Source organism: Myxacorys chilensis (assembly GCF_059505265.1).
In genome coordinates this window covers 57,672-115,342 of sequence record NZ_JCACKG010000124.1, presented here as the reverse complement: position 1 = coordinate 115,342, position 57,671 = coordinate 57,672, and the positions used below count along the sequence as shown (strand labels likewise).

Here is a 57,671-nt window from a genome sequence, read left to right as displayed (position 1 = left end):
TCATTAGCATTAGCGTATTCTGCGGCTGATGTTTTCGTTGCACCTTCACTGCAAGATAACTTGCCTAATACAGTAATGGAATCCCTTGCTTGTGGAACTCCCTGTATTGCTTTCGACATTGGTGGCATGCCAGATATGATTGAACATCGGCAAAATGGCTACTTGGCTAGACCTTATCAAACTGAGGATTTAGCGCAGGGAATTGCTTGGGTGTTAGGAAATCAAGAGCGACATCAAAGCTTATCCGGTCGGGCACGTGAAAAGGTAGAACAGGAATTTAGCCAAGAGATACAGGCTCGGCGGTATCAATCGCTTTTTTACTCTGTTCTGAATCAGTCAGCTAGTATCAAAAGGTTGTAAGACTATCTAATTATGAAGACGAAGGCATTTTATATTCCGATATTAATGCTTCTGAATGACGTAATGATATCTATTCCAAAGCCAGGAATGCTGATATTACAGCCTGAATTAACCTTTGAAAGCATTCGAATCTTAGGATTTTCTTTTGCAGGAGCAATCAGGCTGTTTGGAATGCCTCTCTTAATACTGGTTATTCTAGATTCAATTGAGATGCGACGGCTTAGGAAAAGTGTCATTCCCCTTTTGGTGCCGATCGTAGGACTTTTAGGTATTTTAGTATTTCAGTTTCTTGCAATTCCACGGGATGCTGTACCAACTCATTCTACAGGTGTCATTCGATATATATCTTGGGCGTTAGGATTCATCGCATTACTCTCAACACTCAATGTGAAGAATAGCGTTAAAGTACATCATATTTGTGCTGCAACTCTCACAACTTTATTTTTTCTATTAATTGTTCAATATCCCGGTGTCATTGCTAATTCAGGCTATAGCCTAACAACAATAATGCAGGCGTACGGAAGCGACACTCTCAAACTGGATGGCATTTTTGCTGCTGCAAATGAAGATGCAAATGGAGCAATGACGCTTTTGCCATTTTTTTTGGCATATACTGAGCAACAATCGGGAATAAAAAAGTCATTGCTTAGAATTTTTGCTTTAACAATTACTCCACTAATGATTCTTTTTAACGGAACGCGAACTGCACTTTTTATTATTTACCCCCTTGTTCTATTTCTCTTTTACTCCAATTTGTCAATCAAAACCCTACTAAAATACCTACCCGTGTTAATTACGCTAGGTATAATTATTCGATCCGTTGGAGCAACCATCGCTCAAACTGCTTTTAGTAGCGAGGCACAAGGAGAAGGAACTTTTGGGTGGCGGGTTGAAAAAGTTTGGGCTCCAGCCTTTGCATACGGTTCAGAAATATCCCCCTTCTTTGGGTTTGGAGTACGAGGTTGGGAATACGTTTGTAACCATGCTGGTGTCTTAAATGCCTCTGGAGAATGTGAATCTCCTCACAATATATATCTTTGGCTATTTATATCCTGGGGGTTAGTGGGTCTAGTGGTTCATTTACTTTTCCTACTGCTCCTCTTACTTTACTCTTTTAGATTGGCTAAGTTTCCAAATCGAGAAATTGCAATTTATGCGAAGGCTTCCTTCTGCTCGCTTATTGCTTATCTTTTTTGGGCGTCTATTTCAAATGCAAATATTGATGTTGCTTGGTTAATCTTAATTCTGATTGCTTCCTCGGTTGCCGCTTTATCCATTGTAAGTCATGCCCAGAAACTTCAAAAGTCTCTTTCACAATTGTGATTCTAAATATTTAAGTAAAGTGAGATGTTATGACTTTGCCCAAGATTAGCATTGTTACACCCTCTTATAATCAAGGAAATTATCTTGAGAGAACAATTCTCAGCATATTAAATCAAAGCTATCCCAACTTAGAGTACATCATCATCGATGGTGGTTCCACAGACAATAGTATTGATATTATTCGGCGTCATGAAAAGCAACTAGCATATTGGATTAGTGAACCAGATTGTGGTCAATCTGATGCCCTAATTAAAGGGTTTAAAGATGCAACAGGCGACATTTTTTGTTGGTTATGTTCTGATGATCTTTTAATGCCAGGAACTTTACATTCGGTGGCTAATTTCTTTCATCATATGACTGATGCTCAGTTTGTTTATGGAGATACTTTTTGGATTGATGATCATGATGCCATCATCCAACGCCGTAAGGAGACCGGTTTTAGCCGTTTCATTTGTCTGTATGAACATAACTTTATTCCTCAACCTTCAGCATTTTGGAAGCGTGGTCTGTACGAAGAAGTTGGTGGACTAAACCCTAACTTAAATATGACTATGGACTTCGACCTATGGATTCGCTTTTCGGAAATTACAAAGGTACATCATGTTCGTCAATATTGGTCTTGTATGCGATTATATCCAGAGCAAAAAACACAGAGGCTAAAAGAAACTGCTATTACCGAAGGATGCTTAATTAGGCAAAGATATTATGGTAATGAGCCTTCCTGGTCCGAAAATGTAAAGCGTTTGCTAGCAAAAGGACTGCGTTGGAGTTGGAAATTTGCAACAGGCTGCTACTGGACTTAAATTTAGTTGACCTATTACGGGCATGGGAATTACATGAAAATACTACAAGTTCATAATGAATATCAGCATCTCAGCGGGGAAGGTGTTGTAGTTGCTTCTGAGAAGAAAATGCTTGAAAAATATGGACATGAAGTAGTTCAATGGATTCCTGAGAGTTCGTCCATTCAAAAACTGAGTGCTTTATCAAAAGCAAAGGTTGCTCTTGATTCTCTTTGGTCATTACCTTCCTATCAATACGCGAAAGGAATGTTGCGTGAACATAAACCAGATATTGTTCATGTTCACAATACAATTCCACTGGTTTCTCCATCTGTTTATGCTGCCTGTCATGAAGCTAGTGTTCCAGTTATTCATTCATTGCACAACTTTAAACTTGTTTGCCCTGGTGCATATCTTTATAGAGATGGTCAAGTTTGCGAAGATTGCCTTGGAAAAACGGTTCCTTATCCTGCTATGGCTAATAGTTGCTATCGGAATAACCGCATACAAACAACGGTAGCCTCTGCTGGTCTTACTTTAAATCACCTACGAGGTACATACCAGAATGAAGTTGACATCTATATCGCTTTGACTCGATTTGCGCGCCAGAAGTTTATTCAAGGAGGATTGCCTGCCCATAAAATTGCTGTGAAACCCAATTTTGTAAGTGAAGATATTCAATCTGGTACTCATGCAGGCAAGTATGCTCTATTCGTCGGCAAGTTGTTGCAGTACAAAGGAATTGAAACTGTTTTAAGGGCTTGGGATATGCTCGACGGAGAAATTCCTCTAAAGATAGTAGGGCAGGGACCGCTAGAAATCCTATTGAGAGGTAGTTTGCCTAGTAACGTCGAGTACTTAGGATCGTTGCCACGCAATAAGGTCTTGCAACTGATGCAGGAAGCAACTCTTGTTGTCTTTGCCTCAGAGTGGTATGAAGGCTTCCCTATGACAATTACCGAAGCATTTGCAACTGGATGTCCTGTAGTAGCTGCTCGAATGGGTGCTGCTTCTGAAATCGTTAAAGATGGATCATCTGGATGGTACTTTGAGCCAGGTGATTCTCATGATCTGGTCAAAGTTATGAAAGAGGCTTGGTCTAACCCTCAAGAGCTTCTTCGTCGAGGAGGTTTGGCCCGTAGACAATACGATGAATGCTATTCCATAGAAAAAAATCATCAAATCACAATGAGTATTTATCAGTCTGCAATTCGCTGGCTCAAAGAGAAGAAAGTCGCAGATATATTCTAAATTCGTTGGTAAGTAGCTAAGTGGAATTAAACTTAAAACGCTCTAGCGAGTACTTACCCTTTTTGCTTCGGATTTCCATTCCTCTAATCACTGCCATTGCTAAATCATATTCATCCTCAAACATCTGCCCTGCAATTTCATGAGTTTCGAGTTGGTGCCATTGATCTTCAATCCGATTCATCTGGGCACTGTAAAGCGGTAGAAAGAACAGAAATAAGCCTTGTTGTTGCCACCGTTGCCACTGCTGCTGCACAATCTCTCGGTTGTAAATCGAGCCGTTGTCCTGCACCACCACGGCTAAGCGTCCCGTTTGTTCCAGTGTAAGACCTGCTTTTTGGGCAATTGAGTTCATGACTGTGATGTAGCTTTTCCCATCGAACCCACCTTGAGCGAGAGTATACTCAAACTGTTGCTCCGGTTGCCACAGTCCCAAAATACTAATGCGATGTCCACGAGTCGGCACTTGTTCCAAGCATTTCTGCTGCTTGATGCGACTGTAGCTGTAACTGACAGGACTGAATAAGCAGAAGCCTGCCTCATCCAAGTACTTCAGGTCAATGTGTCCCTCTTGGGCAGCTAACTCTAAAATATCAAGGTCAGCTTGTTTGAGTCGCTGTTGTTCTAGGTTTTGCTGGGTCTGTTGCGAGTGGCGAGTCCGTTTCCACCGGAACCCTTTTTTGCAGAATTGGGTGAATCCCATATGCGCTGAGTTTGACGTGTCGCTCCTGCTTTAGTTTCGCTGCCAGTTGGACGCTGTTGTAGGTGAGTTGTTCTTGGTCGAGGCAGTGTTCAAGATAAGCAAGGTCTTCCTGCTTCTACCTCGGTTTGGTACCTCGTCCAGGTGCATCCCACAGTCCACCTAACCCTCCTTGCTCCCACCATCGCAGCGTCACTCGCACTGTTTGTTCTTGACACTCAAAAATATCAGCAATGGCGGGCACATTCTATCCTTGAGCGTTCAATCGAACCGTGTGAGCACAATCTTTCTTTAATGCGTTGAGGCACCGTCACAGCAGCTCGTAATTCCCTAAGAGTGCGGTCTGATTCTTCGCTCAGGACAACTCGTAATGAGGCTGGCATTAGCGGCTACTCATCTAAAGATCTACGAACCTCTTCATCCTACATTTTATTTCGCCTTCCTATTTAGTAAAAATGAGAGTAAAAATTGCTGGAATGGAAATTGATTCCTACTCTTTCGATGATGCAGTCCAAACAATCCTTAAGCATGTTGTGACCGATAAAAAGCCTCAATATGTGGTCACTCCAAATGCACAACATGTTGTCCTTTTGCAGAATGATCTTGTCTTTAGACAAGTTTATAAAGAGGCTTTTCTCGTAGTTCCAGATGGTGTTCCTCTCTTATGGGCGGCAAAGCTTCTTAATACGCCTTTGCAGGGTCGTATTAACGGAACCGACCTATTTGAGCATCTGTGTGCTGTTACTGCAACTCATCAGTTGAAGGTGTTTTTTCTGGGAGGCCGCGTTGGCGCAGCGGCAAAAGCAGCAGCAGCACTCAAGCTTCGCTATCCCGATCTAGATGCTACAACCTACTGCCCACCTTACGGGTTTGAATCTGATTTTGTAGAGTCGCAGCGAATTGATGAAATGATCAAAGCAGCAGCACCAGATATTCTTTTTCTAGGTTTAGGAACGCCGAAACAGGAGCTATGGATCAGTCAAAATTACCAACGGCTAAATGTACCTATTTCAATTGGTGTAGGAGGCAGTTTTGATTTGATGTCAGGAATGGTACAACGAGCACCTAAGATAATGCAAAAAATAGGTTTGGAATGGTTCTTTAGGCTTCTAATTGAGCCACGCCGTTTGTGGAAACGCTATATCTTTGGCAATACCGCTTTTATCTACTTAATAATTAAGCAACGTTTAGGGTTTGAAAAATCTTTTAGTTAGTTTGAGACCACGCAAGCAGACTTTAATCATAATGATGTAAGTCACACGTCAGATTTATGCCTTTAAACGGTCAGACTCGCTAGCCGCAACTTTGCGCAACAAAAGTCTGGATCTGTCTAAATCTTTTCTAGCCACGTTGTCAACTCCTATTAAAATTTTAGATGTCGGTGGTACAGATGAGTTTTAGGAAATAGCGGGATTGCTAGATACGAAAACCAGTGGAGTAGCAACCGCTTTGCTTAACATTATCGTATGGCAAAAGAAGTAGAGCGAGTTGGTAAACGATATTTCACTCAAACACCAAATTTTCACTTCCTGATCGAACCTCTCTTTGTCTTTCCTGCTTCTCACTGGCTACCAATCGAGACTGGTGTTTGACTAGCAACTTACTTTGCGCTTGGATGGTATGGCAAATCTAATAATTTTCAAACAGCTCGTGCAGAAGTAAAGTTTATTCAACTCTTGCGTAAGAACAAGTTATTCAGTCTTTACTCTAGAAGCAGTTTTTACTCTAAAAGCAAAACTTGAGAAAAAATTGCTTCTAGAGTAAAAAATTGCGGTGTACTTTGGATGGAACTCCCCAGAATAATCTTTGAGAACTTCAATAACTTCTTGAACAGATTGCATAGGTATGATCCCTTCTCTAGAGCGCATCCAAAAACTTGAATTCTCCACATACACGTTGCATCTTATCTCTAGCAATCATATGGAAGAAAGCTTGCTCGACTAATGCCCTGCGTAATCTAAAAGAACAATTGCTTTAAGTAGTCATCAACATTTCTAAAACACTACCTTTATCCTCTCAAACCTGTAAAGCTTAGCATGAGAAGTCAAATGAAAATTGCCTACATTATTTTGGCACACAGGTATCCCGAACAGCTAACTCGTCTAGTTCTTAGACTCAATTCTGAAAATGTGTCATTTTTTATCCACATAGATAAGAGGACTGATAGTAGGATCTACCATCAAGCAACGACTCAACTCTGTCATCTTAACAACGTCCATTTTATACACAGAAATAAATGCTATTGGGGTGGTTTCGGTCTTGTGCAAGCTCCAATAGAGGGAATAAATGAGATTTTCAAAAGAAATATATCCTTTGATTGGCTAATTTTACTAACTGGGCAAGATTATCCTCTAAAATCAAACAATCAAATTGCGAAAGTATTAGAGGAAAATGAAGGAAAAATATTCATGACTTATGAAGATTATCGAATTCCACCCGATAAGAGTTGGCAAACTAGCGGTACTGATAGAATTCACTATTGGCATTTTATTCTAACTACTCATTTTCGTCTTGTTCTACCACCTCAGTTGACTGCTAGTACTTATTTAAGAAGCAAAATACTCAAAATAAAATGGCTACGTTTAGTTTCGTCTTTATATACATCTTTATTGTTCTGGGTTCCTATTGAAGAGCGAGTTTTTTTAAAGGATTTCAACGTTTTCCTTGGCTCAGCATCTTGGTGTTTACCTAGAAATTGTGTGGAGTATATTCAAAATTTTATTCAAACCAACCCTGCCTATGTCAATTACTTCAAATACGTGGAAATTCCAGACGAACTTTTCTTTCAAACTATTGTCTTGAATTCTCCTTTCAAAGATAAAGTAGTTAATGATAATCTTTTCTACATCGATTGGCAGAACCCTAATCCTAAAGGTCCTAGAGTTTTTGTCAAGGATGATTTTAATAGGCTTGCCAACACCTCTGACTTGTTTGGAAGAAAGTTCGATTCAACGAGAGACGCAGAAATCTTGGACATGATCGACGAAAAGATTCTTGAAAAGGTCTAGCTATGGTTTAGCTATGTTTAAGAAGTGTCATTGATTCATTGCGGCATATATCGCTATGGAATTATTAGTCTACTGAAGTGCAGTAACCACAGCCAGTGAATCATCTCCGAATACGAAAGACCTCTGCAAACTACGTTAGCCCTTTACTGTTTGTGGGCTAACTAGCATAGTTGCTCATAATTGCTGTGATCGCGCTGCCAAGCCCTATAGGGGTTTACAAAGCAAAGTTCAAAGGGTCGGGCTAAGGGAAAATCAATGGTTTACATGGAACAGAAGGCACTTCAGATGGAGCAGAGAACGCACACAGCTCAAGATGGCACGACTGTTGTCATTCTTCAGCCATCGGGTCGCTTAGACATTACAACAGCATGGCAATTTCGCCTCAAGCTACAAGATTGTATTGCCAAAGAGAGTAATCACATTGTCGTGAACTTGGGGCAGGTCAATTTTATTGATAGCTCTGGACTTACTTCTTTAGTTGCAGGAATGCGCGATGCAGATAAATTTAGAGGCAGTTTTCGCATTTGCGATGTGCATCCTGAAGCAAAGCTAGTGTTTGAAGTAACGATGATGGATTCGGTATTTGAAGTTTTTGAGACGGAAGAAGAAGCCTTAGAAGGCTTATCGAGAAGTCTAGCAAGTTAGGTTTATTGAGAAGAAGCAGTATTTTGGGCAGACGAGAGATTCTTCACGGCGTTATAGAATCTCTCGTCTGCCGCTTTTGTGGTGGGGGTTCTAAAGTTGGGTTTGCTTAGTACACGTATAAGCTCCCATTAATGCTCCCCAGAGAGCTTTTCCGGTGTCTGGCTCAATGCCTTTGTCATAGCTCAGAAATTGATCTGAACGCGCTTCAAATCCCAGAGAAACTTGAATTGTTTTGCCTTGGTAGGCGAAACAGCATCGGGTATCGGTCGGAGGTGAGCCAATGAAGCAATTGTCGTTGTGCGTTACGTGAAGGACGCATCCAGGCAGAAGTTCAATTTGTTCTTCGGTGAGGCTTTGCAGTAATTCAGGATGTTGTCCTCCTGTTTTAACTGCGGAGGGATCTTTAAAGGCATAGTATTGAACTTTGAGATCAGAGCCATGAGCCTGCAACCGCATCAAACGCTGACGATAAGGATTGTTGAGGTTAATCACATTGGCTTGTTCGGCAAATAGAGTAATACTGTCTTGGCTAAACAGAGAGACAAGACGATGCCATAGGCGGAGGTGGACAAACCAAGCCGGATCAGTGATCGCTTGATCTCGATTCTCAAATTCACCCGCTAAATATTGAGCCAGAAGATTTAACGAAGACATAGGTTTAGACCGTGATTAAGCTAACTTGAAACGGCTTACAATAGGCGCAGTATTGCTGAGCTATGCCGTACCACATTCCACCACCGCCGATCGATCATCCTGAGTATCTCAAGCATCGGGACTGGATGCAACGCGCCCTAGAACTAGCAGAACGGGCAGGAGAACAAGGAGATGTACCAGTCGGCGCGATCGTAGTGGATGCCCAAGGAAAGTTAATTGCCGAGGCGCAAAATCGTCGAGAGCGCGATCGCGACCCCACGGCTCACGCTGAAATTTTAGCGCTCAGAGCTGCCGGACAAGTTCTTCAAAGCTGGCATCTGAACGACTGTACACTTTACGTCACGTTGGAACCGTGCCCAATGTGCGCTGGTGCGATTGTTCTATCACGGCTGGGGTGCTTGGTCTACGGAACCGACGACCTAAAAGCGGGAGCCATTCGGACAGTACTAAATCTGCCGGATTGCCCCGCGTCAAATCATCGCGTTCCGGTGCTGAGCGGAATTTTAGAATCGGCTTGTCGCGAACAGCTTCAAACGTGGTTTGCTCGTCGCCGCTCATCGTCTCGCTAGGCAGTCTCGCACGAGTTGCGCGGTTCGCTCAGCGCTGTCAACCACAGCAAGCGAGGCGGCGCGATCTGCCATTTGCTCTAAACGATTGGCTTTGCCAAGCTTCGTAGAGGTTCGCTGCGCGAAGTCCGTTGGATTGCGCTCTTTCAGAAGCGTCAAAACGGAGTTCTGAAGCATTTCTGGTGTTAATTCCGATTGACGAAACAAAATTGCTGCTCCTGCGTTCGCAAAAACAGTGGCATTGTAGGTCTGGTGATCTTCTGCGGCGAACGGAAACGGAATTAGAATCGAAGGAGTGTGCGTCACGGCTAGCTCAGTTAGCGTTCCTGCTCCTGCTCGACTGATCGCTAGGTTTGCCCGATGAAACAGCGCTGCCATGTTGTTATAGAACGGCAGGGCTAGATACTGTGGATGGTGTAGCGTGTCTAGTTCTGGGTCATTGTCACCTGTGATATGGACTACCCACGCTCCCGCCTCAAACCAAGCTGGAGCAGACTGGCGCACAAGCTTGTTGAGTGCAACGGCTCCCTGACTGCCGCCAACTACTACAATGAGCGGAACCTGATCTGGAATTGATAGATCAAGTGAAGCAGATTCGAGGGCTGAGCGAAACTGCGATCGCACAGGCGTTCCAACGCAAATCGTCTTTGCGTTCTTCAAATACTTTGCTGCCGCTTCAAAACCGAGGGCAACAGCCGTACACCACGGGGCAAATAGGCGAGTTACCTTTCCTGGAAGTGCGTTGGACTCGTGCAGAATGACAGGCAACCCCAGCGATCGCGCGGCAAATAGGGCAGGTCCAGAAATATAGCCTCCGGTTGTAAACACGCCGCTAAACTGACCGTCTTGCAGTAGCTTTCTCACCTTGAACACTGATCCCAGCAATCCGAATAGAACTTTCAGCGTTTCCAGTCCCAGCTTTTGCTGAAACCCTGTGACTTTAACCGTATGCAACGGGTAGCGATCGCCGACCAGCTTTGTCTCTAAGCGATCCGGCACGCCGAGCCATTCAATTTGGTAATCGGAAAGCTGCTCAGCAGTTGCGATCGCAGGAAATAAATGCCCCCCCGTGCCACTTGCGGCGATTAACAAACGAGGCGGAGGGGTAGGACGCATAGGGAATGGCTCAACAGTTGAAGGTTGCACAGCTAAAACAAAAATCGAGCGTCAAAAATGATAGAGCAATCATACACTCTCCTTAGGTCTTCCACGGATGCTAAGATCTCCAAATAGAACGGCTTTCTATCGGCTCAACGTTCTTACCCCTCTCAAATACCGTTAATCCGGCCATAGCATGACTGTGGTAATTTCATAGTGGCTGTGTCATCGCTTCTGCTCAAAAAATCCGGTTCCTCCGCGCCATTCAGTGTATAGTTGACTGGAAGTCTACCTGTTTCAGACAGTTGCCCTATGCGCCACTTGACTTTGCCAGCTGCCCCCATTCGCTTAATGCTCGTTGCAAAGTCAGGATTAAAGTCCTGGAAAGCTCTGTTTTTCCTGACACTTGGAGTTGCGATCGCCCTGAACCAGTTGTCCCCCAGTCGAGCGACTGCCGCAACTCCACAAACCGCTCCCGCTCCTCTCAAACAAGTGCTGACCCAAATTGATGCCGCCGCCACTAACAAGAATTTACAAGGCGTTCTTCAGTTTTATAGCCCTGCCTTTACCCACTCTGACGGTCTGACTCGTCAAACCCTAGAGCAATCCTTGACGGCATTGTGGAAGCAGTATCCTCAACTGACCTATCGAACAGAATTAAAATCTTGGCAACCGATCGGATCCGGTGTTCAAGCAGAAACGGTGACTTATATTACCGGAAGCCAAATGGTGAACGGTCAGCAAATGAAGCTGAATGCGGCAATCGAAGCGCGTCATAAGATTGAGAATAATCAGATTGTCAGACAGGATGTGTTGGCAGAGAATAACCAGATTACATCAGGCGAGAATCCACCCTCAGTCAAAATCAATCTGCCGAATCAAGTCAAGCCCGGACAAGAATTTAATTTTGACGCGATCGTGCAGGAGCCGCTAGAAAATGATTTGCTCTTGGGATCTGTGCTTGAGGAACCTGTGACGGCAAACAGCTATGTCAAACCTTCAACCGCTGACCTAGAGCTACTGTCTTCTGGAGGCGTCTTTAAAGTAGGTCGTGCGCCAAACACACCGAGTTCTCAATGGATTTCGGCAGTTCTTGTGCGTTATGGTGGGATGACGATGGTGACTCAACGCCTGCGAGTTGTCGGTGCAAAGTAGCCAGAGGGCAAAGAGCTTTTTGCAAGTAGCTTAGGGTTCTGTGTTTAGAGAGGGTGATCGCCTTTTTGAAGGGCGATCACCCTTTTTGGGCTAAGCGCTAATCGTTGCCTTGTATATTGAATCCCGCGCGCTTACCATAGCGTTAACTAATTTATCCATCTCCTCGCGCGTGTGCAGTGCGTTGACGGTCATTCGGATTCTAGGTTTTGCAATAAACCAGATGGGAGATACCCAGAGTCCATACGACGTCAGCAGTTCTTGGGCAAATTCTTTCGGATTAAGTTCGGTTGGCAAAATCACGGGAACGACGTTAGTTTCGCCAATGGCCTCAAACCCTTGAGCCACGAGACGAGATCGCAGGTACTTTGTGTTCTCCTGCAAGCGGGCCACGAGTTCAGGATGCTCTTGCACCATCCGAATACTTTGCAGGGCAGCCGCCGCTAGAGGAGGAGCCAGAGAACAGGTGCCAATCGACGTAGGAGAGCAGTTTAATAGCGGTTTCAATTCTGCCACTGGAGAACTGATGGCGGCTCCCACAGACGCGCCAAATTTAGAAAAAGTCGTCATGATTAGGGGCACTACGCCTTTGTTGATCGCATCTTGAGGCGTCAACCCGTAATGCTCATAGATGCCCCGCCCTGATGCCCCAATTGCCCCACTGGCGTGGGCTTCATCCATCAGCAGAACGCTGTCAGGATAGTGAGACATCACATCGATCATCTCCGGTAGGGGCGCAAGATCGCCGTCCATCGAGAAGACCGCATCAGAGACGACCATAATTCGGTCTCCCTCTTTAACGTAGCGCTTCAGCTTTCGCGCCAAATCTTCGACATCGCAGTGACGGTAGGCTTTCACCCGGACTCGAGGGCTGTGACCAAACAGCTTACCCGATCGCGTTCCCGCATTGGCCAGCGCCGACACAATACAGCCGTGATTGAGCACATCGGTCATGATCAGCGTTTCGCGGGTATGTTCAAATCCTGGAACCGGAATCGCAAGGTGACAAAACGCATCCATTAGTGCTTGCATCGCCATCCACGCATTGAGAAAAAGCTGAGTGTGGGGCAAATGCTTGAACCGCGATACTTCTTCTTCCAATTGACGATGTAGGTCAACTCGACCGCTTAGCACCGAGGTTGAACTAGTTGAAGTGCCGTATTGCAAGATGGCGTCGATCGCCGCTTGCTTGACCGATTCGTTTTGTGTTAGCCCTAGCACATCATTGGTGCAAAAGGTGAGAACGGTGTGCCGTTTTCCCGTTTCTGCGTCTTCGATCTCGACAATATTTCCTTGACGGGCATGGCAAATATATTCATCAGGCTCTAGCCCGCTATCATACCAACGCCGCACGTACTCCTTAACAACTTGCACAGTTTGTTCCTCTCACCTGTTTGACGATCGCAATTCCGTAGGAAGCTGCGCTTTACGCATCTGAGTCACCAGTATATTTGGCTAATACAGAATTTCGCCATGTTGCATAAAGACGCTGATTCATAGTGGATAGGGATAAATGGTTTGGGATGAATAACAGCTTATCAGGGGGATGGCAGATGGGGGATAGCGATAGGCAATTTTAAAGTGCAAAAGCGACAGGCTGACCAAACTCAGTCTTGCCTATCGCTGATCGTAAACTTTAATCGGCCATTTGTTTAGAGTTCAGCAACGGCTCGTTCTATGAGACGCCGCGCTAGAGTTTGCGTTCCCGTATGGGTATAGTATTTCACGGAAACGTCAAGGAATGCCCCTACGTAGTCCAGTTTGTCAGCAGAAACCTGGATAACTTGGCTGAGATGACTGAGAACGCTCTGCTGAGTGAGGTTACGAGAGCTAACAAAGTCACCCATCCAGCCTTTTACAGAGTCGAAGCTTTGGGTAATAAAGCCCAACTGCCCGGCAGGATTGCCGCCCGGAATTAGATCACTGACGCCTTTAAAGGTCTGATTTTTTTGGAGTTCGTCTGGTGAGGTCTGAGTGATGCTCGCCATGCCTTTTTCGATGAAGCCGCCGCCGAGTGGAATCAGCCCGTCATAGCAGACGAGGGCTGCCATTCGCATCAGCGATTCGCCGCCGTAGTCGCCTAGTGCAGCTAGAAAGTCACCGATGCTGTCTCCAGGAATGCCATTAATTTGGCAAAAGGCGACCAGTTCGACCACGAGTTTAACGGCGAGGTCAAGACTTTGCGCTTTTTCTGGCTTGGGGGTGAGATTGCCCAAAAAGCCTAAAAACGAGATGTCTTGCCCAATTTTGTTTGCCAATGCCGCCGCACCGAGCGCTCCTGCCGCCGAGTCAACGGTGTTGTAGAGCCACATCGCCCGCTGATAGCCTTGAGAACTGTCGTTGTAGAGGTAAACGGCGCGTTCCCCGATCGCTTGAATCATCGCGTCGTCGGTTTCACCTGTGACAGCACTAATCGTGTTTGTAAAGCCCGTCAAGTTTTGCCATTGTCCCGGCACGACGAAATCGAGGGCGTTGAGGGCTTTGACCGTCATCCCGTCTGTGGGAAGTTCGTCCACCAATTCGTAAATAGTTTTGCTCATGAAAAGCTCCTGTGAATGGTTTCACGACAGATCGTGAGGAAAGTGATCCGTTGACGGATCAATCAGACTTCTTGAAATCCGGTTTAGATTTTCAGTTTGGATAATCCTTTGAGGTCAAATTTAGAAATCCATTGCTCACGCTCGGCTTGACTGAAGTTAGGATCGCGCCCGAGGACTTTTACTTGATATTTGCCAACCAACACACTCGTTTGAGTTTTGCCCATCGTGATGGCTGGGTAGCCTGCGATCGTTTGGGAGCTGTTTTCATACTTAGCGGCGGCAGCAGGCAGGCTGCTGGTGTCAGAAATCGATAGTTTTGCTACCTCTTTACCATCTTTTTTAAGAGCCGCTTCACTAAAGCCTTTCTTCTCTTGGGTGTAAACTCGCTCGTAGCCTGCCCCTGGTTTCGGGAAGTACTTATTGAATTGACTGCCTTGAGTGGCATCTTTAGCAACGGCAGTGACACCACGCTTGGTGCTGTCTTGCTGAGCCTGAGCAAAGCGATCGGGGGCTTTTGCCTGCTGACAGCCTGTAATCAGGAGAACAACGGTCAATAAAAGCCCAAGGAGACTGCGCTGCCAGTGTTTAAACGTCGGTACTGAGTTTCTCATAGCATTTACTTGGAGAGAACGGTTGATTGAATATAGACGACTATTTGGTGTATACCAAACTTTCCTACCATAGCTACTGGCTAAGGAATGATTTTCACAGAAATATCTTCTGTACTGCGCTTCGCGCAACTTCAAATGAACCGCGTCTCACAGGAAATACAGTTTGCCAAAAAATTCTTAGTCTCTGGTTCAGTCTACTGTCGATTTGCTTCCTGAAGCGGCTTTACGTTCTCGCTTTGCTGTCGAAGGTATTGTTCATACTGACGTACAATTAAGCGCTGTACCGCTACGATCGCAGGATTCACTTCTACATACCGTCGTTCAGGGTTTTTAAGATAGTGTTTCTGTTCGCTCTCAATCATCTCAATATCTTGATTTAGAAACCTCATGAATAATAGATGAAGAATTGCAGGCTGCAACAGAGGACGTAATGGATTGAGCAACCATTTTGGAACGCGAACTTTTAGAAAAAACAATGCAAAGGAGTGGCTTTTTGTTTTACCAATGGGTAACCGCATTAAATATAGCGATGAAACCCCTTCGAGGGCGCTGGCGTAGTTGGGATAACGATAACTAATAGAAATAGTTTTAGTCGTTACGCCACCATCTTCGCTCAAGCCCAAAAACTTGGTAATCGCTCCTTTATAAGAGACGTTGTAGGCAGCCGTGACAGAATTCTCGGTTTCTTGAAGCTTTAGCAAGACCGGATCAAACCAGCCTTGGAGGTTTTGATGCAAATAGCCGTGAAACACGTCCATTGTGTTTTCGTTGCAGATGGAGAAATGCGCCTCGAACCTAGCCGTGATTGGAACCATGAGCCAATCGGGATTATCGTATTCAGGCATTTCAGGAATAGATTCACGTTCTGCTAAGGCTGGATCGCCTGGAAAGATCCACAGAATGCCGTATTTCTCTTGCACCGGATAGCTTCTCATCCGAGCGCAAGGTAGCTTTTGGTCTGAATTCCAGTAGGGAATGCTGATGCACTCGCCGTTACCGTTGAACTCCCAGCCGTGGTAGCCACATGCGATCGCGTCTCCCTGCACTTTGCCTTTATCCATCGCGACGCCTTTGTGCGGGCAGACATTCTCAACGGCTTGCACTTGGTTTTTGCTATCTCGAAAGAGCGCGATCGGTTGCTCCCAGATCGTGATCGGCAAAATTTCTTGGGGCTTGAGGTCTTTTGCCCAAGCTACGGCGTACCAGTAGTTTGGGTTGATTCCCACTTCTCGCACGGCATTGCGGACAGTCTGACCGATTAGCGTCGTCGCTAGTTCCATGTTCTTCTCCTTGGCTTGGTCTGAATCATAGCAAAGAGCGCTGGGGATAGGGAGAGAACGAGAAGCATTTTTTGATTCAGGCTGGCGCTATTTGATTCGGGATAGGCGTTATTTGATTCAGGTTTTCGGTATTTGATTGAAGGTAGACGCTATTTGATTCGAGGTAGGCGTTATTTAATCTCAGATAAGCGTTATTCAATTTAGCATAAGCGCTATTCGATTCAAGGTAAGCGTTTCTCGATTCAAGCTTCCGTTATTCGATTTAGCATAAGCGTTATTCGATTCGAGGTAAGCGTTTCTCGATTCGGGCTTCCGTTATTCGATTCGGACAAGCATTACTTGATTTCGGAATTATCTCTCTTAATTTCAGGTCTGCGTTCCGTTGCAATGCTAATTTTATTGAGCGATCGTTCGATTAATTAGACCGATTAACGTATCAGCAAATTGGTTGTAAAAGAAATAATCTTGAGCGCCGATCGTTGTAACGGGTGTACCGCCAAACTGCCGCTTAAATTGGGAAAACTTTGCGTAGCTATGATTGGGATTTTGAGTGTATCCGTAAAAATCGTAGAGTTGACATCCTTTGGCTTTTGCACGCTTGATCGCGTCCCAATGCAGAGCATAATTCGCCATGACATGACCATGGGCATCACTACGTCCACCGTATAAATAAGTCGCGCGATCGCACCAGTACACAATCAGAACAGCAGATAATATTTCTCCATTCCACATGGCAAAACCAAGTTCTGCCATGTTCTCAGCAAACAGGGTTTGACAAAGATTGATAAAAAAGCGATACGGCTCACCAAAGAATGTCTGTCGCTGCACGGTTTCCCAAAACAGCTCGTAAAACATGCTGATTTTTTGTAGATCCGTGGTGAACTGTGTCGTGACGCCATGCCGTTGACTCAACCGGATGTTGTAGCGTCCTTTCGGTTTCATCTGAGCGAAGATTTCGGTTTCCGTTGGATGTAAATCAATGATCAAGGTTTCACTAGGCAGCAAATCGACCGGAGCGCGAACAAATTGATTCAACGCAGATGGTTTTTCCGCCCAAAGCGGTTCAACTCGGAGCGCAATTGTCCTTACTTCTTGAGCAATTCTTTCCGCCTGCCGAACGAGGAGTTCTATTGCTTGAGATGTATAGCCTGGTCTAATTAATGGTGCGCCTGGAGCAATGAGTAAGTTTGCAGAATGAGAGCGAGGATAAACATAAAAGATACAGCCGCCAACTAATGCTTGATCAAAAACTCCATATTTAAAGGTTCGATAGCCTTCTAGCTCTTTAAAGGTTGCCCATGCCCAAGACTGCATAAAGCAACTGCCGACTAAAGACTGATTAAGCTTTTTCCAGGCAAAGCGATCGCTCAAGTGTAATTCTCGAATCGAAAGCGAAGTTGAGTTCTCTACAGGTTTTTGCTTATTCATCCTTCTTCCTATAGAGCCTGAATAGCCATGTTGCGCCGACAAGTAGGGTTGCGAATCCAATTAGTCCATCAGTAGGACTACCGCAGTCAATAGCATTTCCACTACTGTCATAATCACAGTCACTGCCTGACGCTGCATATCCTTTTGCAAACGCTGCATCAGGTACAGCTAAATTTGCCATGAGCAATGAAACAGAAATGAGAACAATAATTTCTGCTGTTTGTTCGGAAACTTGAAGTAAGGGCTGTCCTGTCCGAAGTTTTTCGACTGTTTGCTTCAGGTCGTGCGCTATTTTTGGAGGCAATTCTTGAATGCGCTCTAAAACCGCGCCCAGTAGCTGTTTTGCATCTACTTCTTCTAACAAAGACTTCAAATAGGTCAACCACTCCGTCGTCATTTTTGGCGTTTGTTCAGCATGTTGTACCGGAAGCAGTTCTTCGGCTGTGAAGCGAGTTTGCTTAAGTTGTTCTAACCACAGCTTAGCGATCGCATCTAACTCCAACAAATCTTGCGTGCCAATTTGTCCTGTTCCTGCTTCGGAAATATCTAAAAAATTAATATTGGAATCGATATTAAATTGATCAAGATCCGTCTTCGCATTGAGCAGATAATAAAACAGTTGTGGACACGCTAAAGTATGGATGTTTACCTCATGGCGGAGCTGCGCGATCGCATCGCTAAACTCAAATGCACTCAACCAATCTGATCTTAGCTCGCGCAATCCATTGGGTAATGTGAGCGTTTCTAGCTGCGATCGCATAATTTCTACATCAGATGCAATGAAGAAACCCCATTCACCGTATTCAAGTTTCTGAAACGAGGGAATCGCAACGTGCATCGGTTTTGCTTGAAATCCGCTTGAGAGCAGCGTTTGATAGAGACACCAAAATGCGATCGCTGTTTGCTCAGGTGATACAGCATTTGTGCTGATTACTCCACTAGAGTGAAGCACGCGACGAACTTGCTCAAACCATTCGCGGCTATAAATCTTAGCTTCTTCGGGGCGAGTCGGAAACGTAAAATCACAAATCACCACATGAAAGCATGCATCCGGCAACGCCGATACAAACTCAAATGCTTCTTGCGTATAAACAGCAACTCGGCTTGAACCTAATTCGGCTTGTTGCTCGTTTAACAAACTGCCTTGGTTATAGTCTACAAACGTAGTTCGACCCAGTTCTAACACTGCCGGATCGTAATCTACTAATGCAACGTCACTCACTTCTGAAAAGCGCAAAACATCTCTTGCCGTCAGTCCGTCACCACCGCCGCAGATCAATACTCGCAATGCCGTGTTTGGGAATCGCTGAATCGCTAGTATGATCGCAGGAATGGCTAAATATTCGTGATAAATGGCTTCATCTGCTGTATCGAACTGTAAATCGCCATTGATATAAAAAGCGAATCCCTGAGAATGACATTCGATAAACAGTGAATTAGACATACATCAGATTCCAGAAACCATTAAGAAAAAGCCAATAATAGTAACCGCCCAAGCAATGATCAGTTGAACGCTACGTTTCTCTTTGCGTTTTTCGGCTTCTTGCCAAAGCGGGGTTGCGCTCAGAAACGAATCGCCTCGCACTAGGCTGAAGTCTGAAAGCTGAACGGTACGGGTTGAATAAACAACTATCCGGTTACTCCACGCTTCTAGCGCCAAATTCCAGAGATGTGCCTCGTCCCAGTAATCCCAAGTGATGCGCGTTTCTCTAACGCCCTCAGAAACATACTCTCCCTCAGTCTGAGACTCAAACTGATAGATGCGATTGAAGAGTTGAAGTTCTGGATAGGGAGTCTGATTAGCGCGAATCGCTTCTGGTAAACGAGCTAGTAAATCGCGAGACGATCCGGGTTCTGTAATTCTTGGATTGTCTAACTCTTCGGCGAGATACCAAGTGATTTGCTGCCCTTGGTCAGGATCAACTTCGCGCAATAAATAGTAGTCTTTCTTCGTTCCCGACTGGATTAACCATTCTTGCGTCTCATATCCGTTTGGGTCAGTATAGTGACTGCGATCGGCAATGCGCCACTGAATTCCCTGATATTCAAGTCTGTCACCGACTTGAAGCTGTTCGAGTTGAGTTTCGGTAATCATGGTTTTAACCTTCAGTAGTTACGGTTTTAACCTGTAGCAAGTAGATAACTCCAGCGATCGCGATCGTAAGAACCACTAATCTGTTGATCGAGTAGTTGAGTTAAATGTTGCGCTTTTGAATAATTATCTTGTACGTAATCACAAACATGAACATCAACGGTTACTTTGCCGCATTCTGTCCAAACATGCAGTGCAACATGCGACTCTTCTAAAATCAGCACAACTGATACTCCTTGCGGCTCGAACGCGGCAGACGCTTCACTCACTGCATTTAGACCTGCTCCTTGCACAACGATTTTTAGCAGACCCAGCAATTCTGCGGGCAGCATAGTAACAATTTTATCCGTAGCCGTCAAAATGGCAGAAAAATGATGCGATCGGATCATGAAGGATTGTGCCTGTCTAGGTAGGTAAGCAAGATTAAATTTAAGATAGACCACCCTCGGCATCTGCCAGAAGCTCACGAAACGGATTCGATTGCGATCGATCGTAGACGCGAGCCGCGCGATCGCCTAATTTTGACAATTGCAAGCATTCATCTCGATTCGTAACCCGCAATTAAATCTGCTAAAGACCTACTTAGGGCAGAGCCTGCGTACGTTACGCTAAGGCTAGAGGCGACGTTTGGAGAATGAACAGTGCTCCCCAATTTAAGTCATAGAAGCACAGACGAACTCAAGCAGGAGATTCTGAAGCTGGCTGAAGGCAATGATCGAGCGCCCTTGAGTCAAAAAGTAAAGTTTTACAAAAGTACCCTGGAACCCCTGTTTGCAGAATTAAGTCAGCGCAATCCATTTCCCAATGCTGAAGAGCAGGTGGCGATCGCGCTAGGCGTGTGGTTGCCGGTCTGGTCTACAATCCCATTCATTGAAATTTTGCCCGGACGAGTCCGAGACCAGTCCTATCAAATCTTTCAAGACAATGGCTACTACGCCAATATTGCCCGCTATGCTCCGGGGCAGCGCCGCTCTTTTCTCCGGGCGATTTCTGCCGTTCTGCTGGCTTACGACTTTATGTTGTTGCAGAAATTTGCAGTGCAGAATGGTCAGTGGTACATCCAGAATGTGGGCATTGAGCAGGCTTTTCGGTGGAGAGGGAATCTGCTCACTCCTGAAAAGGCAGGGAGTTGGTTAACGAAGGTCGTCACATCCAAACTGAGTCAAGCTGATGCGCCAGAGGCCCCTGATTTGAGCAGTCTAGACAAAAGCACGGCTAAAAAAGTTGGCACCAGTTTCTTAGCCACTCCCCAGCTTGAGCATCTATATATTGACCACGATTTTCGTGTAGTCAAGAGTCAACGCGATCAGCAACGGCCTTCTTACACGATCGCAATTCGTCAGCAGTAATACTTTTAGAGATATTCAAAGGCTACGGGAACGCTGAACGAGGAGCTTCGCCTTCCGAACTCGGAGTTCCAAGCTCAGAACTTGGAATGTTGCCCTCAGAACTCGGAACTTCGCCTTCAGAACTCGGAACTCCAGGCTTAGAACTCGGAACTCTAAGCTCAGAACTCGGAACGTCGCCCTCAGAACTCGGAACTTCGCCTTCAGAACTCGGAACTCCAAGCTTAGAACCCGGAACTCCGCCTTCCGAACGGGAAACTCCGCCTTCCGAACGGGAAACTCCGCCTTCCGAACTCGGAACTCCAAGCTTAGAACCCGGAACTTCAAGCTCAGAGCCTGAAACGTCGAGCTTTTTACTTCAAAAGTGAAGCTCAGAACTCGGAACGTTGAGCAATTTGCTCCGATCCCCGCGTTCTGAGCTTCAGCCATCCGCTTCAGAAGTCAAATGAATGCGTTTTTACCTGACATCCACCTCTATCGATTGACGGTACTCATATCTGGGTAGCGATCGCCCACTGCAATTCCGAGCGGCAGCGCCTTTCCGATCTGATCCAACTCTGCCTGAGTCAACGTCACCTCCGCTGCCGCGATATTCTCTTCCAAATACGTGCGGCGTTTAGTTCCAGGAATCGGCACAATGTCCTCTCCCTGCGCTAAAACCCAGGCTAGAGCAAGCTGTCCGGCTTTGGTTCCTTTAGCGGAGGCCATCTGCTCAACTTGCTCCACCAGTTCCAGATTATGCTGTAAGTTCTCAGCTCGAAAGCGGGGATAACGTTCAGCCCGGTAATCTCCCTCTGTTAAATCCTTGAGGCTTTTGATTTTGCCGGTCAGAAACCCACGACCCAACGGGCTGTAAGGCACAAAACCGATTCCCAACTCGCGGCAAGTCGGCAAAATTTCTGCCTCTGGCTCTCGGCTCCAGAGGGAATATTCCGTCTGGAGAGCAGAAATAGGATGCACCGCTTGGGCACGACGAATCGTTTCCGGAGCCGCTTCCGACAATCCTAGGTAACGGACTTTCCCCTCTTGCACCAACTCCGCCATTGCTCCAACGGTTTCCTCGATCGGAGTGTCGGGATCAACCCGATGCTGGTAATACAAATCGATCACGTCAACACCAAGCCGCTTCAGACTGGCTTCACAGGCAGAACGAACATAGTCGGGCTTGCCGTTTACCCCTAGAAAGCTGCCGTCATTACCTCGCACATTACCAAATTTGGTCGCTAGAATCACCTGATCCCGACGGTCTTGAATCGCCCTGCCAACTAACTCCTCGTTGTGCCCGACCCCATACATATCAGCCGTATCGAGGAAGGTCACGCCCAGATCTAATGCCCGCTGAATGGTCGCGATCGCTTCTGGCTCATCGGGAGTGCCATAAAATTCAGACATGCCCATGCAGCCCAGTCCCAGTTCCGAGACCACTAATCCTTGATTGCCGAGTTTTCTTTGTTTCATGCGTGTCTCCTGGTGCATTGAGTCCTTAAAAAACTGTTTTATCAGCCGTGATTTCAGACGTTCGACTCCCTGAACTTCTCAAGCGGTTTGGCGATCGAGAGCAGGGTAATCGGTATAGCCTTTCTCGCCACCTCCATAGAACGTGTTGCGATCCCAAGCATTCAACTCTGCATTCTGAGCAAATCGCTCTGGTAAATCTGGGTTGGCAATGAACAACCGACCATACACGATCAAATCCGCCTCGCCCGCCTCCAAAACCGCTTCTCCACGGTCGCGATCGAAGCCGCCTGCTGTAAGCAATGTTCCGTGGAACATCGGGCGAAAGAAGCCCGCTGTCATCTGGGTCGAATTCTCTTCCAGCGTGACATTGCCATTTATCCTGGGTTCGACGAGGTGAAGGTAAGCCAGACCAAAGCGGTTGAGCGCTTTAACCACGTAAGTGAACAGCGCTTCTGAGTTGGAATCAGACATGCTGCTGAACGTACCGCTAGGAGAGAGACGCACGCCCACGCGATCGGCACCCCAAACCTGCGTAACCGCTTCTAAGACTTCTATTAGCAGCCTCGCTCGGTTCTCCAGTGAGCCACCGTATTGATCCGTGCGATGATTCGAGCCATCGTGGAGAAATTGATCCAGCAAATACCCATTCGCGCTGTGGACTTCAACTCCATCAAACCCAGCCGCCAAGGCGTTTTTAGCCCCCTGACGAAATTGCTCAACAATGCCGGGAATTTCGTCAGTTTCTAGGGCACGAGGCGTGACAAAAGGCTTTTCTCCCTCAAACGTCGCTGCCATACCCTCTGGTGCGATCGCGCTTGGAGCTACGGGCAATGCACCACCGGGTTGCAGATCAGGATGAGAGATTCGACCTACATGCCAAAGCTGAAGAAATATGTGACCGCCCCGCTCATGAACAGCATCGGTAATGGCTCGCCAACCTTCTATCTGCTCTGGCGAATAAATACCAGGCGTCATTGGATAGCCTTGTCCCTGCGGTGAAACTTGGCTGGCCTCTGAAATAATCAGTCCGGCTGAAGCTCGCTGAGTGTAGTAAGTCACGTTGAGTTGGTGCGGAACATTGATTGCAGTTTCTCCGGGGGGGAGCGAAACGTTCATCGCACGATTACGAGTCAACGGCCCCATCACCATTCGGTTCGGCAATTGATAAGGTCCTAGCGTTACAGGCGAGAGTAGACGTAGAGGACTAGTCATAAGCGAGTTGAATCTCCATAAGCTACTGTCCAAGAACAAAAAGTAACACTCCATTATTGCAAGCAGGATCAGTTGCAATAATGGAGTGTTTAGCTTAACAAATACCAAATGCTAAACGAAGCGACACGACTTGTGTGTACACGGTAGCCCGTAGGACAGGACTAGGGTGAAGGCAGTTTCGGATACTAGATCAATGTTGCCAACTTAATAACAAGCAACCGTTGCGTAAGTTCTAGATTCAGCGATCGCAACCCCAGTTACTTGTTACCCGATCCGGGTTCAGTCATTTTGCTGTGCAGCTCAGCCCTGAGGGGTTCAGGTAAGACCTTACTCACAGCACCCTGAATCTTTGTCATTAGCGAACCCGCAATGATCTCGTTTTTGCCCGCCATTAACGCTTCAAAACCCTGCTTTGCAACCTCGGTCGGGTCGTCGTTCTTGCTCGAACCTACTATAGTGTCGTCCATGTCAGCGCTGTGGAAGAAGTCAGTATCAGTCGGTCCAGGCATGAGTGCCGTAACGGTAACACCCGTATCTTTCAACTCGTTTCGCAGCGCCTCCGAGAAAGAGCGCAAAAACGCTTTCGAGGCCGCATAGACCGCTTCAAACGGGCCAGGTAGCAAAGCTGCGATCGACGATGTAAACAGGATGCGTCCCTTGCCGCGCTCGACCATATCTTTCACGACTCGCTTCGCAAGGTGAACAGATGACACAACATTCAAGTTGATCAAATTAAGTTCATCCTGCAAATCCGTCTCGCGAGCAAATTCACCCCCAACTCCTATCCCAGCATTGATTGCGATCGCATCCACAGGTCGCCCTGTCTCTTTGATCCGGTTGTAGAGTGTCTCAACTCCGTCAAAAGTCGCGAGATCAGCCTGCACCGTCTCGACCTTTACACCCAGCTTCTCGCAAGCCTGAGCCGCTTCATTGATGCTCGCTCCGGTAGATGTGATCAGAAGATCAAAACCGTTTTGAGCGAACTGTTTGGCGAGTTCGTAACCAATGCCTTTAGAGGCACCTGTTACGACAGCCAGAGGACGGATCAACGTGTCCATCATTATTCCAAAACTCCTATATGACTGCTCCTTGTTTGCCCTGGCTTACTGTTCTTTCGTCACCAGGCAACACACATGAGACGTTTACAAACTCCTGCAATCTTAGAAAAGCAGGAGCAAAATTGCGTCTTTCCAACGAGGGAGCGCTCTTCCGGCTTAAAGCTAAGTATTGGATTAAAGCTAAATAATTGATAGCAAGACTTCCGCAAAGATTTTTCTAAAACTTCAGCAAATGCTACACCCTATAACAATGTCGAATCAATTAAATCAAGAACTTTGCTATCTTTATTCAGGTCAAATTTTCGAGCAAAATGAGCTTGACTGTGTTCTAAACGTGAAAAATCATCCACACCTAAAGTGCGAGGATGACCATTGTGGGTTTGTGAGAAATCAAAATAGCGTTTGCAGTCATTACACAAATTAAATTTTCGACTGTTGACTAATATAGTTTGGATGAGACATTCATCAGGAATCTCGACAGTTTTAAAGTGGTTAATGACAGTAGAATTCGTTCTAACAAAATTGTCTATATATTCAACACATTTTCTAGAAAGTGTGCTTAGAAAAGAACCTCCATAACACCCAAATTCTGTTGTAAATGGAGCTAATGTTCTTAATCCCAAGGTAAAGCCGTACGCAAAATTCACCCGGAAGAAGGGCTGAATATAATTCAAAAATTTAGCTGGCTTCAAAAGATCTTGTTGCCAGTCGGGCAAAGGGCTGGTCAGGGTTCTGTACTTGTAGCAGTAGCGAGTATAGCCTGCTCTTTTCTTCCAAGGGCTTTCATCGGAGAAGACATCAAAGTAGTGAATGAATGCATCGTAATCTGTGTTAGCCAAAAAATCTTCAACCTCTACGATCGGTTGAATTGGATAATCTTGTCCCGACAGGTTGATAAACCAATCAAACTCATGATTACTCTCAAGTAGCCATGCGATCGCGTCCAAATAACTTTGGACGATCGCAAAGTTTCCGCGCCCTCCCCGCGAAGCAAGAATTTTGACGTTTGTTAAATCTTCAAACAAGGTTTGCTCTAAATCACAGTTAGTGAAGTCATGACTAATAATGATCAGAGCATCAGGGCTTGATTTTTTGATCGTATGAACGAGTCGATGAATTTGATTTGGATCTTTGTGAGTTTGAATAAGATAACAGACTCGCATGATTGATGATATTGGATGAGAACGCGCTTAGCTCAATTCAACTTCGACCTGATTTGAAGTAATTAGACCAGTTTCAAGGAGATAATTCTCAAGAGACTTTAACTCTATAGAATCAGGTTCAACCCCACGTTGGCGAGACTTTCGAGTAACAGGTTTCATCAATTGGACTTTCAAGGAACTAGAATAGGTTTTCGCTAAAGCAAGATGAAGAGCAAAAGCTGGATTGCCGAACAGATAGCGGGCCGCTAATCGTTTAGGTTCACGACAAAGGCGGTAGAACCATTCCAAGCCAATGTTGGACAGTACCGCAGGACAATCAGGGACGATCCCAGCCATGCGATCGATAATTGCGCCTCCTGGCATGATCACATTGACATCAAGCTGATGACAGTTTTCTTGAATCCAACTTTCCTGAATTGGCATTCCCATTCCAACAATTAAAATGTTGGGTTTAGCGCTATTGATCTGCTGCACTACGCGCCCATTCTGGTGGGGATCGCTCATATCAAAGTAGCCGTGATGCCCATCCACCGTCAGATTGGGGTACTGGTTTCGCAGTTGCGCGATCGCAGACTGCAAGTACTCAGGTTTCGCTCCTAAAAGAAACACTGAGAATCGATTTTGATTGCAGTGCTCTAACAGTTCTGGCATGAGTAAGCTGTAAGAGGCGCGATACTGTAATGGCAATTTCAATCCCATTAAGCGAATGGCGCTGAGAATGCCAATGCTGTCACAATGAGCAATGTCGGCGTTCTGAAGGAAATTGTAGAACCAAGGAACCTGCATTGAGAGATTGAAGCTATGCACGTTGTAATTTGCAACGGTTAGCTTGTCACCTTCGATGCAAGCGGTGTGAATAGCATCTACGATCGCTGGAACTGTCATACAGGTAATGCGTCGCCCTAGCAGGAACACGTTTAGGTTCCGAAGCGTTTCCGACTGATGCTTTTCCAACTTGCGTGAATCTGCTTGCACAATCATCATAGTTTATCCAAGATGCAACTGAAGACCTGTCGGCTAGACCAAGATGTTCTACCCGAAAAAAAGAGCTGTAAGCGAAGTCAAAATCTAGAATTGTAGGTGGTCAATGAAGCTCTGCTAACAGCCCAACTAATTGAAGAAAGACTACTACACCACAAATGCGAAGAGATCGGACTGGACCCCTAACCTTAGCTTGAGAAGCAAAACCCACCTCACCTGGTGTTACTTTCCCAGTGAACGCCCAGAGCGCTCGGTTTTGTTGAAAATCATAAGAGCGTCGAAATTGCAATGCCATCCTTCTTAAAGTAGACAAACAAACTTAATATTAGGTGTAATTTCACATGCATCATCTACCGAAGGCTATACAAATAACCTACCAATTACGCATTCGTCCAATGTGTGTAGATATTGATTATCCAAGTTTTTCAATTTGATGTGTAAAAGGAATTACACATTTCATGTAAAAAGAATTACCTTGCTATTGTCATTTCTGTTTGTGACACAGATGTTTTTGTCACATTTACTTGTATCACCTGTGATTACTGCTTGTATCTACTTGTACCCATGTTTGCTACAACAGTTCTTCTCTTGCTTTGTAAAGATATGATGAAATTTGCTACTTCCATAGTTCTAAAATTGAAGACAAATTGGAGTACGATCGCTCAAATCAATTGTCAAATTTAGTCTTTAAGCGATCGCGCCACTCCAACTTCTTGCTTCAGAATTATAAAGTTAATGTGAAAATGCTGCCTCTATGCCTTTGGGAAGAGGGTGTTTCTACGGCAGTATCTCCTATTGTTAAGAAACTTGTTACGAGACTTCATTCACAATCTTTGCTTACAGTTTGGATTGTCCTGTACTCAAGTGATGTGTACTCAAAGCAGTGTAAAGGTCTTGACATGAGCACTTCTCCTAAAGTCACCGTTGTGGTTCCCACCTACAATGTGCGTCATTACATTAAAGAGGCTTTAGACTCTTTAATGCGGCAATCTTTTCAAGCATTCGAGGTGATTGTTGTAGATGATGGATCTACTGATGGAACTACTGAAATCGCCCAGTCGTTCTGCCAGCAAGACGATCGCTTCCGGGTCATAACAAAGCCCAATGGTGGACTTTCTTCGGCTCGAAACTGCGGCATTCGCCAAGCTCAGACAGACTATATTGCTATGCTCGATGCCGATGATGTTTATGGAGTCGAGAAGCTGGCAAATCATGTTGCACAGCTTGATGCTGATCCACAAATTGGGGTCGTTTACAGTGCCTCAAACATCATTCGTGAAGACGGTCGCTTGAGTTGGATGTCATTGAGCGGCAAACCGATTTTGCCAGATACACTCATTTCTCTTTTGTGTAAAAACTTTGTAGGTCATGGGTCTAACGCTGTTTTCCGACGTGCGTTAGTCGATGAGGTAGGCGAGTTTGATGAAACCTTGCGGAGTTCTGAAGATATCGATTTTTGGTTGCGTATAGCCGCTACAGAGCGCTGGCGCTTTCATCGAGTTGCCCATGCCTTGTGCAGTTACCGAGTCCGTGCGGCTGGGTTAACCTTCAACGTGGCGCAAATGCAGCGATCGCATGAGCAAGTTCTTCAATCGGCGTATGAACGCTCTCCAGAACGGGTTGCTCCGTGGATGCCCACGGCCTATGCCTATTTATATCGCTTGCTCGCTCGCTTGTCCCTCACCGCAGGCGATGCCGACCAAGCTAAAGCATTTATCGGGCAAGCTTGGTCAGCCGATCGCTCCATTTTTGCCCGTGATCCCCGCTCACTGCTCACTCTGCTCGCAGTACAAGGTGCGCCCGTCGCGAAGCAACTGATTGAGCGATCGCTAGGGTTTGCAAAATCAGTTCAGGGTAAGAATCTATGAAGCCAGTCTCACTGCTTAAAAGTGGGTTGTGGATTACCTACGCCACGTTTATCACCCGCATTTTTGCATTTCTCAGCAGCCTAGTTCTGGCACGATTGCTGCAACCTGCTGATTTCGGCGTGATTGGGATCGCCTACGTTTTCTGGTCTTTCTTCACGCTGTTTATTCAAGATACAGCAGGCAACTTTATTATTTATAAGGGGACGGAGAACCCCAAATACATTGACACTAGCTACACTATCAGCCTATCAATTGGGCTAGTCCTGGGGTTAGGAATGGCAGCAACGGCTCCTGCTGTGGCAATGTTTTTCAATGAGCCAGCGCTATCTGGCATCTTGGTCGTGTTTGCATTTAACTTACTGTTGTCATCAGCAAGCTCTGCACATTCAGGTGTGATGACCCGGCAAATGCAGTATCAAGCACTCGCAAACATCAGCTTAGTCAGCTCTCTGACGCGCTTGCTTTGCACGGCTGGAGCTGCAATGTTAGGTCTGAGCTACTGGTCTTTTGTTGTTGGTGATACAGCATCTTGGGTAGTTAGTTGTATCTTGACCCGACATTACTCAGGTCATCAATTTCGACTCCAAATTGATCCAGAGATTCGATCTGAAGTCTTGTCCTTTTGCTTAGGTTCAACCTTTTCAAGTTTTGGCTTGTATGTCAACTTCAACACTGACAACTTCACAGTAGGAAAGTTGTTAGGTAGTGCTAGTCTTGGCTACTACAATCTTGCCTATCAATTAACAATGGCTGCCTCAAGCATTTTTGGTTCCGTTATCAGTCAGCTTGGGATGCCGGTGTTTGCCCAATTGCCAACCGACGAACAGCAAAAGAATACGCTCGTTCAGGTGGTTGAACAAACTGCTTTTTTCATCGCTCCTCTGTATGCGTTAATGTTCCTAATAGTTGATCCACAAGTCGTGACCTTTATCTTTGGTTCTAGATGGACACCGATTTGTACAGTGATCCCAGGATTATTGGTTTTTGCGTATTTTCGCGTCATTAATTCACTTCTCTTTTCTATGCTGGTCGCCAAGGGCCGTCCTGACATCAACGCTAGAGTCAATCTCCAGATTGCTCCTATCGCAGTTCTTAGCTTTGTTGTAGGTGCTCGTCAGGGTGGAATCTTTGGAGTGAGTCTAGCAGTGGCACTGGTACTTGGAATTTTTTGGACAATTTATTGGTGGTGGACCGGCTGTAGAATCTTGGGTTGGTCGTTGAAGAAGTTTCTCCTCCCCTGCTTTATTCCTATTTTGCTGAGTGCTCCAGGAATTGCTAGTTCGTTTGCATTACCTTTGTTGCTGAGGCCATTCGTATTTCTCCTAATTTATTTGGTATGTATCCGCATTATCATGCCCAAGCATTTTTTTCTTTACCAAACTATGCTCAGTCGATTTACTAGCCGACTGAGAAAGCTGCGGCTTAGTCGTTAACTTTTTACTGTTTCCCGTCTAATTCTTGTTTCACACTGTTTTGTTTTGAAGTCTCATGCAAAAAAAGCAGAAAAAGATTATCTTTCTGATGCCTTATTTTGGTCGTTGGCCAGAATGGTTTGAGTTGTATTTAGAGTCATGTCGATGGAATTCGACGATTGATTGGCTGTTTTTTACCGATTGTCCTGTACCTGAAACCGCACCACCCAATGTTCGGTTTGTCAGTCTTCGCTTTCAAGACTATCAGCAACTTGCTTCCGATCGATTGGGCATCAATTTCAAAACAGATTCTTCCTATACCCTTTGTAATCTTAAACCCGCTTATGGCGTGATTCACCAAGAATATCTGGACGGTTACGATTATTTTGGTTTCGGTGATATTGATGTAATCTACGGAAATCTCCGAGCTTTCTACACCGATGAGACTCTTGTCTACAACACATTATCTACTCACCCTGAGAGAGTTTCTGGTCACCTTTTCTTAATCAAGAACAACCAGGAATGGTTGAATGCATTCCGCCAAATGCCCGGTTGGCAGCATCTTATGAGCCAGCCAATCAACGCGGCAGTGGATGAAGGCTATTTCACAACGTTATTACTAGGACGCAGACGACTTCCAAACGCTTTGCGCCGGATTTGGGGAATGTTTGATCCTTACAAACGCAACCATCTTTTTAAGGAAAGATTCAGCACGATTTTATCAAATTACCCCTGGATAGATGGCAGCTACCACTACCCCGCTAAGTGGTTTTGGTATCAGGGTAAATTAACGGTTGAATCGGGTGAGGAGCTGATGTATCTGCATTTCATGAATTGGAAATCAAGCCGATATTTGCAAAAGCGCTATGGAGATCAGTCGGCTTGGGAGTCTTTACCTCAATTAGTTGACCCTGAACTAGTTGATTTAAGTCAAGGTTTCTGTATCAGCCCTTTAGGATTCACTTCTTTAAACAGCAACAATTCCATTAACAAAACCAATAAGCTGATGTCCAGTACGCATGTCTAATAATCTTTGAATTGGTTTAAAGACTTTTTCAGTTACCAAGTAGAGCAATGGAAGTTAAAAACATTTTAGTAACGGGTGAACCACTATTTCTTGAGCGCCATCAGTTTCTCTTTACTGAATTATCCAAATATGTAGACCAGTTAAATCTGCTTCCAAGAGATAACGAATGGTATGAAGCTCGACCCATTGCCCTGCTGTTAAAAGCGTATTATGCCGCTCGTATAGGTTCTATTAGTAAAGCGCATTCATTGCTTCAGAAGAATCAGAAAGCCTTTGCGCTTAAATCCAAACGAGTAGAACAACAAATTAGTCAATTAGGCTATATTCCAGATTTGGTGTTACACATCTTTGGCACTTATAGTCCTTTTTGGAATAGGTCTAATATTCCGTATGTCATGTACTTAGACTACACAATGGCCCTTGCAGAGCGGAATTGGCAGCCATGGGCTTGTTTCATCAACTCTAAAGAACGGAATGCTTGGTTTGAGCAGGAACAACAGACATACAATCGCTCTAAGTATTTATTTACTATGAGTAACGTTGTCAAACAATCCTTGATTAAAGACTACAATATCGACGCCAATAAAATAACAGTTGTTGGTACTGCCAGCTGTTTTGATAAGCTTTATGAGGGCGAAAAAACGTTTGGTACTCAGCAGATACTCTTTAACGGTTCAGATTTCAATAGAAAAGGAGGCGACATTCTTTTCGAAGCCTTTAAACTAGTTAAACAAACGCTACCTGATGCCAAGCTGGTTGTAATTGGCAAAGAGATGGAAACTTCAATACCAGGAATTGAAGTTTTAGGAAGTGTTTCAGCTTCTGAGCTTGAGAATATTCTCTTAGATACGGATTTGGTAGTTGCCCCTGCCCGTTGTGAACCCTTTGGTATTTTCTTGATTGACGCAATGAGCTATGGAGTTCCTTATATTGTTGTTGAAGGTGAAGGAAACGGAATAACTGAATTTTTAAGCCACGAAGTAGATGGAATTGTTCTTAATGAGTTAAATTCTGAGCTGCTAGCACATTCCATCATTCGGCTACTAAGTGATCCTTGTTTATTAAGTTCGTTGTCTAAGGCAGCGCAACTTAAAGTGAAAACCAAATTGAATTGGAATACTGTAGCTAAAACCATAGCGGAGACTATTGCTATTTATGTGTCATTTAACGGTTGACAAAGACAGTAAATTGAATGAGGAGTTGTTTACAATACAAACTAAATTGTATTTGAATTGTAAAATTCCGTAACAATGCTCTGTTAAAGTTAGCAGTAATCTTAGCAGGTTCGATTTGAATAATTTGTTCGTAAGCCTAAATTATCGTTTCATTAGTATCTGCAATTATTCCCGTTTTTAACAGTGAAGAAACCATCAAAGAGACAGTCGAGTCTATGTTGAATCAGACCTTTTTGGAGCTAGAACTAATAGTTATGGATGGTGGTTCGCCAGATTTGAACTCAAGTGTTGTTTCAACCACTCAAGATCTCCGACTAGGCCATCTCAGGCATTAATACCGGGACAAGTGCATATCAGCAAAGTGGCTGTTAGATTACTTTAGTAATAATGAAGACTAAATATCATGTTTAATTTTGGCTTTGTAGTGGAACACATGTTGGGGCACATCACGCATTACCAAAATCTAATGCAGTGGGTGTCGCAAGATTCAAGCATTTGCCCAACGTGGATGCCGATCGAAGCAGAGAGTCACGATCTGTGGGAGCATCTTCCCGTTGTTCGGTCAAACTGGTCACTCAAAAGCAGTTTGCGGACTCGTGATGCCATTCGTCGGGCACTGCGATCGCAATCCTTCGATGCTCTGTTCCTGCACACTCAAACGATCGCACTACTGGCATTGCCGTTTATGCGTCACATTCCAACCGTAATCTCAACCGATGCAACGCCGCTCAATTATGACATTGTAGGAGCTGGATACAGCCATCATGCAGCGGGGCAATCTTGGTTAGATCAGCAGAAATTTCTGTGGAATCAGAAAACTTTTCATGCGGCAACTGCGATCGTAGCGTTTTGTCAATGGGTAAAAGAGTCGATTGTTCACGATTATGGCGTTCCAGCTGAGAAAGTCACTGTGATCTCGCCAGGAATTGATTTAGCACAATGGAATTTTGCTCGGGAGCACCGATCGGTTTCTGACCCTGCACGCTTGTTATTTGTAGGCGGAGACTTTACGCGTAAGGGGGGACAAATTCTGCTCGACGCCTTTCGGAGCGGATTGGACCACAACTGCGTATTGGACATTGTGACCAAAGATGAGACACTTTGTCGGGATTTAGCAGGCATGGAGCGGGTACACGTTCATCAAGGATTACCGCCCAATAGTTCTGTGCTAAAAGGCCTATACGCCAAGGCAGACATGTTTGTGTTTCCAACGCTGGCTGACTGCTATCCCAACGTCATTCTAGAAGCCATGGCCTCAGGATTACCTATTGTTTCAACTGATGTGGGCGCAATCAGCGAACAAGTCCAGCATGGAATCAATGGATTGCTCGTGCCGTGCTCAGATAGTAGGGCGCTGGCAGCCGCTGTGAATGAGTTGATCAATGATGCCTCGAAACATCGTGCTATGGCGATCGCAAGTCGTCGCATCGCCGAAGAACAGTTTGATGGTCAGCGAAACTACGGCGCAGTTACGAGTTTGATGAAGCAGTTGGTTGAACATCGCCCTGAACCCTCGCTTTTGCCCTCGTTGCGCTAATTTTTTAGAGACTTATAATTTCTTGAAGACTTAAATTTAGAGGATCATGACGATTGCAAAAGGTTTGAATGTACGATCGCAGCCTAAGCTATCAGATTCGCCAGGAAACTCTCCAGACATCGCGATTTTTCTGCGAGGGCTGTATGGTGGCGGAACTGAGCGAGTCATGCTCAATTTAGCCCGTGGCTTTATCAAGCAGGGTTTAAGGGTCGATTTAGTGCTTGCCCGCGTTGCAGGACCTTATCTAGAAGACGTTCCGCCTGATGTTCAGATTGTCGATCTAGGGGCGAATTGGATACCCTCTAGTTTGCCTAAGCTAGTGAATTACTTGCGTCGTGCTTGTCCCAAAACACTTTTATCGGCACTGCACTACCCATGTGAAATTGCACTGTGCGCCAAACGGCTTGCCAACGTTCCCACTCGTGTTATCGTCTCGGAACATAATACGCTCTCTTTAGAAGCCGAACAGATTAACCAACTGTCTGTGAGATTGAGTCCATTTGCAGCCCGATTGTTTTATCCGTGGGCAGAAGGCATTGTCGCCGTTTCCCAAGGCGTTGCTAATGATTTGTCCAATGTCATAGGTATAGATGTCAATCAAATTAAAGTTATTTATAATCCTGTCGTATTACCTGAACTATTAACGCTTTCAAAGCTGCCAGTGGATCATCCTTGGTTTGATGACGGGCAGCCTCCCGTAATTTTGGGTGTTGGAAGATTATATCCACAAAAAGATTTTTCCACGTTAATTCGTGCATTTGCTCAAGTGCGACAGATTCGCCCGGCTCGGTTGATGATTTTAGGAGACGGACCAGAGCGCGATCGCTTGCAAAATCTCATCGCAGAACTTGGCTTAACAGACGATGTTGCGCTTCTTGGTTTTGTGCAGAATCCCTACGCTTACATGGCGAATGCCGCCGTATTTGTTCTATCTTCTGCTTGGGAAGGATTGGGAAATGTGTTGATTGAAGCGATGGCAGTCGGAACGCCTGTTATTTCTACCAATTGTGAGAGCGGACCTGCTGAAATCTTGGCAAACGGACAGTACGGCCCGCTCCTGCCAGTAGGTGATAGTGGCGCGATCGCCGAAGCGATCGTTGAAGTGTTATCTAATCCAATTCAGAACGTTGATCCCCAGTGGTTAACTCAGTTCACGTTGGAAACCTGCACGCAGCAATATCTAGATGTTTTAGGTTTTGCCGAGCATCAAGCCGGGGTATGTATACCCCATCTACCAAATTAGGTTAGAGCAAATTAGGGTGAAAACAACATGAGATTTAACAGCACGCTCTATCAAACAACAGCGCAATTGGTCGGTCAATTGCCAAAAGGCAGATCGAAGGCGTTGGGAACACTATTCTCGCTGTGGAATAGCCATCCTAGCTGGGATCCTTGGATTCTGAAGGATGGCGATATCTACCGTCTTTTCTATCTGTTAGGCTCAAGCAAATCGGGTCCTTGGTGGCTAGAAGGCAAAATTTGTGGGGCAATTTCAACCGACTTGGAGCAGTGGCAGGACGTTGGAGTCGTGCTGGAAGTGAACCCTGAAAATTCTTGGGAAGCTGGAAGAATGCTGGCTGGTTGCGCCCTTAAAGAAAACGGCGTTTACTACCTTTTCTATTCGGCCGCTGGGCAGGGTGATGACATTATGAACGAGGGAATTGGTTTAGCAACCTCTGTAGATGGTGTGCACTGGCAGCGAAGCCCCAATGAATTAGTCAAACCAGACGCTAACCATCGCTGGTACGGTCAGTATAAACGGAGCCTGGGTAAGTGTGAGTATGACCATTATCAATGGCGCGACCCATACGTTGTGAAGGATCGTGAGACTGGTCGCTACTACATGTTTATCTGTGCATACCTAAAAGAAGGCGGTCACGGAACGTTTAGAGGATGTGTGGGTCTAGCAGTGGCAGACCAGATCACCGGCCCTTATGAGCTTCTGCCACCTGTAGCGACACCGACAGTTGAAGGAACTCAAGAGTCACCTTTCTATGAGATGGAACGCCCTCAAGTTATCTACAGAAACGGCCAGTATCATCTATTCTTTTCTTGCTGGACAACTTGGTTAAATCCTAAGTGGCTGCAGACCGTCGATCGTAGCCAAATTACAGATTCGTCTCTGTACTGGTATGTCTCCGATCGCATCACTGGTCCCTTTAAGCCCGTCAGTCAGACACCTGTTGTCAAGGGTAGTGAAAGATCGGGAATCTATGGAACTAACTTTTTTCCCGCCCCGAATGACCCTGATGAATTTATCGCTTATGGTTGGTATTGCCGCCGCATGACATTAGCAGTTTCTCCCCTGACACAGGTTCTGTGGGGTGCAGATTCAATTCAAATTGTGAATCTGGCCGCTAGATAAGGGTATAGCTGCACGTATCGGGCAAATAGATCAACTTTGCCCAGATATCTGATCCCAACTGGTCAAACGGGGCTGCTGGGGTTGTGCTTCACTGAGTACAGCACCTAACCAGGCAAAAAAGAACCAAATATTGACTGCCATCCAACTCAGCGGAGTGGCGTTGCAGCTGATGTAGAGGGTAACTAGGCAAGCAAACGCCCATATACAAAATGAGTTGCCTCGAACGGCTGGAGTATATACAGAGAAAAGGGTCAATAACAGGGCAACAACGAAGACAATGAACCCAACAATGCCATGTAAGTAAAGAACTGCAGCGTATGTAGAGAAAGAGCCGAGTCCAATATAAGAATCCTCATACAAATGCGCTCGCCCCCGGATCACACCCCAGCCGATCCAGGGCGATTCTTGCCATGCTTCAAGGGTTTTCTGCACCACCAGTGCCCGTTCTGCTGAAGAATCTGCGCGAGCTTGATTAAATCCTTCAATAGGCTTCTGAATCAATCCTACGATCGTTATTTGCAAGGTACTGCAGATTAGGAGGACTAAGGAGGTGAGCCAAAGTGATAGTTGGCGAAACAACCCGCTTTGAAAACAAACACCAACAAGCAGAGCTACCGGAAGACCAACCCAAGCGCTTCGGCTAGCACTCATAATCAAGGCACCTATGGAACCCGCCAACGCTAAGTTTCGTAGTCGTCGATTGGTTTCACCTAGACAAATTAGAAAGCACAGGACAGCACACAACCCCAAGATAGGCGGGTCAGGGGTGTAAAGGACTGATCTGGGCAACGGAATACCCAAGAAGGGTGAGTAATTTGCAAACATCACTCGCAAACTGCCTTTATCTCCAGGCAGCAGACGTGCAAGGGGAGGAAGGTATCCGTTGCTGCCAATCTTGAGAACTAGCATCGCGATTTCAATAGCGATCGTGACTAAAAAGCCTGATGCCATCCAAGCAACCGCTCTTGTGACAACTTGAACGCGGACACGGCTCCAGAAAGGCAATGCGAGACAGGCAAAAATGAGGAAGTAACTCTTGATAAAAGTGACGGCAGCGGCAGCAGCAGTCTGAAGATTAAATCCCATTTCGTTGATACCTAGAATAGCTGTCCACATCATGGTAATCGACATGGCTAACCAAGCCCAGACACACACGGGAAGGGGCTTTTGAATCACTTTATCAATACTAAAATGAGCCGCGAGTAATCCACTGACAACGAGTGGATAAAAAAGCGGCTGAATCCCCATCAGCCACCAAACTGGAGTCAGAACGATCGTCCAATAAACTATCCGTTCAGAACGCGATAGAATAACATCCTGGGTGCTAATCGAAAGAAAGTCGGGTCTAATAGATGGAAGATTGAGCATCTTGATTGTTCAAGTCCTTCTTACAGACTTACTTAAGCTTAAAAATCAGTCGAGAAAAATCAGTCGATCGGTAGATGAGAAAGGTGGGTTATTTCTAACATTGTTAACACACAGTATGCGCCCCTGCTATCTCTGCCTATTTATGTAGCTAAGTGTGAATCTGCTTGCTTAGAATAGCAGTCAACTGGAAATTTGAAAGTTTAACGATACCCAAGCGTGGTTATGAAAAAAAAAGTAGCCGTTACTGTTTCAAGGCACTGGAAAGCTCTGCTGGGTTTCAATCTTCTAGTGCTCCTTGGGGCGTGCGGCGTAATTTTAACCTCCCCCAAAGTTTGGACTGCCGGTGCTCAGCTAATTCTGCCTTCGTCAAACGGTGGTGATCTCGATGCGGATCTAGGCACCCTTGGCTCCTATCGCAACAATGATCCCAGCTTTTCGACACAAGTCAATCCTCTCAAGATTCAGCAAGAGATCTTAACCAGTGATGCATTATTAACGCAGGCGTGGGCAAGTGATCCTGAACGTGATCAAGCCACTAAGCCCCGCAATTATGGCGGTTTCTTCAAAGTGACGCCAGTTGAGCAGACGAGCATTCTGCAACTATCGGTGGCGGGTTCGAGTCCTGAAATTGCGACTCAGCGAACGACTGCACTTTTAAAGGCTTACCAGCAACGGTTGGATCAACTACGCAGCGCCAACAATGATGCACGAGGAAAATTCACTCAGAAACAACTGGAGGAAGCGCGACGTAACTTGGCAAAAACCCAAAGCGCGTTGGCACAATTTAAGCGATCGACAGGACTAGTCAACAGCGAAGAGCAAACGAAAGGCACTCTCGGAACAATCAATCAGCTTGAAGCGACACAGGCAGAGGCAGCTGCACAAGCGCGGTCTAGTCAAGAACGCGCGAGGACGCTCTCTGTACGATTGCAGCTATCGCCTGATCAAGCCGTGCAAGCGGTGGGACTTGATCAGAACGAAGACTACAAATATTTGCGAAATCAATTAGCGCAAGTTGAAGCGACCCTTGCAAAACAAAGATCAACCTTTACCAACAATAATCCTGTTGTGCAAAGAACGTTGGACGAACGAGCAAAACTTCGTCAGCAGATTGAGCGGTATGTGGGCCAAGTGTCAGGCGGGCCAGTGAAGGGCGATCCGAGCATTACTAGTGGTGCAGAAGGACGGGCAGAATTAATTCAGGCATTAGTGTTGGCAGAAAGTGAGGCGCGGGGTCAGCGCCAGCAAGCGGCTCAACTGCAACAACGGATTCAAACTCTAAAAAATTCTCTGACTGCACTTCCGGCTCAGCAGGCTCGGCTCGGCGAGTTACAGCGTCAGGCAGAGGTGACAGAAGGTGTGTATAAAGGACTAGTAGCGCAAGTTCAGCAATCTAATTTTGATGCCTTTGGTGCTTATCCCAATGTTCAGGTGCTAAATGCGCCCACCGTGGATGCGAAGCCGTCGAGTCCGAAGCGATCGATCGTGGCAATTAACGCCGCTCTTGCTGCGATCATTGGCAGCATTGCCCTGATTCTGTTGCTAGAATCTCGCAATCCGTTGCTCACTCCCAAAGATTTGCAATCGTTCAAATTCTCGGTTGTGGGTCGAATTCCACGGGACAAACAGTTGAGCGATCGCTTGAACAATCAGTCAGATCGAGGGTTGAGCCAAGACCCGGATGTTAGCGGGGCATCAGAAGTCGCGTTTCAGCGATTGGCATCGGCCATTAGTCTACAGCCATTGCGCGATCGCCGGATTCTGATTACGAGTGCTGTGATGGGCGAAGGCAAGACAACCGTAACCTTACAACTTGCAGAAGCTTTGGCAGATCTCGGATTTCGGGTGCTGATGGTAGATGCTGATTTTCGCAAGGCAGACCTGAGCGGACGGTTAGGATGTATGCGGGATTTTGCAACCGACAGGCAGATTGTTCAAGTTGAACCGAATTTAGATTTAGCTCCCACTCAGCCCAAGCTCGGCAAAAAAGTTGTAGATATTTTGAAGCGGGGTCGGTTTCAGCAGTATTTAGCAGCGGCTGAAGCCAATCATGACTACGATTATGTGTTGATCGATAGTTCTCCAGCTAGTTCAACCAGTGAAACGGCTTTGATTGCGGCAGTGGTTCCTAATGTGTTATTCACCGTCTATCCTGGCGTGAGCGCTCGTGATGCCGTTAACGAAAGCATTGAGCAACTCACACAACACAACGCTACAATCATTGGCTTGGTGATCAATGGAGTGGAAACGCAGTCTAGTTCTTACAACTATCGGTCTACTGGTGCTTTGTTCGATCGCGATCGCTCAATTCGACGGGACTCGTGATGGTGCAACTACGGCTACGGTAGACTGGAGTGCTGTTGAAGGAAAAGTGCCGCGATCGGCCTTTGGGTTGAATGCGTTTCAAGGCTTTCGGACGCAAAATCAAGCCTATCGCAAAAATCTGGCGTTCATCAATCCGGGGCTGATTCGCTTTCACAATGGTGGTGCGATGCAGGATTCGAGTACCCCGGACGGTTTGATCGATAGCGATCGCAAAACCTGGGATGCCCGTAAGGTAAAAAGTGCGTTGGCGGCTTCCTTCTCTACTTTCGGTAAGCAGCAACCCCAGCGCATGATCAACATTCCGACTTGGGCAGATTGGATGGACGCCGATCAAGATGGCTTTCTAGACGCCAATCAGTTTGATCGCTTTGCTCAACTGTGTGCTGACTTGGTTCGTTTGGTGAATCGAGAGTCACGTTTTGGCGTGAAGTATTGGGAGATCACCAACGAGAAAGACAATACCTATTTTTCTCAGTTTCGGAATGGGGGGGGATGGGGCAGCTTGAAAGATGATGCAAAGCCCGATCGCTTGAATGAACTTATTGCAATTTATACTAAAGCCGCGATCGCGATGAAAAAAGTCGATCCGACCATTCAGGTTGGCGCACCTGCGATCGAGCGGTCAGATTTGCAGCCGTTTTATATTCCCTTCATTAAAGGAACTGCTAATCATCTCGACTTTTTTACCTATCACTTCTATGCGACAGGAAGCGCTTCAACACCCGACTCAGAAATTTACGAAGCCACGCAATCGATCGCGTCACGAACCGAAACGATGGTTCAAGCGGTAAAGACTGCAATTCCAAATCGATCCGTTCCAGTCATATTAGGAGAGTACAACATCAGTTGGACTTGGGAAACGCGTGATCCACGCATGACCAATCATAAAGGTGTTGTCTTCGATGCGCTCTCCATGATCCGAGCGCTTTCTAAAGGTGCGACAGCAACCCTTGCTTGGAACGAGAAAGATGGAGTGTACGGCAAGACAGATGATCAAAATAGTTTGCGCTTAAGTGGTCGGTTTTTTCAGTTAATCAATCGGTTTTTAATTGGAGATCGGGTTCGGAGTGTAACTAACAATGAGAAAGATATCACTACGTTTGCAGTGAAGAATCAAACATTGCATCACAGGTCTTACTTAATTGTGAATCACTCCTCAAGATCACAACCAATCAAAACGAATTTTGGTAGCTATAGACCAAGGCGATTGAGTGTTGAACAGTATGAGTTGTCTGCTTCTGGTTATGCCAAGAAAGCAATTCGCTGGAATGCCGTTCAGAAGGGAATTGTAGTGCCGGATAACTCGGTCACTTTGCTAGTCTTTGCTGATCCTTGAACCAAGAGCGGTTTGCAAATTTTGGCAAACCGCTTCGAGATCCTTTGCGGAAGCCGCGATCGCTACGTCAACGAATTACAGGATTCTGTGGGCGCTTCGAGTAGTCCTTGGGTGATGAGGTATGAGAAGTAAGGATGCACTAAGACGGCATCAACAGACGGGCAACTCAAGGATGCTAGCGCTAGACTATCCAAGGTGTTTTGGCAGTCAAACTGTAACGATATATCAGCATTTGATTCTTGTTCTGATTGTGCCAGAAACGGTACGAGAGGATGCAGCGCATGATTTGGATCTTGTCCAGCAACTTCACACAATTGCTTACGCCATTGTTCATCAGGTATTTCTTGCAGGGGGTAGCCTAGCGATCGTACCCATCCAATCACCTCGCTCCAAGATGCAGGATTTGGGTTAACAAGATGAAAAGTTTTACCCAAGGCTGTTTCCTGTTGAGATAGCTGCACGATCGCTTTGCTAGCAAAATCAGCGGGAATTAAGTTGACTGAAACATCACGTTGCGGAACGCTGCCTAGTTGAATGCAACCTTTGATCATTCTAAAGGTGTTGTCACTAGTGCTGCCAATACCAGTTCTGCTATCCCAGGCAATGCGGCCAGGACGGTAAATGCAGATTGGTAAGCCGCGATCGCGTGCTGCTAGAACTAACTGTTCCGCAACCCATTTGCTTTGAGCGTAACCTGTCTCGATGACCTCATTGGGATTTAGAAAATCCGACTCGTACATCACCCGCACTCCTGTCCCTTGCTTCGGAGAAACTGCGTTGGTTGTGGAGATAAAATGCACAGGCTTAACTTTCACTTGACTTGCTAATCTCAATACCTCCTGAGTTCCTAATACATTGGTGGGTTTGAGAGCAGCATAAGGATAGGTAAAGTTGACCAGTGCTCCATTGTGGTAAATCACATCGATCTGACTCGCCAACTCCTGAAACTGAAGTTCAGAAAGCCCTAAGAGAGGTTGAGCGAGTTCACCAACAACAGGAATGATGCGAGAACCAAACGATTCCTGCCAAAGTAAATAGGTTTCTAGGTTCTTTCGGAGCTTCTTTTGAGCAGATTCAACGTTCGTGGAACGAATGAGACAATAAACATCGGCTGAAGTTTGTTCTAGCAGTTCGCAGAGCAAAAAGGCACCTAAGAAGCCAGTTGCCCCGGTTAGGAGAATTCGAGTGGGTTCTGTTGTCGCCCAAGTGAATGGAGTGGCTGGACGAATGGCAGGGTCTAGTGTTGCTTCTGCAACGAGATCGATTTTAGGAGCGATCGCATCTCCGTTTTCTCCTAAACGGCTATACTCAATCTGCGTCGCTAGTCCTGCTACAGTGGGCGTGACAAACAAACGACTCAGGGGGAGATCGACTTGAAACGTCTCTCGAACACGGACTAAGAGTTGGGTCATTAACAGCGAATGTCCACCCAACTCGAAAAAGCTGTCGTGAATGCCAATACGACTCACCTTTAACAGATCTGCCCAAATACCTGCCAGAACTGCTTCAACAGGTGTTCGAGGAGCCACAAAAGTTGCTGAACTGCTCTGTTCCTGTTCGGGTGCGGGTAAGGCTTGACGATCGACCTTGCCGTTTTGAGTCAAGGGCAGAGCCTTCAGAAACACAAAGGCAGAAGGCACCATATACTCTGGCAATTTCTGCTGCATAAAATGGCGTAATTCTGTAGTGCTAGAAGAGCAGCCTGGTTGAGACACGATGTACGCAACCAGACGTTTGTTTGAAGCTGAATCCTGATATTGAGTTACCACAACTTGCTTGATTTCAACAAATTGCTGCAACACTGTCTCAATCTCTTCTAGCTCGACCCGATAGCCTCTGATCTTCACTTGATTGTCTGCGCGACCGAGAAATTCGATCGTTCCACCTGGGAGGTAGCGAGCAAAGTCTCCAGTTTTATATAAGCGTGCCCCTGATTGAGAGTTAAATGGATTAGGAATAAACTTTTCCTGCGTGAGGTCAGGACGATCGAGATATCCCCGCGCTAGCGAGTCTCCTCCGATGTATAGTTCACCTTTCACGCCGATCGGGGCAGGTTGTTGGTGTGAATTGAGGAGATAAATTTGAGTATTGGCAATTGCTCGCCCTAGAGGAACGATCGTAGATTCAGGTTCATTCTTACCTTGAGGTACAGCATAAGTCAGGACGCCCACGGTTGCTTCAGTCGGTCCATAGTGGTTCAAAATTCGACAGTTAGGTGCGTAGTTTTGAATCGTTTTGATCAAGTCCCAACTAGCAGCTTCGCCCCCTAAAACAAGACACTGACGGGGCAGAATTGCTGCTGTTTGAGCAGAGGTCAACAAGGCTTGCAAATGAGAGGGAACAATTTTGAGACAGTCAATTGGATGGCGTTGACAGTAGTCAGCTAAGGCTTGGGGGTCAGAGACACGATCGCTCGATACTACATGCAAACATCCTCCTGTACACAGCGCCGGAAAGATAGCTGTGTTGCCTAAATCAGCCGATAGGGTGGAGACAGTGGCAAAGTGCGCGCCTGCTAGCAAGGACAGACGCTCAAAAGTCCCGTAGAGGTAGTTGAGTAAATTTCGATGCTCAACTGCAACACCTTTAGGCTGACCCGTGGAACCAGAGGTGTAAATTACATAAATTAGGCTCTCAGGAGTAGCGCTGTTGGAAGGATTGGAGGTGCTATGTTGAGCAATCTTATTCTGGTCTTGATCTAAGCAAATAACCTGGAGAGTGGAGTCTAGAACAGATTGAACTGACTCAAGCAATCTTTCTTGAGTTAGCAGTACGATCGGTCGAGCATCCTGCACTCTGCTAGCCAAAGCTTCAAGCGGCAAAGCAGGATCCAGTGGTAGGTAAGCAGCTCCTGACTTGAGAATGCCGAACAGACTGATAATTGCATCCAACGATCGCTCAAGATAAATGCCCACTAATTCATCAGGTTTAACGCCCAAGGTTTGTAAATAATGAGCAAGTTGGTTTGCACGAGCATTCAGTTCTGCGTAGGTTAGTTGCTGATCTTCAAACACTAGCGCAACTTGATCAGGGGTGCGTTCTACCTGCGTCTCAAACAACTGATGAATGCATTGGTCTTTGGGATAATCAGCCTGAGTTTGGTTAAATTCGACCAATAATTGATGACGGGCGCGATCGCTGAGAATTTCTAGCCGATTAATGGATGTTTCAGGAGAAGCGATCGCGCTAGCTACTAATGTTTGAAAATGTTCAACCAAGCGATGAACAGCTTCTGCATCAAACAGGTTTACATCATAGTCAACAGTAACGATTATTGTTTCTTCACGTTGAATGCAGGAGAGTTTAAGTTGGAAGCGATCAATGCAGGCAAATTGTTTATCAAGCTTAAAGGAAACCTCACCTGCTGAAAATCGAGTTGTCTGTTGCTGAAAGTCAAACCCAAATGGCAATTGCGCTGAGTGAGTATCTTCTGTCCAGTCATCCCAGGTGAAGTACTCCTGCCATTGCTCGGCTTCCTGGGTAGAGGCATGAGTTTGTTGCAACAGTTCCTGGAACGAGAGATTTTCTGTCAAAGAACAAGATAGCGGCAGATATTGGGCTAGTAGCCCGATCGTCGTTTCTAACTCCTCATATTTGCGCCCATTCATGGCAACACCCACTGTCAAATCTGACTGTCCCACAAAGCGTGACAGTAGAATTTGCCAACATGCCAACAAGACGCTAGAAGGCGTAGTATCCATTGATTGGGCAAGAGCTGAAATCTTAGCAACAATTTCAGGCTGAATCTGCCACTCTACAGAGTCGATCGCAAAACTTGACGAGTTTGCTTGCGACTTTTTCTCAAACGGCAACGTTAACGCTGTCGAAGAGGAAACTTTACGCTTCTGCCAATAGCTCTGCCCCTCCGTATCCTCTTCCAAGAGTTCGTTTTGCCATTCAGCAAACTGAATATACTGCATCACTTCATCCTGCGGTTTTGTTCCTTGCAGACACGCCTTGTAAGACTGACACAATGCCTCAACGAGCCGTGAAATGCTCCAGTTGTCAGCACAGAGCGCTGGTAGGCTCAGGAGTAAAATGTGCTGCTGCTGAGATAAGACAAGAAGCGAACCACGCAGTAGCGAATGTTGCCAATTGAACGGGATAAGTTGCTCTTGTTGAAACAAAATCTCGATTTGCTGGGCTTGTTGCTCCACATCGTAGTCCTGCAAATCGATTTCTCGCCAGTCAAACGTACTAGATTCTGCAATCACTTGAAGCGGCGTTTTGATGCCTGCGGGACGCTGAAACGTGGTACGAAGAATGTCATGACGATCGCAGACCTGCACCAACGCCGCCTTTAACGTCTCAATCTGAAGCAAACCTTCTAGCCGAACTGCACACTGCACTCGATAAGTAGGGTTATCTTGCTGCAATCCCCAAAGCCGCTTCTGCTGAGGAGATAGGCGAAAACCGTTAATCACTCTTTCTTGAACTTGCATGATGTTAACCTCTCTCACACTGCGGTTTTGGATAAGGCGATCGATGGATTACTGATGAGTTCTCCCATTGCTACTACAATCTTGCGCGCTCCTACATAAGGATTGCGCCCGTGGGCAGTCAGCATGTTGTCTAGCATCAACACATCGCCTGCTTGCCAGGGAAATGCGATCGCAGCTTGTTGATACAGCGCACTAATTTCTTCAATCACTGAGTCTTCAATCGGAGTACCATCGCCGTAATACGTATGGCGAGGCAAATTTGTTTCTCCAAATAACGCCATCAGAGAATCACGGACCGAGCGATCGAGATAAGCAATGTGATGCAACTGAATTTGGTTGAAGAACACCCAGTCTCCAGTTTTAGGATGTTGAGCGATCGCTTGCCGCACCTCGCGGGTTCTTAAACCATTATCTGTCCATTCAAACTCAATACTATGCTGACGGCAGTACTGCTCAACAACAGCATGATCGGTTGTGTGAAAGAAATCTTGCCAACTCACATCTAGCCCATCGGTGTAGTTGCGGACATACATGAGTTGTTTTTGGGCAAATTTTTCTCTCAACTTTGGATTGAGCAATTGGTAGAGTTTACGGCAATCGACGATCGGGGTTTCTCCGCCTTGCTGGGCAGGCTGAACACAGAAAAACCAGATTTTGAGGGGATAACGATGCATGTGAGAGCTTTCGTTATGAAACAAAATCGCTTTGTCAGCAGGATACGGCGTAGAGCCATAGACTTTGCCGCCCACACCTTCGCGAGGAAGATCGCCATATTCACCAAACAATTCTGGACAAATCGCTTGAGCAAAGTTCTCAAAGTCTTGTACGCGATGGGTGTTGAAACCTCGGAACAACAGTCCCCCGTGTTTGAATAACTGAGTTTCAATCCAGGCTCGGTTAGATTTTGCCCAGTCCACCAAATCAAGCTCCTCAACATTGGGTTGAACGAGATTGGGTTGAACGAGAAGCGGCAAGGATTCTCCGGGCTGTAGCTCTCCAGTTTTGACAAATTCGGTTGTCGGTAGGCTCACTGCTTTGGGTTTGACAAACTTGAATTTTTGCCGATTTGCTGCTTCCCGTTGTTTTTGTTCAGTCATTTTTGCAATTTTTTCAGTTTCAGTCAGCATCTCTAACGTGTTGAGACGGGCATCAGGTTGAGCCACAATGCTATTTAGAAGAGTTTCAAAGTGTTTAGAAAACTGAGTGAGAGAGGCGCGATTGGCTTTGCCAAGCTCCGAAGGATCGCAAAACTCTGGATTGTATTTCCAAGTGCCGACCAATCCCTCACTAGTTTCGACCATAAACAGGACGAGATCAAATTTGGAGGCATGATTTTCAGCTTCTAGCGGAGTTAAGGTCAGCCTTGGCAACTCCAGAGCGGGCATGGGCGCATTCTGTAGAACAAACAACACCTGAAACAGAGGCGTTTGGTTGAGGTGACGCTCTGGTTGCAAATGCTCAACAAGTTTGCTGAAGGGTAAATCTTGATGAGCATAAGCTCCTAAAGCAACCTCTCGCACCCGATCTAACAACTCCCTGAAGCTGGGATTGCCCTGCAAACTAGTTCGCATGACCAAAATGTTGATGAAAAATCCAATCAACGCTTCTGTTTCTGCTCGATTACGATTGGCAACATCGGTTCCCACTACAACATCTTCCTGCTCGGTATGACGATAAAGCAGAGTTTTGAGGGCTGCCAGTAGCGTCATGAACAAAGTTGTGCCTGTTTCGCGGCTCAATCGATTCAGGGCATCAGAAAGGGTTGAGGACAGAGCAAATGAGTGAGTTTCGCTTTGGCTGGTTGAACAAACGGATTGACTAGATTGTGCAGCCTGAAGCCGTAAGACTGGAAGTTTACCACCTAACTGTTGTTGCCAGTAGTTCAACTGCTGCTCTAACACTTCGCCTTGTAACCGCTGTCGCTGCCAAACAGCGAAGTCTGCATACTGGATTGGCAATTCGGGCAGGGCGATCGGCGTGTCTGTGCAATAGGCAGAGTACAACGTCATTAATTCTCGAATTAATACCCCGATTGACCAACGATCGGAGATGATGTGATGCATCGTAAACAGCACGACATGCTCGGTTTCACTAAGTTGGAGCAAGGTGACACGCAGCAAGGGAGCTTGAGCGAGATCAAACGAAGTCTGAGCCTCTTGAATTGCTAACTGTTGAATGCGCTGCTCTTGCTCAGTCCCTTCCAGGTTTTGCAAATCTACAATGGGCAGTTGTAACGACACTGTTTCTGCGATCGCTTGAATCGGTTGTCCGGCTCGCATGACAAAACTGGTTCGTAGGACTGCATGCCGTTGCACGATCGTATTAAGGCTTTGCTCTAGCGCCGCTACATTTAGAACGCCTTGTAGCCGCACTGCTGCGGGAATGTTATAAGCTGGATCGCCGGGTTTGAGTTGATCTAAAAACCACAGCCGTTCTTGGGCAAACGAGAGCGGCAAATCTGCTTGCTGTGAAACTCGCTCGATTGGCATTTCTGAGCTTTGTGCACTACCAGAGAGGGCGTTAGCTAAGTCTGCGATCGTCGGTGCCTCAAACAAACGACGAAGCGGTAACTCCACTTGAAAGGTTGTTCGCAGACGAGAAACAACTTGCGTTGCCAACAGAGAATGCCCGCCCAATTCAAAGAAGTTGGCGTGAACTGAGGGATGTTGGGGCAGGTTGAGCACTTCTCTCCAAATGTTGGCGATCGTTGCCTCAATAGCAGTGCGAGAAGCAACAAAATTGTTTTCTAGCTCAGTACTAATATCGGGCGCAGGCAGAGCGCGTCGATCGAGCTTGCCGTTTGCGTTAAGGGGAAGCACGTCTAGAAGCACGAACGCAGCAGGCACCATATAATCTGGCAACTTCGCCTTTAGAAAGCAACGTAGATTTGGAATCAGAGATGACGCTTGGCAGCCAACTGCTGAAGCTAGAACTACGTAAGCCACGAGACGCTGATCACCCGGATTATCCTCTCGTGCGATGACTACAGCTTGTTTGATCTCTGGATGCTGTTCCAATAGGGTCTTAATCTCACCTAGCTCAATTCGGAAACCCCGAACTTTGACTTGATGATCAATTCGTCCAATCACCTCGATCGTGCCATCGGATCGGTAACGACCCAGATCCCCTGTTTCGTAGAGACGAATTGATTTGGAGTTATCGATTTGGAAAGAGATGAAGCGCTCAGCCGTCAAGTCTGGGCGATTTAAGTAGCCACGTGCTAAACCCTCCCCACCGATGTAAACCTCTCCAGGTACACCAACAGGAACAGGGTTAAAGATGTTTCTGCCGCGCTGGGAAGGCTGGTTCAAGATATAAATTTGAGTGTTGGCGATCGCTCGCCCCACAACCACTGAACCCTCTCCAGGCTCTACTGGATGAATGGCTGACCAGATCGTGGTTTCCGTTGGTCCATACATGTTCCAGAGAGACTGACATCTTTTGAGCAGTTGGTTTGCCAATTCTCTAGGTAGGGCTTCACCACCACACAGCAATTTCAGCCGTCGATCACCCTGCCATCCCGCCGCTAACAACAGTTGCCAAGTTGCTGGTGTCGCCTGCATAACAGTGACATTAGATTGCTGAAGAGTTCTAGAAAGTTGGGCTGCATTTGAGGCAACGTCACGGCTGACTAACACCACGCGAGCACCAACGATTAATGGAAGGTACAGTTCCAGCGCCGCAATGTCAAAGGAGATCGTCGTTACGGCAAGCAGCACATCATCAGCGGTTAAACCCGGTTCCTGACGCATGGAGTGCAAGAAATTTGTCAGTGCCCGATGTTCGATCTGCACACCTTTGGGTTTGCCAGTAGAGCCTGATGTGTAAATGGTGTAAGCCAGATGTTTGTCTGTAACACCACTATCCAGATTTTCCTGTGAAGCGATCGCAATCGTCTCCCAATCGGTATCTAAACAAACGACCTGCGCCACCTGGGGTTGAAGCTTCTCTAACAAGTTGTGTTGGGTCAAGAGAACTGGAATGCGTGAGTCTTCCAGCATAAAGGTCAGTCTTGCTTGAGGATAGGATGGATCTAACGGCACATAAGCACCACCCGCCTTGAGAATGCCAAGCAAACCAATCAGCATTTCAAGCGATCGCTCCACACAAATGCCCACCAAAACATCTGGAGCCACGCCTAACCTTTGCAAATAACGTGCAAGCTGATTCGCGCGTGTATTCAGTTCTCGGTAGGTGAGTTGTTGGTTTTCATACACAACGGCAATTGCCTCTGGTGATTTTGCCGCCTGTGCTTCAAACAAGTGATGCAAACATTGATTCGGTAGGTTCTTACTTGAAGGGGGATTCCACTCTATCAATTGTTGCTGTTCTAAGTTAGTTAGCAGAGGCAAAGTTGCGATCGCTCGATCAGGATCAGCAACAATTCCATCTAGCAAAGTGTGGAAATGTCCAACCATTCGCTGCACAGTATCAGCATCAAACAAGTCCTGGCTATACTCAAATGCGCCGCTCAAGCCTTCTGGTGATTCCCACAGATCTAGGGATAGATCAAACCGAGACGTAGTGCGCTCTAAGTCTTGGCTGCTTAACGTCAGTTCAGGCAGTTCCAGGGTAGGCATCTGAATGTTTCGCAGAGCAAACAACACCTGAAATAAAGGATTGCGGCTCAGGTCGCGATCGGGTTGCAGAATTTCGACGAGCTTCTCGAAGGGAAGATCTTGATGGTTATAAGCAGCCAACGTCGCTGTCCGTACTCGTTGCAACAATTCGCGAAAGGTAGGATTGCAGGATAAATCTGACCTCAGGACTAAGGTGTTCGCGAACAATCCAATCAGGCTTTCAGTCTCGGCGCGGTTGCGGTTAGCGATCGCAGAACCCACAAGAATGTCTTCCTGCCCGGTGTAACGATAAAGCAGAACTTTGAAGGCAGCAAGAAGCGTCATAAATAACGTCGCTCCCTGTTGCTGACTGAGTTGCGTTAAAGCCGCAACCAAGGATTGTGGCAGGACAAAATTGACTACGCTACCCCGGTAGGTTTGCACAGCAGGTCGAGGTCGATCAGTCGGCAAACTCAGAATCGGAAGCTCTCCCGAAAGCTGCTGTTTCCAGTAGTCAAGCTGCGTTTCGAGTACTTCTCCTTGTAGCCACTGCTGCTGCCAAGCGGCAAAATCGGCGTACTGAATCGGTAATTCAGGCAAGGATGCAGGCTGTCTAGCCACGATCGCTTGATACAAAGATGCCAGTTCTTGCAGAAAGATTCCCATCGACCAACCATCGCAAATGATGTGGTGTAGGGTGAACAGCAAAACATAAGCGGAACTGCTCAGATGCAGTAATTGAACTCGTAGCAGCGGTCCTTGAGCGAGATCAAAGGGAGTTTGCGCTTCGGAGATCGCCAATCGCTGCACTTCTTGTTCAGGATCAAGGTGCGATCGTAAATCCGTAACTGGAATCGTTAATTTTAATGTTGGAGAAATGTTTTGAACAGGTTGTCCAGCAATTGTAATAAACGTTGTCCGTAATATTTCATGCCGTTGCACCAATACATTAAAACTTTGCTCCAATGCGGCGACATCTAACTTGCCTGTTAGTCGTACGATCGCTGGAACTTGGTAAATTGGATTGCCCGGATCAAGCTGATCAATGAACCACAAACGCTGCTGAGCAAACGACAACGGAAAGGTATTCGTTTCGCGGTTGAGTGGACGAATGAAAGCACCTAAATTATCTTTTTTCTGATTTAGCTTTTGCAACAATAATTCACGTTTAGCTGGAGATAGCCCAGCAATGCGATCGCTTAATTGACTCATGACTGCACTCCTTCCAAAACAGTTTGGGCATCTTCCTCTGATAGTTCTTCTAGTTCTGCTAGCATTTGCGCCAGCATTGTCTCATCTGTTTGCTCTGCTAGCTTTTGAGCAATCACAACTGCTAAATTAGCTATTGTCATTGCCTCAAACAGGTGATGAAGAGGTAGTTCTATTTGAAAGACTTGCCGCAGACGGGAAACTACCTGAGTTGCCAGTAGCGAATGCCCACCTAACTCAAAAAAGTTGTCGTAAATACCAACCTGATCCAATTTCAGAACTTCTGCCCAAATATCAGCTAAGGTTTGCTCGATCGGATTGCGCGGAGCAACAAAATTTTCTAAAGCCGTGTGAGTAAAATCGGGAACTGGCAGTGCTTGACAATTGAGCTTACCATTTGCAGTTAATGACAAGGTGTTCAGCATCACAAACGCAGATGGCATCATATACTCTGGCAGTTTCTCACTCAGCCAACGATGCAACTCGCATTTGTCTGATACTCCTAGCTCATGAGGCAGCACATAGGCCACTAAGCGCAACTCACCGAGCGTATCTTCTGTGGCGATAACCACTGCTTCTTTTACTGTCGAATGCTGCTTCAGTACGGCTTCAATTTCGCCAAGTTCAATCCGAAATCCCCGAATTTTTACCTGATGATCGACTCGCCCTAAGAATTCAATATTTCCATCGGGTAAGTAACGGGCTAAATCTCCGGTTTTATAAAGACGCGCCTTTGTTTCAGCCATGAAGGGATGAGGAATGAATTTTTCTGCCGTCAAGTCCGGGCGATTCAGGTAACCTCGCGCTAGACTATTACCTCCGATGTATAGCTCTCCCACAGCACTGATCGGAACAGGCTGAAGATGGGCATCCAGGATGTAAATTTGGGTGTTAGCAATGGGACGACCCAAAGGAACGGTTTTAGAAATATAGGTGGGTGGTTCTGGTTTTACTTCGTAGGTCAGCACCCCGATCGTGGCTTCAGTCGGTCCGTAATGGTTAAAGATGCGGCAATCGGGCGCTAACTCCTGCACTGTCTTCACTAAGTCCCAACTCAATGCTTCGCCCCCTAAAATTAAGCGTTGACGCGCCAAAAATATTTTGGGATTCGCATAGGTCAACAGAGCAGACAAATGAGAGGGTACGATCTTGAGACAATCAATGGAATAATTTTGGCAATACTGCGCTAGTGCTTCTGGATCAATCGATCGTTGTTGAGAAATGATGTGTAAACAGCCTCCAGTACACAGCGCCGGAAAAATAGCTGTATTTCCCAAGTCGGCAGCAAACGTAGAAACCGTCGCGAAATGAGCACCTTTGGGTAACGCTAGCTGGTGCGAAATTCCATCTAGATAGTTCAACAATTGTCGATGCTCGATCGCCACACCTTTAGGAGTACCCGTAGAACCTGATGTGTAGATGACGTAAGCCAGGTTTTCCAGTGTGGTTTGACTACTACAATTTTGCGGACTCTCTTGAGTAATCAAGTCGAGATCACGATCAAGGTAAACAATCGGCTGTGCTAAGTCGTCAAAATGACTTGCCAGCGATTGTTGAGTCAGTAGCACAGTTGCTTTAGCATCCTGCAACATCTGTGTGAGCCGCTCTGTTGGCATTGCTGAATCAAGAGGTAGGTAAGCACCTCCAGCTTTGAGGATGCCAAGTAGTGCAACGATCGAATCGAGAGAGCGATCGCAGCAAATCCCAACCACAACTTCTGAGTTCACACCAAGCTTCTGCAAATAGTGAGCAAGTTGATTGGCGCGGCAATTGAGTTCACGATAAGTGAGTTGTTGATCTTCAAAGACAACAGCAATCTGATCAGGTGTTTGTTCTGCTTGTGCCTCAAATCGTTGATGCACACATTGGTGCTGCGGAAAATCAGCTTGAGTTTGATTGAATTCAACTAACAGTTGATGACGGTGACGATCGCTTAATAAATTTAACTGCGCGATCGGGCGTTGCGGATGTGTAATGGCACTTTCCAATAAAATAGCGAAATGCTCTGATAAACGTTGGATATCAGCTTTATCAAGTGCATTAGCATCATAATGAAACGCCGCGTTTAACGAATGATTTTGTTGAGTGCAGAAGAGTTTTAATTTGAATCGATCAATATAGCTGTACAGTTTTTGAATGGAAATTGCCAAATTATTTTGACAGGGTATTCTGGGTAATTCTTGGAACTCAAAACTAATCGGAAGAAATTCTGTTTTTTGAGCATCTTCTGTTTGAGTTACATCTCTCCAATCAAAGTATTCTTGCCACTGCTCAGCGTCTTGGACAGATTGATTAGCCCGCTGTAATACTTGGCTAAACTCTAGCTCATTCTCTAGCTCAATGGATAACGGAACCGTCTTCGATAACAGCCCAAATGCTGTTGTTAGTTCTTCATAATTTCTTCCGTTGACAGTAGTTCCAATAACAAGATGAAATTGGCGATTAAATTGCCAAATTAGGATTTGCCAGCATGCTAGAAGAACTGTTGAAACTAGCACATTGTAAGATTGTGACAGTGCTATGATTTTCTGCTCTAATGGTTTGCTAATTTCTAAACTCAAACATTGAGGATGAAATCCTTCTAAAACTACTCTTCGCTCTAAAGGCAACTTTGAAAAACTTGAAGCATTGAGTTCTAGCTTTTGCCAAAATGCTTTTCCAGCTTGAATGTTGTTTGATTCTAATAATTCAGTTTGCCATTGGGCAATATCTGCGTATTGCAATGGTTCTTGCGTTGATTCTTCTCCCTGCAAGTAGGCTGAATAGACATCAGAAAATTCTTGCAACAAATTCATTAAAGTTGAACTATCTGCATTCATTGCAGATAAATTAATCAACAAAAGATATTGAGTCGAAGACAACGTAATAAGAGATGCAAATACAATTGAGCCTTGCTCAAAATCAAAAGACTGCTGACCTATCTCATGCCATTTCAATTTAAGCTGAGCAACTTGTTCAGAAGACGATAAATAGCTTAGGTTGTGTTCCGCGATCGTCAGCTGATTTGTATCCTGGATGACTTGTAGCGGGATTGTCATTCCCGGTAGGCAAACAAATCGAGTACGTAGAATTTCATGACGATCAATCACGCTTTGAAAAGCTTGCCTGAACAGGTCTAAATTGAGGTTGCCCTCAATCATAATCGACCCTTGAACTCGATAAGGAAAAGTAGGATCAAGCTGCTGCGATCGCCACACCCATTTTTGCTGGGGAGAAAGTTGAAATCCCTCGCTCATTTCTGTCTGTAAATCTTTCATTGCTAACTAAATCTCCTGCTGTGTAGATGCTTCCGCCATGCCCACGACAACTTTGCGTGAACCTGAAAAAGAGGTGCGTCCATGACTAGACAATAGATTGTCAAGCAACAGCACATCTCCCTCTTGCCAAAGAAACAGGATAGTTTCTTGCTGATAAACCTGGCGAATCCTATCTAAAACCGAATCTTCGATCGAAGAACCATCACCGTAGTAAACATTACGAGGCAAATCTTCTGGTTTGAAAGTGGCTAAAAGTTCACCGCGAACGATAGGTTCTAGGCTAGAAATATGAAATAAATGAGCTTGATTAAACCACACTGTTTCTAACGTCTTAGGATGTTGAGCGATCGCTTGGCTAACTTGACGCGTTCTCAACCCATCATTCGCTTTCCACTCAAACTCTATTCCTGTTTGTCGGCAGTAGTTTTCTACTTCAGACTTATCTTGAGTATTAAAAACAGTCTGCCAAGGTAGATCAATACCACCTCCATAATTCCGTACATACATCACTTTCTTTTGAATAAATGCTTCTCGAATTGTAGAATCAATTTTTTGAAAAATTTTTCGGCTATCAGCGATCGTTGTTTCTCCGCCCTGACTTGCTTTTTTCAAACAGCAGAAGGCAATTTTGAGTGGGTAAGTTCGTGTATAAGACATTTCATTGTGTAACGGAATAACCTGATCGGCTGGATATTCAGTTGAAGTGTAAATTTTGCCGCTTACTTGGCTGCGAGGAGTTGATTGGAAAGCATAGGTCAGTAACTCTCCATAATTTGCTTGCATAAATTTCTCAAATTCCGCTACTTCCGTAACTTGAAATCCTCGAAATAGAATGCCTCCATGCTGCAATAACTGAGTTTCGATCCAGGTCTGATGCTGTTGAGACCAAATTGTTAAATTGAGACCTTCGATTGTTGGCTCAACAATTAAAGGAAGCGTATTTTTTTTGTAGAAATAACTTGTTTTAATTAATGCCTTGGGTGAGAGACTAACAGCTTTACGGCTAGTAGCCCCTAACTTTTTTAGGCTAGAATTTTGAAATTTTGAAGTAGCCATTGTTAGTCCTCGGTTAATCAGAAAATGCACGTTGTGCTTTTCGTCGAATGAGCTTGAGTTTGTTTAAACTTGCTGCTTTTAAGTCTTGTTCGGACTGAAGCTGATACTGTTTTTCGGCTTCGGCAAACATTGTGGCTAGTTCACTTAGGCGAATATCAGGTTCAGCGACAATTTTGTTCAGGAAAGCTGTGAAATGTTGGATCAGACGATCGCAGGTTACTGCATCAAATAAATCAGTTTTGTACTCCCATGTTCCCTGCAATCCAGATGGCGTTTCCCACAGGTGTAGGCTCAGGTCATGTCGAGTCATGCCACTCTCGATCTCCAGTGGACTGATAGAAAGTCCGGGTAACTCCAAGCTAGGCAATGGAGTATTGTGCAGAGCAAACCAAACCTGAAATAGTGGGTTGCAACTAAGACTTCGCTGAGGTTGTAATTCCTCCACTAACTTCTCAAACGGAACATCGGCATGAGCAAAGGCTTCCAAAGTAACCTGACGCGATCGCGCTAACACATCTTGGAAGCTAGAATCAGCATTGAGAGACGTTCTTAGCACTAGAGTATTCACAAAGCAGCCAATCAGGTTCTCTAATTCGGGTAGATTACGATTGGCGATCGGAGTTCCTACCAAAATATCGTTCTGTTGGGTATAGCAATACAACAAAGACTGAAATGCAGCTAGAAGCGTCATGAACAGCGTAGCTTCTGCTTGTTGGCTTAGTGCTTTGAGAGCATCAGTTAAAGCAAGAGGCAGCAGAAACGATCGCTGTGTTCCCCGAAAGGTTGGTGGTGTCGATCGAGGTCGATCGGTGGGTAATGGCGGAAGCAATGCTGCACCTGCTAACTGGTGTTTCCAATACTGTAACTGGCTCTCTAGCGTGGCAAGTTGCTCCGGTTGTTGTTGCCAAACCGCGAAATCGGCAAACTGAATCGATAAGTCTGTAAGAGAAGATAACCTGCCCTCACAAAATGCTGAGTAAAGCGTTGCGACTTCTTTCACCAGAACTGCGATCGACCAGCCATCTGAGATAATGTGATGCATCGTCAACAGGGCTATGGACTCAGTTTCGCTCAGTTGAAGCAACGTTACCCGAAGGAGCAGTTCTGTTGTTAGGTCAAAAGAATATTGCGCTGCTGAAATTGTCGATCGCTCCACTTCTGCTTGTCGAGCCGATTCCGGTAATTCCTGTAAATTCACAACAGATAGCGTGAAAGGAAGCGTAGGAGCAATGACCTGAACAGGTTCACTTATGGTTGCAAAAGTAGTGCGTAGTGCGTCATGCCGCCGTATAACTTCATCAACACTGCGTTCTAAAGCTGCTACATCTAAGCGTCCCTGAAGCCGCACCGCTGCTGAAATATTGTAAGAAGGATTGCCAGGAGCCAACTGATCGAGAAACCACAATCGTTGCTGAGCTAGCGAGAGCGGAGCAGGACTGGACTGAGTACGGCGCGAAATCGTTGTTGCTGTTTCAGAATTTGCTGCCTGTTGTCTTAGTGCTTGCAGCAGGAGTAATCGTTTTTGTGGCGAGAGTTGTTTAAGGCGTTCTGCGCGATTATTAGCGGTCACAAGTCACCTCCGAGTTCGCATGCTCAGGCGAGACAACCACAGGCAACTGAGCAGCAGTCTGGAGTTGATCAGCGAGAACCGCATCAATGTCTGCTTTGGTGGTCAGGGGGTTGGCAATCACGGCTCGTAACGCCACGATCGCTTGCTTTTGTCCGTAGAGGTTGATGGATAACGTTGTGCGAGAGATAAAAGTTTTGCCCGCTTGACGCTGAGCATTTTGCAGCAGTTCGTTGAAGTCATTGATCGATTGCTGCTCTGCCTGCGTCAGCGTCCTGGTTGCTAACTTCTGCCGAAACGGTTCTGGAATATAGCGGTACAGCAGCAGATTCAGTTCCGGTTCTAGCAAAAGTTCAAATTCTGGGCGCTGACGAATTTGATTTGCTAGATATTGCGTCTTCTGAATTCCAGCGTCGATGAGCAAGGCATATCCCTGCTGGCCGATGAGCTTCAAGGCAGCTTG

General features: G+C 45.9%; 43 protein-coding genes and 1 pseudogene (2 of these 44 cut by a window edge). 21 read left to right on the top strand and 23 right to left on the bottom strand.

The genetic code is table 11. The annotated features are described in order from the left end of the window. The 4 genes in view from AC5JLB_RS09345 to AC5JLB_RS09330 are tightly spaced (at most 45 nt apart) and all read left to right on the top strand, a layout consistent with a single transcriptional unit that may run on beyond the window. Positions 1–360, top strand: the 3' end of a protein-coding gene (locus tag AC5JLB_RS09345) for a glycosyltransferase family 4 protein (RefSeq protein WP_495873557.1). 915 nt of this gene lie to the left of the window's left edge; the window shows 360 of its 1,275 coding nt (coding positions 916–1,275); its start codon lies off the left edge, out of view; its stop codon occupies positions 358–360. Positions 361–405: 45 nt separating this feature from the next. Beyond that, a complete protein-coding gene (locus tag AC5JLB_RS09340) occupies positions 406–1,683 on the top strand; it encodes an O-antigen ligase family protein (RefSeq protein ID WP_495873556.1) in 1,278 nt (425 codons plus the stop codon). Positions 1,684–1,712: 29 nt separating this feature from the next. Continuing rightward, a complete protein-coding gene (locus AC5JLB_RS09335; RefSeq protein WP_495873555.1) occupies positions 1,713–2,486 on the top strand; it encodes a glycosyltransferase family 2 protein in 774 nt (257 codons plus the stop codon). Positions 2,487–2,519: 33 nt separating this feature from the next. Then, positions 2,520–3,716 carry a glycosyltransferase family 4 protein gene (locus tag AC5JLB_RS09330; protein WP_495873554.1) on the top strand — a complete coding sequence of 399 codons (1,197 nt, stop codon included), beginning with the start codon at positions 2,520–2,522 and terminating at the stop codon, positions 3,714–3,716. 16 nt (positions 3,717–3,732) lie between these two features. Here AC5JLB_RS09330 and AC5JLB_RS09325 read toward each other — a convergent pair. Further along, positions 3,733–4,796, bottom strand: a pseudogene (locus AC5JLB_RS09325) (IS630 family transposase). A gap of 72 nt (positions 4,797–4,868) precedes the next feature. Between AC5JLB_RS09325 and AC5JLB_RS09320 the strand changes: the two are divergent. The 3 genes from AC5JLB_RS09320 (at position 4,869) to AC5JLB_RS09310 (ending at position 8,066) form a co-directional block, all read left to right on the top strand. Beyond that, the gene (locus AC5JLB_RS09320) at positions 4,869–5,627 is read left to right on the top strand and encodes a WecB/TagA/CpsF family glycosyltransferase (protein WP_495873553.1); all 759 of its coding nucleotides are present in this window, start codon (positions 4,869–4,871) and stop codon (positions 5,625–5,627) included. Between the two features lie 834 nt (positions 5,628–6,461). After that, positions 6,462–7,421, top strand: coding sequence for a beta-1,6-N-acetylglucosaminyltransferase (locus tag AC5JLB_RS09315; protein ID WP_495873552.1), 960 nt, complete (start codon positions 6,462–6,464; stop codon positions 7,419–7,421). A gap of 255 nt (positions 7,422–7,676) precedes the next feature. Beyond that, complete coding sequence (locus AC5JLB_RS09310; RefSeq protein WP_495873551.1) at positions 7,677–8,066, top strand: STAS domain-containing protein; 390 nt, start codon at positions 7,677–7,679, stop codon at positions 8,064–8,066. Between the two features lie 90 nt (positions 8,067–8,156). Here the strand turns inward: AC5JLB_RS09310 and AC5JLB_RS09305 are convergent, their stop codons facing one another. Beyond that, positions 8,157–8,720: a chromophore lyase CpcT/CpeT gene (locus AC5JLB_RS09305; protein ID WP_495873550.1), complete on the bottom strand. Its 564-nt coding sequence runs from the start codon at positions 8,718–8,720 to the stop codon at positions 8,157–8,159. A gap of 62 nt (positions 8,721–8,782) precedes the next feature. On the opposite strand from AC5JLB_RS09305, the gene tadA reads away from it, so the two are divergent. Then, positions 8,783–9,289: a tRNA adenosine(34) deaminase TadA gene (gene tadA, locus AC5JLB_RS09300; RefSeq protein ID WP_495873549.1), complete on the top strand. Its 507-nt coding sequence runs from the start codon at positions 8,783–8,785 to the stop codon at positions 9,287–9,289. On the opposite strand, the gene murG is transcribed toward tadA, so the two are convergent. Then, positions 9,275–10,402 (bottom strand): undecaprenyldiphospho-muramoylpentapeptide beta-N-acetylglucosaminyltransferase, encoded by a 1,128-nt coding sequence (gene murG, locus AC5JLB_RS09295; RefSeq protein WP_495873548.1) that lies wholly within the window; start codon positions 10,400–10,402, stop codon positions 9,275–9,277. The genes tadA and murG overlap by 15 nt on opposite strands. Positions 10,403–10,696: 294 nt before the next feature. Here murG and AC5JLB_RS09290 point away from each other — a divergent pair, with 294 nt between their 5' ends. Next, positions 10,697–11,539, top strand: coding sequence for a DUF8623 domain-containing protein (locus AC5JLB_RS09290; RefSeq protein WP_495873547.1), 843 nt, complete (start codon positions 10,697–10,699; stop codon positions 11,537–11,539). Positions 11,540–11,629: 90 nt separating this feature from the next. On the opposite strand, the gene AC5JLB_RS09285 is transcribed toward AC5JLB_RS09290, so the two are convergent. The 8 genes from AC5JLB_RS09285 to AC5JLB_RS09250 form a co-directional block, all read right to left on the bottom strand. After that, entirely contained in the window at positions 11,630–12,910 is a 1,281-nt protein-coding gene (locus AC5JLB_RS09285; RefSeq protein WP_495873546.1) for an aminotransferase class I/II-fold pyridoxal phosphate-dependent enzyme, read from the bottom strand. A gap of 278 nt (positions 12,911–13,188) precedes the next feature. Next, positions 13,189–14,076, bottom strand: a complete 888-nt coding sequence (locus AC5JLB_RS09280) for a hypothetical protein (protein WP_495693908.1) — start codon at positions 14,074–14,076, stop codon at positions 13,189–13,191. Positions 14,077–14,159: 83 nt separating this feature from the next. Continuing rightward, positions 14,160–14,687: a hypothetical protein gene (locus tag AC5JLB_RS09275; protein ID WP_495873545.1), complete on the bottom strand. Its 528-nt coding sequence runs from the start codon at positions 14,685–14,687 to the stop codon at positions 14,160–14,162. A gap of 194 nt (positions 14,688–14,881) precedes the next feature. Next, positions 14,882–15,967, bottom strand: coding sequence for an aromatic ring-hydroxylating dioxygenase subunit alpha (locus tag AC5JLB_RS09270; protein WP_495873544.1), 1,086 nt, complete (start codon positions 15,965–15,967; stop codon positions 14,882–14,884). Positions 15,968–16,363: 396 nt separating this feature from the next. Continuing rightward, positions 16,364–17,395 (bottom strand): lipid II:glycine glycyltransferase FemX, encoded by a 1,032-nt coding sequence (locus tag AC5JLB_RS09265; RefSeq protein ID WP_495873543.1) that lies wholly within the window; start codon positions 17,393–17,395, stop codon positions 16,364–16,366. Beyond that, the gene (locus AC5JLB_RS09260) at positions 17,388–18,839 is read right to left on the bottom strand and encodes a spermine/spermidine synthase domain-containing protein (RefSeq protein WP_495873542.1); all 1,452 of its coding nucleotides are present in this window, start codon (positions 18,837–18,839) and stop codon (positions 17,388–17,390) included. Before AC5JLB_RS09260 ends, AC5JLB_RS09265 begins: the two co-directional genes overlap by 8 nt. A gap of 3 nt (positions 18,840–18,842) precedes the next feature. Beyond that, the gene (locus tag AC5JLB_RS09255) at positions 18,843–19,490 is read right to left on the bottom strand and encodes a DUF4178 domain-containing protein (RefSeq protein WP_495873541.1); all 648 of its coding nucleotides are present in this window, start codon (positions 19,488–19,490) and stop codon (positions 18,843–18,845) included. A gap of 26 nt (positions 19,491–19,516) precedes the next feature. Then, positions 19,517–19,876, bottom strand: coding sequence for an S-adenosylmethionine decarboxylase family protein (locus AC5JLB_RS09250; protein WP_495873540.1), 360 nt, complete (start codon positions 19,874–19,876; stop codon positions 19,517–19,519). A 252-nt stretch (positions 19,877–20,128) separates the two neighbouring features. On the opposite strand from AC5JLB_RS09250, the gene AC5JLB_RS09245 reads away from it, so the two are divergent. Together AC5JLB_RS09245 and AC5JLB_RS09240 are read left to right on the top strand one after the other, a co-directional pair. Then, positions 20,129–20,836 carry a hypothetical protein gene (locus tag AC5JLB_RS09245; RefSeq protein WP_495873539.1) on the top strand — a complete coding sequence of 236 codons (708 nt, stop codon included), beginning with the start codon at positions 20,129–20,131 and terminating at the stop codon, positions 20,834–20,836. Between the two features lie 86 nt (positions 20,837–20,922). Next, positions 20,923–21,201, top strand: coding sequence for a hypothetical protein (locus AC5JLB_RS09240; protein WP_495873538.1), 279 nt, complete (start codon positions 20,923–20,925; stop codon positions 21,199–21,201). Positions 21,202–21,307: 106 nt separating this feature from the next. Here the strand turns inward: AC5JLB_RS09240 and AC5JLB_RS09235 are convergent, their stop codons facing one another. The 5 genes from AC5JLB_RS09235 to AC5JLB_RS09215 form a co-directional block, all read right to left on the bottom strand. Further along, on the bottom strand, positions 21,308–22,291 hold the full coding sequence (locus AC5JLB_RS09235; RefSeq protein WP_495873537.1) for an aldo/keto reductase: 984 nt from the start codon (positions 22,289–22,291) through the stop codon (positions 21,308–21,310). A gap of 78 nt (positions 22,292–22,369) precedes the next feature. After that, positions 22,370–23,503, bottom strand: coding sequence for an alkene reductase (locus AC5JLB_RS09230; protein WP_495873536.1), 1,134 nt, complete (start codon positions 23,501–23,503; stop codon positions 22,370–22,372). A 257-nt stretch (positions 23,504–23,760) separates the two neighbouring features. Then, positions 23,761–24,564, bottom strand: a complete 804-nt coding sequence (locus AC5JLB_RS09225) for an SDR family NAD(P)-dependent oxidoreductase (RefSeq protein ID WP_495873535.1) — start codon at positions 24,562–24,564, stop codon at positions 23,761–23,763. A gap of 239 nt (positions 24,565–24,803) precedes the next feature. Next, positions 24,804–25,724 (bottom strand): beta-1,6-N-acetylglucosaminyltransferase, encoded by a 921-nt coding sequence (locus AC5JLB_RS09220; RefSeq protein ID WP_495873534.1) that lies wholly within the window; start codon positions 25,722–25,724, stop codon positions 24,804–24,806. A gap of 27 nt (positions 25,725–25,751) precedes the next feature. Continuing rightward, positions 25,752–26,708, bottom strand: coding sequence for a WecB/TagA/CpsF family glycosyltransferase (locus AC5JLB_RS09215; protein ID WP_495873533.1), 957 nt, complete (start codon positions 26,706–26,708; stop codon positions 25,752–25,754). A gap of 896 nt (positions 26,709–27,604) precedes the next feature. Here AC5JLB_RS09215 and AC5JLB_RS09210 point away from each other — a divergent pair. From AC5JLB_RS09210 to AC5JLB_RS09175, 8 genes are all read left to right on the top strand, one after another. Next, entirely contained in the window at positions 27,605–28,573 is a 969-nt protein-coding gene (locus tag AC5JLB_RS09210) for a glycosyltransferase family 2 protein (protein ID WP_495873532.1), read from the top strand. Then, a complete protein-coding gene (locus AC5JLB_RS09205; RefSeq protein ID WP_495873531.1) occupies positions 28,570–30,006 on the top strand; it encodes an oligosaccharide flippase family protein in 1,437 nt (478 codons plus the stop codon). The genes AC5JLB_RS09210 and AC5JLB_RS09205 overlap by 4 nt, the downstream gene beginning before the upstream one ends. Positions 30,007–30,061: 55 nt before the next feature. Continuing rightward, positions 30,062–31,012, top strand: coding sequence for a DUF6625 family protein (locus AC5JLB_RS09200; RefSeq protein ID WP_495873530.1), 951 nt, complete (start codon positions 30,062–30,064; stop codon positions 31,010–31,012). A 47-nt stretch (positions 31,013–31,059) separates the two neighbouring features. Beyond that, positions 31,060–32,187, top strand: coding sequence for a glycosyltransferase family 4 protein (locus tag AC5JLB_RS09195; protein ID WP_495873529.1), 1,128 nt, complete (start codon positions 31,060–31,062; stop codon positions 32,185–32,187). Between the two features lie 140 nt (positions 32,188–32,327). Further along, positions 32,328–32,522 (top strand): glycosyltransferase family 2 protein, encoded by a 195-nt coding sequence (locus AC5JLB_RS09190; protein WP_495873647.1) that lies wholly within the window; start codon positions 32,328–32,330, stop codon positions 32,520–32,522. A gap of 68 nt (positions 32,523–32,590) precedes the next feature. Then, positions 32,591–33,724 (top strand): glycosyltransferase family 4 protein, encoded by a 1,134-nt coding sequence (locus AC5JLB_RS09185; RefSeq protein WP_495873528.1) that lies wholly within the window; start codon positions 32,591–32,593, stop codon positions 33,722–33,724. 46 nt (positions 33,725–33,770) lie between these two features. Beyond that, positions 33,771–34,967: a glycosyltransferase gene (locus AC5JLB_RS09180; RefSeq protein WP_495873527.1), complete on the top strand. Its 1,197-nt coding sequence runs from the start codon at positions 33,771–33,773 to the stop codon at positions 34,965–34,967. Between the two features lie 27 nt (positions 34,968–34,994). Further along, entirely contained in the window at positions 34,995–36,089 is a 1,095-nt protein-coding gene (locus AC5JLB_RS09175; RefSeq protein WP_495873526.1) for a family 43 glycosylhydrolase, read from the top strand. 30 nt (positions 36,090–36,119) lie between these two features. On the opposite strand, the gene AC5JLB_RS09170 is transcribed toward AC5JLB_RS09175, so the two are convergent. Beyond that, positions 36,120–37,457: an O-antigen ligase family protein gene (locus AC5JLB_RS09170; RefSeq protein WP_495873525.1), complete on the bottom strand. Its 1,338-nt coding sequence runs from the start codon at positions 37,455–37,457 to the stop codon at positions 36,120–36,122. 222 nt (positions 37,458–37,679) lie between these two features. Here AC5JLB_RS09170 and AC5JLB_RS09165 point away from each other — a divergent pair, with 222 nt between their 5' ends. Together AC5JLB_RS09165 and AC5JLB_RS09160 are read left to right on the top strand one after the other, a co-directional pair. After that, positions 37,680–39,782 carry a GumC family protein gene (locus AC5JLB_RS09165; protein WP_495873524.1) on the top strand — a complete coding sequence of 701 codons (2,103 nt, stop codon included), beginning with the start codon at positions 37,680–37,682 and terminating at the stop codon, positions 39,780–39,782. After that, positions 39,694–41,118, top strand: coding sequence for a GH39 family glycosyl hydrolase (locus AC5JLB_RS09160; RefSeq protein ID WP_495873523.1), 1,425 nt, complete (start codon positions 39,694–39,696; stop codon positions 41,116–41,118). Before AC5JLB_RS09165 ends, AC5JLB_RS09160 begins: the two co-directional genes overlap by 89 nt. 62 nt (positions 41,119–41,180) lie before the next feature. Here AC5JLB_RS09160 and AC5JLB_RS09155 read toward each other — a convergent pair whose 3' ends face one another. The 6 genes in view from AC5JLB_RS09155 to panP are tightly spaced (at most 14 nt apart) and all read right to left on the bottom strand, a layout consistent with a single transcriptional unit that may run on beyond the window. Then, positions 41,181–45,560 (bottom strand): non-ribosomal peptide synthetase family protein, encoded by a 4,380-nt coding sequence (locus AC5JLB_RS09155; RefSeq protein WP_495873522.1) that lies wholly within the window; start codon positions 45,558–45,560, stop codon positions 41,181–41,183. 14 nt (positions 45,561–45,574) lie between these two features. Beyond that, a complete protein-coding gene (locus AC5JLB_RS09150; RefSeq protein ID WP_495873521.1) occupies positions 45,575–51,331 on the bottom strand; it encodes an amino acid adenylation domain-containing protein in 5,757 nt (1,918 codons plus the stop codon). Beyond that, entirely contained in the window at positions 51,328–54,585 is a 3,258-nt protein-coding gene (locus AC5JLB_RS09145) for a non-ribosomal peptide synthetase (RefSeq protein WP_495873520.1), read from the bottom strand. Before AC5JLB_RS09145 ends, AC5JLB_RS09150 begins: the two co-directional genes overlap by 4 nt. A gap of 6 nt (positions 54,586–54,591) precedes the next feature. Then, the gene (locus AC5JLB_RS09140) at positions 54,592–55,641 is read right to left on the bottom strand and encodes a TauD/TfdA family dioxygenase (RefSeq protein ID WP_495873519.1); all 1,050 of its coding nucleotides are present in this window, start codon (positions 55,639–55,641) and stop codon (positions 54,592–54,594) included. 13 nt (positions 55,642–55,654) lie between these two features. Next, on the bottom strand, positions 55,655–57,211 hold the full coding sequence (locus AC5JLB_RS09135) for a condensation domain-containing protein (RefSeq protein ID WP_495873518.1): 1,557 nt from the start codon (positions 57,209–57,211) through the stop codon (positions 55,655–55,657). Next, on the bottom strand, positions 57,201–57,671 hold the 3' end of the coding sequence (panP, locus tag AC5JLB_RS09130) for a pyridoxal-dependent aspartate 1-decarboxylase PanP (RefSeq protein ID WP_495873517.1). The gene runs 1,188 nt beyond the window's last position; only the last 471 of its 1,659 coding nucleotides appear in the window; its start codon lies beyond the right edge, outside the window; its stop codon occupies positions 57,201–57,203. The genes AC5JLB_RS09135 and panP overlap by 11 nt, the downstream gene beginning before the upstream one ends.

Coding starts and splice junctions, on each gene's coding strand:
- AC5JLB_RS09175 (WP_495873526.1), top strand. CDS start 34,995: ATGAGATTTAACAGCACGCTCTATCAAACAACAGCGCAATTGGTCGGT.
- AC5JLB_RS09205 (WP_495873531.1), top strand. CDS start 28,570: ATGAAGCCAGTCTCACTGCTTAAAAGTGGGTTGTGGATTACCTACGCC.
- AC5JLB_RS09280 (WP_495693908.1), bottom strand. CDS start 14,076: ATGAGCAAAACTATTTACGAATTGGTGGACGAACTTCCCACAGACGGG.
- AC5JLB_RS09305 (WP_495873550.1), bottom strand. CDS start 8,720: ATGTCTTCGTTAAATCTTCTGGCTCAATATTTAGCGGGTGAATTTGAG.
- AC5JLB_RS09200 (WP_495873530.1), top strand. CDS start 30,062: ATGCAAAAAAAGCAGAAAAAGATTATCTTTCTGATGCCTTATTTTGGT.
- AC5JLB_RS09230 (WP_495873536.1), bottom strand. CDS start 23,503: ATGACTAGTCCTCTACGTCTACTCTCGCCTGTAACGCTAGGACCTTAT.
- murG (WP_495873548.1), bottom strand. CDS start 10,402: ATGCGTCCTACCCCTCCGCCTCGTTTGTTAATCGCCGCAAGTGGCACG.
- AC5JLB_RS09155 (WP_495873522.1), bottom strand. CDS start 45,560: ATGCAAGTTCAAGAAAGAGTGATTAACGGTTTTCGCCTATCTCCTCAG.
- AC5JLB_RS09330 (WP_495873554.1), top strand. CDS start 2,520: ATGAAAATACTACAAGTTCATAATGAATATCAGCATCTCAGCGGGGAA.
- AC5JLB_RS09215 (WP_495873533.1), bottom strand. CDS start 26,708: ATGATGATTGTGCAAGCAGATTCACGCAAGTTGGAAAAGCATCAGTCG.
- AC5JLB_RS09150 (WP_495873521.1), bottom strand. CDS start 51,331: ATGAGTCAATTAAGCGATCGCATTGCTGGGCTATCTCCAGCTAAACGT.
- AC5JLB_RS09170 (WP_495873525.1), bottom strand. CDS start 37,457: ATGCTCAATCTTCCATCTATTAGACCCGACTTTCTTTCGATTAGCACC.
- AC5JLB_RS09335 (WP_495873555.1), top strand. CDS start 1,713: ATGACTTTGCCCAAGATTAGCATTGTTACACCCTCTTATAATCAAGGA.
- AC5JLB_RS09340 (WP_495873556.1), top strand. CDS start 406: ATGCTTCTGAATGACGTAATGATATCTATTCCAAAGCCAGGAATGCTG.
- AC5JLB_RS09180 (WP_495873527.1), top strand. CDS start 33,771: ATGACGATTGCAAAAGGTTTGAATGTACGATCGCAGCCTAAGCTATCA.
- AC5JLB_RS09315 (WP_495873552.1), top strand. CDS start 6,462: ATGAAAATTGCCTACATTATTTTGGCACACAGGTATCCCGAACAGCTA.
- AC5JLB_RS09220 (WP_495873534.1), bottom strand. CDS start 25,724: ATGCGAGTCTGTTATCTTATTCAAACTCACAAAGATCCAAATCAAATT.
- AC5JLB_RS09310 (WP_495873551.1), top strand. CDS start 7,677: ATGGTTTACATGGAACAGAAGGCACTTCAGATGGAGCAGAGAACGCAC.
- AC5JLB_RS09185 (WP_495873528.1), top strand. CDS start 32,591: ATGTTTAATTTTGGCTTTGTAGTGGAACACATGTTGGGGCACATCACG.
- AC5JLB_RS09210 (WP_495873532.1), top strand. CDS start 27,605: ATGAGCACTTCTCCTAAAGTCACCGTTGTGGTTCCCACCTACAATGTG.
- AC5JLB_RS09140 (WP_495873519.1), bottom strand. CDS start 55,641: ATGGCTACTTCAAAATTTCAAAATTCTAGCCTAAAAAAGTTAGGGGCT.
- AC5JLB_RS09160 (WP_495873523.1), top strand. CDS start 39,694: ATGGAGTGGAAACGCAGTCTAGTTCTTACAACTATCGGTCTACTGGTG.
- AC5JLB_RS09165 (WP_495873524.1), top strand. CDS start 37,680: ATGAAAAAAAAAGTAGCCGTTACTGTTTCAAGGCACTGGAAAGCTCTG.
- AC5JLB_RS09255 (WP_495873541.1), bottom strand. CDS start 19,490: ATGATTACCGAAACTCAACTCGAACAGCTTCAAGTCGGTGACAGACTT.
- AC5JLB_RS09225 (WP_495873535.1), bottom strand. CDS start 24,564: ATGATGGACACGTTGATCCGTCCTCTGGCTGTCGTAACAGGTGCCTCT.
- AC5JLB_RS09275 (WP_495873545.1), bottom strand. CDS start 14,687: ATGAGAAACTCAGTACCGACGTTTAAACACTGGCAGCGCAGTCTCCTT.
- AC5JLB_RS09320 (WP_495873553.1), top strand. CDS start 4,869: ATGAGAGTAAAAATTGCTGGAATGGAAATTGATTCCTACTCTTTCGAT.
- AC5JLB_RS09290 (WP_495873547.1), top strand. CDS start 10,697: ATGCGCCACTTGACTTTGCCAGCTGCCCCCATTCGCTTAATGCTCGTT.
- AC5JLB_RS09195 (WP_495873529.1), top strand. CDS start 31,060: ATGGAAGTTAAAAACATTTTAGTAACGGGTGAACCACTATTTCTTGAG.
- AC5JLB_RS09250 (WP_495873540.1), bottom strand. CDS start 19,876: ATGATCCGATCGCATCATTTTTCTGCCATTTTGACGGCTACGGATAAA.
- AC5JLB_RS09265 (WP_495873543.1), bottom strand. CDS start 17,395: ATGAATAAGCAAAAACCTGTAGAGAACTCAACTTCGCTTTCGATTCGA.
- AC5JLB_RS09260 (WP_495873542.1), bottom strand. CDS start 18,839: ATGTCTAATTCACTGTTTATCGAATGTCATTCTCAGGGATTCGCTTTT.
- AC5JLB_RS09240 (WP_495873538.1), top strand. CDS start 20,923: ATGTTGCCCTCAGAACTCGGAACTTCGCCTTCAGAACTCGGAACTCCA.
- AC5JLB_RS09145 (WP_495873520.1), bottom strand. CDS start 54,585: ATGAAAGATTTACAGACAGAAATGAGCGAGGGATTTCAACTTTCTCCC.
- tadA (WP_495873549.1), top strand. CDS start 8,783: ATGCCGTACCACATTCCACCACCGCCGATCGATCATCCTGAGTATCTC.
- AC5JLB_RS09235 (WP_495873537.1), bottom strand. CDS start 22,291: ATGAAACAAAGAAAACTCGGCAATCAAGGATTAGTGGTCTCGGAACTG.
- AC5JLB_RS09270 (WP_495873544.1), bottom strand. CDS start 15,967: ATGGAACTAGCGACGACGCTAATCGGTCAGACTGTCCGCAATGCCGTG.